The organism is Zoogloea sp. (genome assembly GCF_028689785.1).
Taxonomy (GTDB): Bacteria; Pseudomonadota; Gammaproteobacteria; order Burkholderiales; family Rhodocyclaceae; genus Zoogloea.
In genome coordinates, this window is the sequence record NZ_JAQVCN010000039.1 from 1 (window position 1) to 44285 (window position 44285).

General features: G+C 67.9%; 41 protein-coding genes. 30 read left to right on the top strand and 11 right to left on the bottom strand.

Features of this window, described 5'->3' with window-relative positions:
• Nucleotides 1-302 precede the first annotated feature (302 nt).
• From PHI64_RS15640 to PHI64_RS15660, 5 genes are read left to right on the top strand one after another with little or no spacing between them, the layout of a single operon-like run.
• Nucleotides 303-1547 (top strand): GTP cyclohydrolase II, encoded by a 1245-nt coding sequence (locus PHI64_RS15640; RefSeq protein ID WP_299884465.1) that lies wholly within the window; start codon nt 303-305, stop codon nt 1545-1547.
• On the top strand, nt 1544-2803 hold the full coding sequence (locus PHI64_RS15645) for a URC4/urg3 family protein (protein ID WP_299884468.1): 1260 nt from the start codon (nt 1544-1546) through the stop codon (nt 2801-2803). The genes PHI64_RS15640 and PHI64_RS15645 overlap by 4 nt, the downstream gene beginning before the upstream one ends.
• A gap of 24 nt (nt 2804-2827) precedes the next feature.
• Complete coding sequence (upp, locus tag PHI64_RS15650; RefSeq protein ID WP_299884471.1) at nt 2828-3460, top strand: uracil phosphoribosyltransferase; 633 nt, start codon at nt 2828-2830, stop codon at nt 3458-3460.
• Nucleotides 3457-4098 carry a TetR/AcrR family transcriptional regulator gene (locus PHI64_RS15655; protein ID WP_299884474.1) on the top strand — a complete coding sequence of 214 codons (642 nt, stop codon included), beginning with the start codon at nt 3457-3459 and terminating at the stop codon, nt 4096-4098. Before upp ends, PHI64_RS15655 begins: the two co-directional genes overlap by 4 nt.
• A gap of 27 nt (nt 4099-4125) precedes the next feature.
• Entirely contained in the window at nt 4126-5436 is a 1311-nt protein-coding gene (locus tag PHI64_RS15660) for an amidohydrolase family protein (protein ID WP_299884476.1), read from the top strand.
• Between the two features lie 78 nt (nt 5437-5514).
• On the opposite strand, the gene PHI64_RS15665 is transcribed toward PHI64_RS15660, so the two are convergent.
• From PHI64_RS15665 to PHI64_RS15675, 3 genes are all read right to left on the bottom strand, one after another.
• A complete protein-coding gene (locus PHI64_RS15665) occupies nt 5515-6015 on the bottom strand; it encodes a DUF3617 family protein (RefSeq protein ID WP_299884479.1) in 501 nt (166 codons plus the stop codon).
• Nucleotides 6016-6115: 100 nt separating this feature from the next.
• Nucleotides 6116-6613, bottom strand: a complete 498-nt coding sequence (locus PHI64_RS15670) for an acyl-CoA thioesterase (RefSeq protein WP_299884482.1) — start codon at nt 6611-6613, stop codon at nt 6116-6118.
• Between the two features lie 106 nt (nt 6614-6719).
• Entirely contained in the window at nt 6720-7115 is a 396-nt protein-coding gene (locus PHI64_RS15675) for a hypothetical protein (RefSeq protein WP_299884485.1), read from the bottom strand.
• A 301-nt stretch (nt 7116-7416) separates the two neighbouring features.
• Here PHI64_RS15675 and PHI64_RS15680 point away from each other — a divergent pair, with 301 nt between their 5' ends.
• The 3 genes from PHI64_RS15680 to PHI64_RS15690 all read left to right on the top strand — a co-directional run bounded on the left by PHI64_RS15680 (nt 7417) and on the right by PHI64_RS15690 (nt 11161).
• On the top strand, nt 7417-8559 hold the full coding sequence (locus PHI64_RS15680; protein ID WP_299884488.1) for a heparan-alpha-glucosaminide N-acetyltransferase domain-containing protein: 1143 nt from the start codon (nt 7417-7419) through the stop codon (nt 8557-8559).
• A 1-nt stretch (nt 8560) separates the two neighbouring features.
• Entirely contained in the window at nt 8561-8986 is a 426-nt protein-coding gene (locus PHI64_RS15685; protein ID WP_299884491.1) for a hypothetical protein, read from the top strand.
• Between the two features lie 111 nt (nt 8987-9097).
• The gene (locus tag PHI64_RS15690) at nt 9098-11161 is read left to right on the top strand and encodes a TonB-dependent receptor (RefSeq protein WP_299884494.1); all 2064 of its coding nucleotides are present in this window, start codon (nt 9098-9100) and stop codon (nt 11159-11161) included.
• Between the two features lie 267 nt (nt 11162-11428).
• Here PHI64_RS15690 and PHI64_RS15695 read toward each other — a convergent pair whose 3' ends face one another.
• The gene (locus PHI64_RS15695; protein WP_299884497.1) at nt 11429-12280 is read right to left on the bottom strand and encodes a TorF family putative porin; all 852 of its coding nucleotides are present in this window, start codon (nt 12278-12280) and stop codon (nt 11429-11431) included.
• Nucleotides 12281-12454: 174 nt separating this feature from the next.
• Between PHI64_RS15695 and PHI64_RS15700 the strand changes: the two genes are divergently transcribed.
• The 8 genes from PHI64_RS15700 (at nt 12455) to PHI64_RS15735 (ending at nt 21658) form a co-directional block, all read left to right on the top strand.
• On the top strand, nt 12455-14149 hold the full coding sequence (locus tag PHI64_RS15700; protein ID WP_299884500.1) for an APC family permease: 1695 nt from the start codon (nt 12455-12457) through the stop codon (nt 14147-14149).
• Nucleotides 14150-14160: 11 nt separating this feature from the next.
• On the top strand, nt 14161-14742 hold the full coding sequence (locus PHI64_RS15705) for a dimethylamine monooxygenase subunit DmmA family protein (RefSeq protein ID WP_299884503.1): 582 nt from the start codon (nt 14161-14163) through the stop codon (nt 14740-14742).
• The gene (locus PHI64_RS15710; protein WP_299884506.1) at nt 14739-15689 is read left to right on the top strand and encodes a PDR/VanB family oxidoreductase; all 951 of its coding nucleotides are present in this window, start codon (nt 14739-14741) and stop codon (nt 15687-15689) included. Before PHI64_RS15705 ends, PHI64_RS15710 begins: the two co-directional genes overlap by 4 nt.
• Before the next feature lie 75 nt (nt 15690-15764).
• Nucleotides 15765-16835 carry a DUF3445 domain-containing protein gene (locus tag PHI64_RS15715; protein ID WP_299884509.1) on the top strand — a complete coding sequence of 357 codons (1071 nt, stop codon included), beginning with the start codon at nt 15765-15767 and terminating at the stop codon, nt 16833-16835.
• A gap of 173 nt (nt 16836-17008) precedes the next feature.
• Nucleotides 17009-18391 carry an acyl-CoA dehydrogenase family protein gene (locus PHI64_RS15720; protein ID WP_299884512.1) on the top strand — a complete coding sequence of 461 codons (1383 nt, stop codon included), beginning with the start codon at nt 17009-17011 and terminating at the stop codon, nt 18389-18391.
• A gap of 15 nt (nt 18392-18406) precedes the next feature.
• On the top strand, nt 18407-18955 hold the full coding sequence (locus PHI64_RS15725) for a flavin reductase family protein (protein WP_299884514.1): 549 nt from the start codon (nt 18407-18409) through the stop codon (nt 18953-18955).
• Nucleotides 18952-20874 carry a DUF1989 domain-containing protein gene (locus PHI64_RS15730; RefSeq protein WP_299884517.1) on the top strand — a complete coding sequence of 641 codons (1923 nt, stop codon included), beginning with the start codon at nt 18952-18954 and terminating at the stop codon, nt 20872-20874. The genes PHI64_RS15725 and PHI64_RS15730 overlap by 4 nt, the downstream gene beginning before the upstream one ends.
• Nucleotides 20875-21217: 343 nt before the next feature.
• Nucleotides 21218-21658 (top strand): hypothetical protein, encoded by a 441-nt coding sequence (locus PHI64_RS15735; RefSeq protein WP_299884520.1) that lies wholly within the window; start codon nt 21218-21220, stop codon nt 21656-21658.
• A gap of 40 nt (nt 21659-21698) precedes the next feature.
• Here the strand turns inward: PHI64_RS15735 and PHI64_RS15740 are convergent, their stop codons facing one another.
• Nucleotides 21699-22343: a pyridoxamine 5'-phosphate oxidase family protein gene (locus PHI64_RS15740; RefSeq protein ID WP_299884523.1), complete on the bottom strand. Its 645-nt coding sequence runs from the start codon at nt 22341-22343 to the stop codon at nt 21699-21701.
• A gap of 84 nt (nt 22344-22427) precedes the next feature.
• Between PHI64_RS15740 and PHI64_RS15745 the strand changes: the two genes are divergently transcribed.
• Together PHI64_RS15745 and PHI64_RS15750 are read left to right on the top strand one after the other, a co-directional pair.
• Complete coding sequence (locus tag PHI64_RS15745) at nt 22428-23900, top strand: PLP-dependent aminotransferase family protein (RefSeq protein WP_299884526.1); 1473 nt, start codon at nt 22428-22430, stop codon at nt 23898-23900.
• A 68-nt stretch (nt 23901-23968) separates the two neighbouring features.
• Nucleotides 23969-24985, top strand: a complete 1017-nt coding sequence (locus PHI64_RS15750; RefSeq protein WP_299884529.1) for an NAD(P)-dependent alcohol dehydrogenase — start codon at nt 23969-23971, stop codon at nt 24983-24985.
• A gap of 66 nt (nt 24986-25051) precedes the next feature.
• On the opposite strand, the gene PHI64_RS15755 is transcribed toward PHI64_RS15750, so the two are convergent.
• The 4 genes from PHI64_RS15755 to PHI64_RS15770 form a co-directional block, all read right to left on the bottom strand.
• Entirely contained in the window at nt 25052-25780 is a 729-nt protein-coding gene (locus tag PHI64_RS15755) for an anti-sigma factor (RefSeq protein ID WP_299884532.1), read from the bottom strand.
• Nucleotides 25777-26343 carry a sigma-70 family RNA polymerase sigma factor gene (locus tag PHI64_RS15760; RefSeq protein WP_299884535.1) on the bottom strand — a complete coding sequence of 189 codons (567 nt, stop codon included), beginning with the start codon at nt 26341-26343 and terminating at the stop codon, nt 25777-25779. The genes PHI64_RS15755 and PHI64_RS15760 overlap by 4 nt, the downstream gene beginning before the upstream one ends.
• A 68-nt stretch (nt 26344-26411) precedes the next feature.
• Nucleotides 26412-26951 carry a DUF3455 domain-containing protein gene (locus PHI64_RS15765; protein WP_299884538.1) on the bottom strand — a complete coding sequence of 180 codons (540 nt, stop codon included), beginning with the start codon at nt 26949-26951 and terminating at the stop codon, nt 26412-26414.
• Nucleotides 26952-27137: 186 nt separating this feature from the next.
• A complete protein-coding gene (locus tag PHI64_RS15770; protein WP_299884541.1) occupies nt 27138-28952 on the bottom strand; it encodes a PAS domain-containing protein in 1815 nt (604 codons plus the stop codon).
• A gap of 217 nt (nt 28953-29169) precedes the next feature.
• On the opposite strand from PHI64_RS15770, the gene PHI64_RS15775 reads away from it, so the two are divergent.
• The 11 genes from PHI64_RS15775 (at nt 29170) to folD (ending at nt 40175) form a co-directional block, all read left to right on the top strand.
• The gene (locus tag PHI64_RS15775; protein WP_299884543.1) at nt 29170-29601 is read left to right on the top strand and encodes a potassium channel family protein; all 432 of its coding nucleotides are present in this window, start codon (nt 29170-29172) and stop codon (nt 29599-29601) included.
• 12 nt (nt 29602-29613) lie between these two features.
• The gene (locus tag PHI64_RS15780; protein ID WP_299884546.1) at nt 29614-30303 is read left to right on the top strand and encodes a response regulator transcription factor; all 690 of its coding nucleotides are present in this window, start codon (nt 29614-29616) and stop codon (nt 30301-30303) included.
• Nucleotides 30281-31672: a sensor histidine kinase gene (locus tag PHI64_RS15785; protein ID WP_299884548.1), complete on the top strand. Its 1392-nt coding sequence runs from the start codon at nt 30281-30283 to the stop codon at nt 31670-31672. Before PHI64_RS15780 ends, PHI64_RS15785 begins: the two co-directional genes overlap by 23 nt.
• Nucleotides 31673-31760: 88 nt before the next feature.
• Nucleotides 31761-32333, top strand: a complete 573-nt coding sequence (locus tag PHI64_RS15790) for a cytochrome b (RefSeq protein ID WP_299884551.1) — start codon at nt 31761-31763, stop codon at nt 32331-32333.
• 43 nt (nt 32334-32376) lie between these two features.
• Entirely contained in the window at nt 32377-33768 is a 1392-nt protein-coding gene (locus PHI64_RS15795) for a cytochrome C (RefSeq protein WP_299884553.1), read from the top strand.
• A 10-nt stretch (nt 33769-33778) separates the two neighbouring features.
• Complete coding sequence (locus PHI64_RS15800; RefSeq protein ID WP_299884556.1) at nt 33779-34159, top strand: c-type cytochrome; 381 nt, start codon at nt 33779-33781, stop codon at nt 34157-34159.
• A gap of 175 nt (nt 34160-34334) precedes the next feature.
• Nucleotides 34335-35858, top strand: coding sequence for an ATP-binding protein (locus PHI64_RS15805; protein ID WP_299884560.1), 1524 nt, complete (start codon nt 34335-34337; stop codon nt 35856-35858).
• A gap of 31 nt (nt 35859-35889) precedes the next feature.
• Nucleotides 35890-36588, top strand: coding sequence for a response regulator (locus PHI64_RS15810; protein WP_299884563.1), 699 nt, complete (start codon nt 35890-35892; stop codon nt 36586-36588).
• Between the two features lie 238 nt (nt 36589-36826).
• Entirely contained in the window at nt 36827-37957 is a 1131-nt protein-coding gene (locus PHI64_RS15815) for an aminomethyltransferase family protein (RefSeq protein WP_299884566.1), read from the top strand.
• Nucleotides 37958-38123: 166 nt separating this feature from the next.
• A complete protein-coding gene (purU, locus tag PHI64_RS15820) occupies nt 38124-38987 on the top strand; it encodes a formyltetrahydrofolate deformylase (RefSeq protein ID WP_299884569.1) in 864 nt (287 codons plus the stop codon).
• Nucleotides 38988-39269: 282 nt separating this feature from the next.
• Complete coding sequence (gene folD, locus PHI64_RS15825; protein ID WP_299884572.1) at nt 39270-40175, top strand: bifunctional methylenetetrahydrofolate dehydrogenase/methenyltetrahydrofolate cyclohydrolase FolD; 906 nt, start codon at nt 39270-39272, stop codon at nt 40173-40175.
• Here folD and PHI64_RS15830 read toward each other — a convergent pair.
• Together PHI64_RS15830 and PHI64_RS15835 are read right to left on the bottom strand one after the other, a co-directional pair.
• Nucleotides 40162-41520 carry an AarF/ABC1/UbiB kinase family protein gene (locus PHI64_RS15830; RefSeq protein ID WP_299884575.1) on the bottom strand — a complete coding sequence of 453 codons (1359 nt, stop codon included), beginning with the start codon at nt 41518-41520 and terminating at the stop codon, nt 40162-40164. The genes folD and PHI64_RS15830 overlap by 14 nt on opposite strands.
• Before the next feature lie 4 nt (nt 41521-41524).
• Nucleotides 41525-43054, bottom strand: a complete 1530-nt coding sequence (locus PHI64_RS15835; RefSeq protein WP_299884578.1) for a helicase HerA-like C-terminal domain-containing protein — start codon at nt 43052-43054, stop codon at nt 41525-41527.
• A 183-nt stretch (nt 43055-43237) separates the two neighbouring features.
• On the opposite strand from PHI64_RS15835, the gene PHI64_RS15840 reads away from it, so the two are divergent.
• A complete protein-coding gene (locus PHI64_RS15840; protein ID WP_299884580.1) occupies nt 43238-43966 on the top strand; it encodes a YebC/PmpR family DNA-binding transcriptional regulator in 729 nt (242 codons plus the stop codon).
• Nucleotides 43967-44285 lie beyond the last annotated feature (319 nt).

Below are 44285 nucleotides of genomic sequence, written 5' to 3' on the forward strand. Positions count from 1 at the left end.
ATGGCCCGGGCCACTACGCCCAACAACGAGGCCGGATATACGTGAGCAATCGATCCCCCCTTGTTATCCAACATTCGCGCTGGCAAAACGGGAGGAGTCCATATACGAATGAATTCGACCCCACGGGAGGCAGCCCTCCCAGGCTGCGCCTTGCCTCATCGTTCCGCACCATTCCGGCGCATGGTGTGTCACGGCAGTGCATGCGCCGGCCGTGATTTCCGCGGTTTTACAGGGGGTTCTCTGTGGCATGGAACTCGCTTGTAAAAAATTGACCATATGGTCAGGTTTTTCAGGAGCGAGCCATGGCGTCCCACATCGTTCTGACTTCCCATCCCCGGGGTACCGGCAGCCGGCAGGCCCCGGCGGTTGATTGGGGGGCGGCCAGTGCCCGGGTGCGGGGGCCGCTGGTGGCCGGGCTTGCCGAGCCGGCCATGCGCAACGTGATCGGCACCCACTCGGGCTCTTATGCGGTGTACCGGGCACTGGCCGTGGCGGCCGGCAACCTGCAGCGCGATCACCGCCCCGACCTGACCAACACCGTGCCGGCGGCGGCCATCGGCCCCCATCCCCAGTGGGGCGATCCGGGGCGCATCGTGTCCCTGGACCCGTGGGGGCACCGGGTGGCCCACGAGTTTGCGGCGGAGATCGCTGCGGGCATGGACATCCGCCCGACCATCGCCATCACCACCGCCCACATCAACATGCCCGAGCTGCGCGACGCCATCGAGGCCGGGCGCGTGGTGCCGGATGGCGACATCCTGGAGGCCAACGGCGACGTGCGGGTGACCAAGGCGGCCATCGACCCGGTGTGGTACCTGCCCGGGGTGGCGGCGCGTTTCGGCATTGCCGAGCCGGCCCTGCGCCGGGCCCTCTTCGAGCAGACCGGAGGCATGTTCCCCGAGCTGGTGACCCGCCCGGACCTGAAGGTCTTTCTGCCGCCCATCGGTGGCATGACCCTGTATTTTTTCGGCGATGTGAGCCTGCTAGGCCACCCCGATACCCGCATCGCCTGCCGGGTGCACGACGAGTGCAATGGCTCGGACGTGTTCGGTTCGGACATCTGTACCTGCCGGCCCTACCTGGCCCATGGCATCGAGGTTTGCGTCGAGATGGCCCAGCAGGGCGGCGTGGGGCTGGTAATCTACAACCGCAAGGAAGGGCGTGCGCTGGGCGAGGTGACCAAGTTCCTGGTATATAACGCGCGCAAACGCCAGTATGGCGGCGACCGGGCCGAAACCTATTTCGAGCGTACCGAATGCGTGGCCGGTGTTCAGGACATGCGCTTCCAGGAGCTGATGCCCGATGTGTTCCACTGGCTCGGCATCACCCGCATCGACCGCTGGGCCTCCATGAGCAACATGAAGCATGGCGCCCTGACGGCGGCGGGCATTGCCGTGGTCGAGCAGGTGGCGATCCCCGATGAACTGATTCCGGCCGATGCCCGTGTCGAGATGGACGCCAAGACGGCGGCCGGCTACTTTACCCCGGTGGCGCCCCCCAGCGCCGCCGAACTGGCCCTTGCCAAGGGCAGGGAGCTTCACGCATGAATGTTTTGACCGAGCGCCCCGCCCCCGGCTGGCACACCCCGGTGCCTGCCGGGCACCCGGCAGCCGGCCTGCTCACGGCGCGGGCGGTGCGCAGCCGCTGCAGCATCGTGATGGCCCAGGTGGAGTCCGGGCGCTCGCCGTTTTTCACCTGGCACGCCGAGTGCCTGCCCTTGTGTGCCGAGTACGTGGCTCACACCATCCGCCTCAACTACCCGGATCTGAACGTGCCCTACCATGCCCGCTGGCGCCATTTCGAGGCCGGCGGGGTAGACCGCTGGGGCGCCCTGCTGGCCCGCGCCGGCCTGGCCGGTGACCCCATCGAGGCGGCCCGGGTGGCGGTGGACCTGGTGATCCCCAGCGTGCTGCTGGATGCCGGCGCCGGCCCCGACTGGCACTACCGGGACGCAGACAGCGGCCAGCGCCTGAGCCGCTCGGAGGGCCTCGGCGTGGCCAGCCTGGCGCTGTTTGCCGGGGGTGCCCTGTCGGCCGATGCAGCCCGGCCCCTGCGCTGCGACGCCAGCGCCCTGATCAATCTGGCACCGCAGACCCTGGCCGATGCCTTCCAGGTCGGCCCGTCCAACCCGCTGGTCGGGCTGGACGGTCGCCTGGCCCTGCTGCAGCGCCTCGGCGCGGTGATGGCCGCCACGCCGGCAGTGTTCGGCACGCCAGGCCGGGCCGGCGGGCTGGTGGACTATCTGCGTGCTCACGCCATGGGCGGGCGGGTGGCGGCGTCCTTCATCCTCGAAACCCTGCTGCGCGCCCTGGGCCCCGTCTGGCCCGGCCGCCTGACCCTGAAAGGGGTGTCCCTGGGCGACTGTTGGGGCCACCCAGGGCCGGAAGACGGCCTGCTGCCCTTCCACAAGCTCACCCAGTGGCTCACCTATTCCCTGCTCGAACCCCTGGAGGCCGCCGGCCTGAGCATTACCGGCCTGGACGAGCTGACCGGCCTGCCGGAATACCGCAACGGCGGCCTGCTGCTGGACTTCAAGCTGATCCAGCCTCGGGACCAACGTTTCTGGACCCACCCGTGGACGGTGGATGCCCCTTCCATCGTCGAATGGCGGGCGCTCACGGTGATCGGCCTCGACCGCCTCGCCGATGCCGTGCGCGATGAGCTGGGAGTGAGTGCCGAGGCCTTTCCCCTGGCCCGGGTGCTGGAAGGGGGCACCTGGTCGGCTGGCCGGCGTATCGCCGCCCAGCGCCGCCCCGGGGGTGGGCCTCCGCTCCACATCGTCAGCGACGGTACTGTCTTTTAGAAACCCTACGTGCCGGAGGACACCATGACCGCCCCCCTCACTGTCATCGACCACCCCCTGCTGCAGCACAAACTGTCCATGGCCCGCAGTGCCGACACCACCACCGACAACTTCCGCCGTCTGGTGCGGGAGATCGCCGCCATGCTGGCCTACGAGGTGACCCGCGACCTGCCCACCGAGATGATCAAGGTCACCACCCCGGTGGCGGATTGCGAGGTGCCGGTGATCAGCGGCAAGAAGCTGTGTCTGGTGTCCATCCTGCGGGCCGGCAACGGCATGCTCGACGGCATGATCGATCTGCTGCCCGGCGCCCGGGTGGGGCACATCGGCCTGTACCGCGACCCGGAAACCCTGGAGGCCATCGAGTACTACTTCAAGCTGCCCGAGGATGTGGAAGACCGCCTGGTGATCGTTGTTGACCCCATGCTGGCCACCGGCAACTCGGCCGGCGCGGCCCTGTCGCGGCTCAAGGAGGCGGGCGTCTCCAGCCTCAAGTTCGTGTGCCTGCTGGCGGCGCCCGAGGGCATCGCCGCCCTCCAGGCGGCCCATCCGGATGTGCCCATCACCACCGGTGCGGTGGACAGCCACCTCAACGAGCACGGCTACATCGTGCCCGGCCTGGGCGATGCGGGAGACCGCATCTTCGGCACCAAATGACGGCAGCGGCGCCTGTGCCGCGGGAGGACGGGCGGGGCGGGCGCATCCGCCAGCAGCAGGAGGGCGCCATCCTCCAGGCCGCCGAGCAGGTGTTCGCCCGGGCCGGCTTCCAGGGCGCCACCATGGCCGAGATCGCCCTGCGCGCCGGCCTGCCCAAGTCCAACCTGCATTACTACTTCGGCACCAAGGCCGAGGTCTACCGCGCCGTGCTCGGCCACATCCTGCGCCTGTGGCTGGCCGAGACCGACAGCATCACCCCCGACGCCGACCCCCGCGAGGCCCTGGGCCATTACATTGCGGCCAAGATGCGCCTCAGCGCCGAGCGCCCCGATGCCTCCCGGGTGTTTGCCAACGAGCTCCTCCACGGCGCCCCCGAGATCGGCGACTATCTGCGCGGCGAGCTGCGCGCCCTGGTGGCCGACAAGGCCCAGGTGATCGAGGGCTGGATTGCCGAAGGGCGCATGGCCCCGGTGGACCCGGTGCATCTCTTCATCAGCCTGTGGGCGCTGACCCAGACCTACGCCGATTTCGAGACCCAGGTGTGTGCCGTGCTCGGCCGCACGGCGCTGGGGCCCGATGATTACCGGCGTGCCACGGCCCACGTGCAGGCCCTGGTGCTGCGCGGCTGCGGGCTTTGATCCAATCACACAGCGAGGAATGACGCCGTGTTCGACCTGATCCTGCGCCAGTGCACCCTGCCCGATGGCCGCGCCGGCATCGACATCGGTATCCGCGACGGCCGCATCGTGGCCGTGGAGGCGGGGCTGGCGGCCACAGCCGGCGAAGTCATCGACGTGGCCGGGCAACTGGTCACTCCGCCCTTCGTGGATGCCCATTTCCATATGGACGCCACGCTGTCCTACGGGCTGCCGCGGGTCAATCAGAGCGGTACCCTGCTGGAGGGCATCGCCCTGTGGGGCGAGCTGAAACCCCTGCTCACCCAGGAGGCCCTGGTGGAGCGCGCCCTGGCCTATTGCGACTGGGCCGTGGCCAAAGGCCTGCTGGCCATCCGCAGCCACGTGGACGTGTGCGACCCGCGCCTGCTGGCGGTGGAGGCCCTGCTGCACGTGAAGGAGAAGGTGCGCCCCTATATCGACCTGCAGCTGGTGGCCTTTCCCCAGGACGGTGTGCTGCGGGCGCCCGGGGCGCTGGACAATCTCAAACGCGCCCTCGCCATGGGTGTGGATGTGGTGGGCGGCATTCCGCACTTCGAGCGCACCATGGCCGACGGTGCCGAGTCGGTGCGCATCCTGTGCGAGCTGGCGGCCGAACTCGGCCTGCCGGTGGACATGCACTGCGACGAGTCCGACGACCCGCTGTCGCGGCACATCGAGACCCTGGCCTTCCATACCCGGCGCCTGGGGCTGCAGGGGAGGGTGGCGGGTTCTCACCTCACCTCCATGCATTCCATGGACAACTACTACGTCTCCAAGCTGCTGCCCCTGATCGCCGAGGCCGGCGTGGCTGCCATCGCCAACCCCCTCATCAACATCACCCTGCAGGGCCGCCACGATACCTACCCCAAGCGCCGTGGCATGACCCGGGTGCCCGAGCTGCTGGCGGCCGGCGTGCCGGTGGCCTTCGGCCACGACTGCGTGATGGACCCGTGGTATTCCCTGGGCAGCGGCGACATGCTGGAGGTGGCCGCCATGGGCCTGCACGTGGCCCAGATGACCGGCCAGGACGGCATGCGTGCCTGCTTCGCGGCCGTCACCGAGACCCCGGCGCGCATCCTCGGGCTACAGGGCTACGGCATCGCCCCCGGCTGCCGCGCCGATCTGGTGGTGCTCCAGGCCGGCGACCTCATCGAAGCCCTGCGCCTGCGCGCCCCCCGCCTGCTGGTGCTGCGGGGCGGCCAGATCATTGCCCGTACTCCCCCGGCTGTTGCCACCCTGGATCTCCCCGGCAGGCCTGGAAGCGTCGATTTCCGTCGCCCCTGCGGAAGAGGCACGATCGACGGTCAGGCGACGCGTTGAACGGAGGGAGGCAGGATGAATTCGACCCCGCGGGGTGAGGCGCCTTCCACCTTGCCGTAGCGGGGAGTTGTCCCTCGCCTACAGGGTCATCATGTCCTTGGTGCACTCACCGATGTAGGTGGAGTTCATGATGATCTGCATCTCGAGATCCTGGCCGCCCTTGTGCACCATCTGCCGGATCTCGGACTTCATTTTGCGCGGTGCCACGGTGTTGTTGATCTGCATGTCCACCGAATTGCCGTCGGCCATCACGCAGTTCATCTTCCACGATGCGGCATTTTCCGCGCGCTTGGGGTCGGAGATGCTGCACTTGGCTCCCTTCTTCTCCATCTTGTCCTGATCGATGCCAGGGGTGAGGTAGGGGTCTTTGGCCAGAAAGGCTTTGGTCAGACAGACTTTGGTCGTGGATTCGGTGAGGGTCTTGGGCGGCGTGCCCGGGTTCTCGCGGGCGGTGATGACGGCCTTCATCTCCCAGCCGCCGGGCTGCACGGTGTTATTGGCTGCGGCGGCGAGGGGCAGCGCAGCCAGGGTGGCTAGGGTCAGGTGGGCAAGGCGGATGGGGCGGGTGATCGTGGTCATGGGGAGCTTCCTGGATAGGCTGTTGGAGTGACGACGGCATGGTGCCACGGATGGCCTTTGCGGACAGCGGATCCTTGCATCGGCAGGGGGGGCGGCGGACTCAGGCGCCGTCGCTGGCAGGGCCTTCGCGCAGGGCCTCGTAGCGTTGCTCCAGCTCCCGCCGCAGCTCCTTGCGGGCCAGCGCTGCCTGATGGCGGCGCTTTTCGTCGGGGGTGAAGGGGCGCAGGGGCGGTACGCTGACCGGCTTGCGGTCCTCGTCCACCGCCACCATGGTGAAGAAGCAGCTGTTGGCGTGGCGGACCACCTGGGTACGGATGTCTTCGGCAATCACCTTGACGCCGATCTCCATGGAGGAGTTGCCGGTGTAATTCACCGAGGCCATGAAGGTCACCAGCTCGCCCACGTGGATGGGCTGGCGGAACATCACCTGGTCGACGGAGAGGGTGACCACGTAGCAGCCGGCATAGCGCGCGCCACAGGCATAGGCCACCTGGTCGAGGAGCTTGAGAATGGCGCCGCCATGCACGTTGCCGGAAAAGTTGGCCATGTCGGGGGTCATCAGCACGGTCATGCTGAGCTGATGGGCGGGGAGAGTCATCGGGGGCTCCTGGGCAGGATTCGGGGAGGGGAACCCGATGATTGTGGATGCCGCGATTCAGGTCAATCGCCTTGGCGATTGAGACGCCCCCGGGGCCGCGCCGTCCTTATCCCAGGGCGGTCAGCGCGATCACCCCATGGAGCCCGAGTGCGATCAAGAGGGCAAGAATCCGGATCAGGGATGCGATCACCAGGTTCATGTGCTCGGCGGTCGGGTGCAGTCGGGTGATCCACCGGGTGCCGTGGCGGAGCAGGCGTCCGATGCGGGTCTTGCCGGCAGCCTTCCGCAGTCGCGGTGCGAGGGGGTGCGGTGCCCAAGGATCGAAGCCTGGACGGGCGTCGGCCGGGCGCGCGGGGCGCCGGACGAAGAGGGCGTGGCGGTGCGGCTCGACGCAGTGGGCCAGGGCCGCCGCGCTGGGGCGTGAGGGGTGGAGACCGGCTGGGCCCGGGCGAAGGCGGATGGCCGAGAGGCGGGGGCGGCAGAAGGGCGGGCGGACGGACATGGCGGAGGGCTCGAAGGGTTCCGCAGCGGGGCGCAGGCGCCGCGGAAGCGCTTTATCTTGCCGCCAAGATGCGCCGGGCGGCCTGCTTATGTGTTTTTCTGCTTTACATATCCATTAAACAGAAAAGCGTCTTTGCCCTTCAACCTGCTATGGGCGCCAGTGCTTGGCGGGCGGCATGCTTGTCCTGCGGCTCGGCATTTGGCATGGGTTAGAATGCCTGCCCCCCGGTTTTCGGGTCACTTTCCGCGCCGCGAGACAGCGCTGCGTTGGCGCTGCGCGGGAATCTTCAGTCTGGGCTTGCATGCATAGTGTTACTCGGTCCCATCGCATCAGCGCCATTGATACCCTGCGCGGGCTCGTGATGGCCCTGATGCTGGTGGATCATGTTCGTGAGTTCTTCTTCCTGCACAGGCAGGTGGCCGACCCGATGGTGGTCGGCGAGACGTCGCCGGAGCTGTTCTTCACCCGGCTGGCAAGCCATTTCTGTGCCCCGGTGTTTGTCTTCCTGACCGGGCTCGGGGCCTGGTTTCATGGCAGCCGCGAAGGGGCGACGCGGCAGGGCACGGCGGCCTACCTGGCAAAGCGCGGCCTGCTGATGATTGCCCTTGAACTGACGCTGGTCAGTTTCGCGTGGAGCTTCACCTTTCCGCCGACGATCCTCTACCTGCAGGTGATCTGGGCCATCGGGCTCTCCATGCTGGCCCTGGCGGCCCTGTTGTGGCTCCCGGTGCGGGGGCAGGTGGCCCTGGGGCTGCTGATCATCGGCGGGCACAACCTGCTCGACAGCGTCCATTTTGCGGTGGGCAGCGCGGCCCATGTGCCCTGGGCGATCCTCCACGACCGGAGCATGATCGCCCTGGGCGAGGGTCTGCGTGTCCGCACGTCCTACCCGGTGCTGCCCTGGATCGGCGTGATCCTCCTTGGCCATGCGGCGGGTTCGCTGTACCGGTCGGAGGTGCTGCCCGAGCAGCGCCAGCGCTACCTGGCGCTGATGGGTGCAGGGGCCCTGGCCGGGTTCTTCCTGCTGCGCTTTCTCAACGTCTATGGCGACCGTGCCTGGGTGGAGGGGGGGACGGGTCTCGCGACGGCGATGTCCTTCCTGAACGTCACGAAGTACCCGCCCTCGCTGCTTTTCCTGCTGCTCACGCTGGGCGTCGGCATGCTGGCCCTGAGCCTGCTCGAACGCAGCCGGGCGTGGAATGTGCTGGCCTGCTTCGGCCGCGTTCCGCTGTTCTTCTACCTGCTGCACATCTTTGGGCTGCACCTGCTCTACCTGATTTTCATGGCGGTGCTGGGGCGCACCCAGGGCGATCGCTATGGCTTTGTCGAGGTGTGGCCGATCTGGGTGGTGGCCGGGGCTGCGCTGGTGGTCCTCTACCTGCCGTGCCGCTGGTTTGCGGGCGTGAAGCAGCGCAGTGGCGCGGGCTGGGCGAGTTATTTCTGAGATGAAGCAGCGCCTTTCCGCCCCCCTGAAGGGCCTCGGAAGGTCGATCTCCGGTGTGCGGAGATTCCCGCTCGCCTGCCTCATCGTGCTGGCCATGCTGGCGGCCACGCTGCTGCCGGTGTCCCACGCCTACCTGCACCTCCATGGGGGCGGTGATGGTCCGGTGGCCGACTGCGTCCCGGCTGGGGGCTCCCCCTTGCCATGGGGCGCGGACGATCCCTGCCCGACCGCGCCGCGCACCCACGCCGACCACTGCCCCCTGTGCCTGCACCTGGCCCAGCCCCTGCTGCCAACGGCCGACATCCCCGGTTTCAAGGCGGTGGCGGGGTACGGGGCATTCATCTTCCCCCTGGCCTTGCGTGCACCCGCCGGGCGGACCCCCTGGCTGATACCGGCCCCCCGCGCCCCACCCGCGTCTTTCTCCTGATCCGTCCTTCCAGTACCCGCCCTTTCCTCATCGCCCTGCCGCCTATCGGCATGCCGGGGGGAGAGGGTGTCGATCATCGGGCAGCCTTTGCCCAGGAGAAAGTTTGCGCTCATGAAAACGAAACTGCTGTCACTGGCGGTGTCATCCGCCCTGTCGTCCCTGTATTCCCCAGGCCATGCTGCCGCACCCGACAGCGACTCGGCCATCGTGCTCGGCGAGGTCGCCGTCCGCAGCCAGGCCAGCGGCCCTCTGCCGACCCAGAGCATCCTGAGTTCCGTCGATATCCTCGGCGGCGACAAGGTGCAGGACAAAAACGTCATGAACAGTTGGGAGCTGATCGGGCAGATGCCCGGCATCCAGCTCACTGAAACCCGCATGGGCGCCGAGTCGGGCAAGGCGACCTTCCGGGCCTTCAATGGCGAGGGTTACATCAACGGCATCAAGGTGCTTATCGACGGCATCCCCAGCAACGTCAATAGCGGCAACCAGCGCTTCATCGACATGATCTTCCCCCTCGACATCGAGTACATCGAAGTCGTGCGGGGGACCAACGACCCGCGTTATGGCCTGCACAACATCGGCGGCAACATCAATCTCGTGACCCGCCAGGGCGGCAACTACACCGACGGCCGCCTCAGCGTTGGCAGCTTCAATACCCGGGAGCTGCAGGTGGCGCTGGGGCGGGAGTCTGACGGCTGGTCCCAGAGCTACTTTTTCGCCAAGCAGGATTCCGATGGCCACCGGGACCACTCCGAATCGGAGAAGTACTCGGCGAGCGCCAAGTGGTTCTACACCCCGGCTGGCGCCGACCTCACCGCCGGCGTGATCGTGCGGGCCTACAGCCATCAGGCGGAGGAGGCGGGCTTTCTGACCGCCCGCGAGATGGCCGCCAGCCGCAGCCAGTCTCCGGCGAAGAACGCCCGGGATGGCGACGACCGGGACATGAAGCACATCAGCGCCCACCTCGACTGGCAGATCAACCCCGCCACCGCCCTCAGCACCAAGCTCTACTTCAACACCTACGCGGATGACCGCAAGGTGACCTTCACCAGCAATCCGGCGGGTTCCGCCCCCCGCCAGCGCCGCATGTGGGATGAGGACCAGACCGGCCTGATGAGCACCCTGACCTGGCGTGCCAGCGACGCCCTGGTGATCGATGGTGGCGTCAACGTGGAGCACCAGGATAACCGCTACCGGCGCTATCGCTACGCGTACGCCAGCCCCACCGACTTTTCCACGCCGGCCTCCACCTCGAACGATGACAGCTACACCCTGCGCAACCTGGGGGCCTATGTGCAGGCCGTCATCAAACCCATCGACTCCCTGAAGATCATCCCCGGCTTTCGCGCCGACAAGTTCTCCGGTCGCACCGAACTCCACTCCACCGGGGTCACGGCACCGCTGCAGGACTACGGCTGGATCAGCCAGCCCAAGTTCAGTGTGGTGTATGGCATGACGCCCGCGGCCAGCATCTATGCCAACTGGGGCCGAAGCTTCCAGATCCTCACCGGTTCGCGGGCGCCGGCCTACCTCACCGCAGGCCAGGCCGAGTTCAGGCCGTCCATCAACACCGGCAAGGAGATCGGGGTCAAGCTCAAGCCCCTTGCCGACACGGAAGTCCGGGTGGCCGTGTGGCAGCAGGACGCCACCGACGAAGTGGCCAACATGCCGAGCACCGGCACCACCGTCGGCCTTGGGCAGACGCGGCGGAAAGGGGTGGACTTCCAGGTTAGCGGCCGGGTCAGCGAGTCGCTCCGGCTGTGGCTCTCCCACTCCCTGCAGGAGGCCACGGTGCAGCGCGCCTTCACCGCCGGCGGTGTGTCCCTCGCCGGGAAGGAGGTCTTCTCGACGCCGCGCTACATCTCCAACGTCGGCGCCGAATACCAGGCCACCGAAAAGTGGCGGTTCAGCCTCCAGGGGCGCGCCCAGGGGAGCTATTACATCGACGACCTGAACGCCAAGGGCAAACACGGCGGCTTCGTGCTCTTCGATACTTCCGTGCGCTACGCCCTGACGAAGGCCGCCAGCCTGGATCTGCAGTTGAAGAACCTGACCGACCGCAAGTATGAGTACGTCTGGTACGACAACTTCTTCTGGCCGGCGGGCAGCGAGCAGCCCATGTATTCGCCGGGGCCGGGGCGGTCGGCCTATCTGTCCCTCAACCTGAAGATGTAAATGCGCCTTCCGGCCCGCTGCTGCCGTCCCGGGACAGCCGCAGCGGAGATCTGTGGGCGCGACGTGTGGTGGGCGACTTCAGTCGCCCACCACACGTCGATCACCGGCATGCCCTTGATCGAAGTCCGCGGATGGCTCAAGTCGCCCCGACTGGAAGAGCCTGGGGTGCCTGCAGCGAGGCGCTTGATTACGGGCCGCGTCCACAAAAATCGGCCCCCGTTTCCGGGGGCCGCCGCAGGTGCCAACCTTGCTGGGAGAAAGCTTGAATCAGAACACCCGATTCACCGAGGCGATCCACGTCCCGGCGTTCATGTCCTTGGTGGTGCCATTGCCGGCCACGCTGGGGTAGTTCTTCCAGTAGTCGGCGCCGACGGTGGTGGTGTAGGCCAGGCCGAGGGTCCAGGCGCCGGGCAGGGTCTTGGTCACGCCCACCTTGTAGTCGCTGTAGTCCAGGCCCTTGGAGTTGGCGATGGTCTGGCGGCCGGCGTGGAGGGTGGCGGTCCAGGTGGGGAGGAATTCGTAGGCGATGTTCGCCTCGATGTACCAGGAGCCGGTGGTGTCCTTGCCGGTGACGCCCGCGTTCGGCTTGTTGGGGAAGGCGCCGAAGCCGGCGTTGTTGCTGGTGAAGCCAAAGTAGCCCACGTCGGTGAGGGCGCGGGAGTACTTGACGTTCAGCCACTGCCAGGTCCCCGACAGATAGAGCTCGGTGGTGTCGTAGGTCTTGCTGGCGTAGCTGCCGGCGGGGGTGATCTTGTCGTAGTTGGCCTTCGGGAAGATGAACTGCAGCAGGCCCACGTCGTAGCTGAAGTCACCCACCGCGCCCCGGTAGCCGCCGTAGAGGTCGATCTCCACATTGGCGTTGGCGTAGAGGTTGGCGCTGGTGTTGGACATCCAGGCGCCGGCATAGAAGCCGGAGGCGTGGGCGTAGTCCACGCCGCCCTGGATGGCCGGGTTGCCCCAGGTCTGGCGGATGCCGCGGAACACGTATTCCGAAACCAGGCCGATGTTGGTGGTGAGCTCCGGCGCGGCGGCCGGGGCTTCTTCCGCGAAGGCGGGGGCGACGAGGGCGGGCAGGCCGATCAGCAGGCCGGTTCTCACTGTCCGAAGTGCGGTTTTCATTGGAGGTGCCTCTGGGTGTTGGGGTGAGGCCATTTCACGCGCACCCGCGAGCTCCCTCAATTCCCCCTGCGACCTACTCCCAAAGTCGAATTGTTCGCCACGGCCCGGCGGCGGACAGTGCAGCCATATCGCTATTGGCGGTGTGGTTTTTATTCGACCTTGAGGAGAACGCAGATGAACACGACGACAGTGGATGCCGTGGCAAGCGGCATCGGGAGCGGCGGCGCCAGCGCGACGCTCCATCGCAAGATCGGCTGGGCGGGCGCCTTCTGGGTGGCCAGCGGGGTTCCGGCCCTGGTCCTTTTTTCCATCGGCTCCATCGCCGCCACGGTGGGCAAGCCCTCCTGGGCGGTGTGGATCATTTCCATCGCCTTCGGCTTCCTGCAGTCCTTTTCCTACGCTGAGATCGCTGGCCTCTTTCCGCACAAATCGGGCGGTGCGTCGGTGTATGGGGCGGTGGCCTGGGTGCGCTACAGCAAGATGCTGGCGCCCCTGTCGGTGTGGTGCAACTGGCTGGCCTGGTCGCCGGTGCTGGCCATCGGCTCGGGGCTGGCGGCGGGCTACATCCTGTCCATCCTGTTTGCGCCGGATGCAGCCATCAACACCTGGCAGATCACCCTGCTGGACCTCTCCGGCATCAAGGCAGGGCTGTCCCTGCGCATCAACGCGACCTTCGTGCTGGGGGCGGCGGTGCTGCTGGCGGCCTTTGCCATCCAGCACCGGGGCATCCTGCAGGCGGCGCGCATGCAGATGGTGCTGGGGGTTGCCGCGCTGGCGCCGCTGATGCTGATCGGCCTGTGGCCGCTGCTCTCGGGGGATGTGCCCTCCGCCAACCTGACGCCCCTCTACCCCCTGGCCAAGGACGCCGGCGGTGCGGTGATCGACGGCGCCTGGGACATGGCCGGGCTGACCCTGATCGCCGGCGGCCTGTTCATGGCGGCCTGGTCCACCTACGGCTTCGAAACGGCGGTGTGCTACACCCGCGAGTTCCGCAACCCGCGCACCGACACCTTCAAGGCCATCCTGTATTCGGGCCTGCTGTGCATCTTCGTGTTCACGGTGGTGCCCCTCGCCTTCCAGGGCAGCTTGGGCCTTGGCCAGCTGGTCACGCCCGCGGTGCTGGATGCCGCCGGCAATGTGGTCACTCCGGCGGTTTATGACGGCATCCTGTCGCCGGACATCTACAGCGGCATGGGTGTGGCCCAGGCCATGGCCCACATGCTGGGTGGTGGCCCGCTGATTGAGCATGTGCTGATGGCCATGCTGGTGCTGGCCCTGGTGCTGTCCATCATGACCTCCATGGCGGGTTCCTCGCGCACCCTGTACCAGGCCTCGGTGGATGGCTGGCTGCCCAAGTATCTGTCCCATGTGAATGCCAACGGTGCGCCGATCCCGGCCATGTGGACCGACCTGGGCTTCAACCTGATCCTGCTGCTGATGTCCGACTACGTCTTCGTGCTGGCCATTTCCAACGTCTGCTACATCCTCTTCAACTTCCTCAACCTCAACGCCGCCTGGATCCACCGGATCGACCGCCCGAGCTGGCCGCGCCCCTTCAAGGCGCCCACCTGGCTGATCGCCATCGGCACCGTGCTGGCCTTCGTCAATCTGGCGCTGATGGGCATGGGCGCCGACATCTGGGGCGCGGGCACCCTGGCCACCGGCCTGCTGGCGGCGGCGATGATCCTGCCGGTGTTCTTCTACCGTCACTACATCGTCGACAAGGGTGAATTCCCCGCCGCGATGCAGGAAGACATGCACCTGGGCAGCGAAGCGGGCGTTGGCACCCGCGCCGGCATCCTGCCTTACCTGACCCTGGCCGGCGGTGCGGCGCTGATCGCCATCGCCCACGCCATGGCCGTGCTCTGAGGAGGCTCGCGATGCTGCACTCCGACATCAAGAGCCGCCCGGTCTACCGGGCCCTGGAGCCCGACCTCTCCGCCGCCGGCCACCTGCTGGTGATCGAGACGGCCACCCTGCAGCCCGGCGGGCTGGCCAGCCTGGCCGATGCCTTCGCCCCGGTGGCGGCAAAGCTGCACACCTGGCTGGTGGGCGAGGCGCAGGCCGTGCCCGGCCTCGGCAAGCCCTGGCACCTGCCCGCGGTGGCCGACGTGGTGGACGCCCTGGCCTGTGCCACCCGGGGCTACGGCATCGGCGACCGGCTGTATGTGCAGGGCACCGAGCCCTTTCTGTGGTCGGTGGCCACCGCCGCGGCCATCGTCGGCTTCGGCCCCGACCAGATCCGGCTGTGTCATGCGGGCAGCCTGCAGCGCCGGGTGTGGTGCACCCACTGCCACGGCTTCACCGAGCCGGTCACCACCAACGTGGTGCCCTGTGCCGGCTGTGGCCGCCACCTGCTGGTGCGCGACCACTTCTCCCGCCGCCTGGGCGCCTTCATGGGTGTGATGGTGGATACCGAAGCGCCTGGCGAGGTTCCGGCCATCGAGGAGGTCTTCGCATGATCGGCGACACCCTCCTGTTGCAGGTGGCGGCGGTGACCGACATCGCCCCCGGCCTGCGTCACCTGCGCCTGGTGGCGGCCGACGGCGGCAAGCTGCCCCCGGCGGCGGCCGGTGCCCACGTCCAGTTTGTGCTGGAAGGCGCGGCGCGCACCTGGCGCAACGCCTACTCCCTGGTCAGCCGGCCCGGAGCCCGGGATGCCTGGGAGATCATCGTGCGCCGGGTGCCCACTTCCCGCGGTGGTTCGGCCTTCATCCACGAACAGATCAAGGTTGGCGACCGCCTGGTGGCCGGCTGGCCGGGCAACCTCTTTGCGCCGGTGCGCATCGCCCGCCACCACCTGATGATTGCCGGCGGCATCGGCATAACGCCCTTCCTGTCCTACCTGGCCGAGTTCGGCTTCACCGGCGCCGGCCATGCCCTGCACGTGTGTTGCCGGGAAGGCGAGAAGGATGTCTTCGGCCCCTGGCTGGGCAACAGCCCGGCCGTTGCCTTCCACTGGGACGCCGACGGGCACCGCCTGGACATCCCGGCCCTGCTGGCCAGCCAGCCGGCGGGCACCCACCTCTACGTGTGTGGCCCGGCGGCCATGAACGACGAAGTGATGGCAGCCGCCGCCGCGGCCGGCTGGCCCGCCAGCCATGTGCATTGCGAGCACTTCGGCTCGGCCCTGTCTGGTGGCGACCCCTTCCGTGCCTTCCTGGCCCGCTCGGGCATCGAAGTGGACGTGGCCGAGGACGAAAGCCTGCTCGACGCCATCGAGCGTGCCGGCGTGGCCGCCCCCTGCCTGTGCCGGGGCGGTGCCTGCGGCGTATGCGTCACCCCTCTGCTGGAAGGGGAGGCCGAGCACCGCGACCACTTTCTGTCCGCCGAAGAACGTGCCGCCGGCCGCCTGATCATGCCCTGCGTCTCGCGGGCCAGGGCAGGGCGGTTGGTCCTGGATTTGTGAAACCGCTGTAGGGGCGACTTCCGTCGCCCAACCCACCCCCGCGGGCGACTGAAGTCGCCCCTACAGGAGACCGACATGAGCATCGCTTTCAAGCCCGAAGAAACCTTCCGCGGCGACTACAGCTACCGCAACAGCGACGCCGCCATCCTGCGCTTTCCCTTCCCCTTCCCGGAAGACAAGTACATGTACAGCGTCAACATCGAGCCCCATGTGCGCAGCGGCCCGAGCGACGTCTTCCTGCGCCCCTTCGACGTGGATGAGCACTACATCGCCGAATGCCGCGACCGGGCCATCACCCTGGAGCGCGACCCCGGCCGCTGCCAGGTGCTGCCCCACATGATGCTGGCCCAGTGGGACACCCTGGAGCTGCTGATGGAGAATCTGTCGGCCGACTACCCGGAGCATTTCTCTCTGGTCAAGGAGGGCGATGACTTCGGCAGCCGCTGGACCTGGACCAACCGGCCCCTGGGCATCGAGCAGAGCTTCATCTTCGGCGACGCCGCCACGCTGCCCTGCGAGCCCTTCGAATACATCACCCGCCAGGCCCAGGGTGACTTCGCCATCTGCGACCAGCGCGACGACAACCTCTACATGGATGCCGGCATGGTCACCTCCCAGGCCGACTGGTCCCTGGAGTTCGACGTGGGCATGAGCTTCATGGAGTGGCACGGCCCGGTGCCCCTGGCCCACCAGACCGGCGTCTTCGAGCGCGCCCTCAAATACCTGCTGATGCTGCGCCTGGGCCAGCCGGTGCGCCGCCTCAACTGGACCATGACCATCAACCCGCGCCTCGACACCTCGCCCGAGAGCTTCCCCGAATGGGGCACTGACCGGGCCAGCGTGACCCCCGACAACGCCGGCCGCAAAGTGCACCTGCGGGTGGAGCTGCAAACCCTGTGGCGCCTGCCCCGCAGCAACGCAATCCTGTTCCCGATCCGCTGCTATCTCGCCTCCCTCGACGACCTGGCCCGGGTGCCCAAGTGGGGCGCCCGCCTGCACCGGGTGCTGTCCACCCTGCCGCCCCAGCTCGTCGAATACAAGGGCCTCACCCGCTACCTGCCCGCCGCCCTGGAATGGCTGGCCCGCCACGACGACGGCCGCGAACTGCCGGTGGGCACCGAGGCCGGGGTCAGCACGCTGGGCTGAGTCTCCTGTGGGGTCGAATTCACTCGACCGCGGACTTCGATCACCGGCCTGCCAGTCATCTGGCGAGGGGAGGTCGAATGAATTCGACCCCACGGGGTACGGCCCGAACCCGCTTCACCCGATCTGAATTTAACGAACCTGTCTTCTCAAACACTCACGTAAAGGACATCACCATGAACGCCATCACCCAAATGACCCCCGTCGGTATCGGCTCCGAATGGAGCCCCCAGTGGCTGCTCAGCGCCGAGCAGAAGGCCCTGCAGGCCGACCTGATCGCCCTGTGCGAAACCACCCTGCGCCCCAACGCCATCGAGAGCGACAAGGGCTATGTGTACCCCCGCAAGAACTTCGAAGCCCTGGCCGCCATGGGCCTGATGAGCCTGACCGTGCCGAAGGATCTGGGCGGCCGCGGTGAGAGCCACCTGTGCGCCGCCATGGTGGTGGAGACCATCGCCCGCTACGGCTGCCCCTCCACCGCCATGTGCTACACCATGCACCTGGGCGCCTGTGCCGCGGCCCTCTTGCGCCACCACGACAACGAGCGCCTCAAGGACATCCTGCGCCGCGTGGACAAGGACGTGCTGATCGGCACCCTGTCCTACTCCGACCCGGAGACCGGCTCCCACTTCTGGTACCCCATGTCGTCCCGCGCCGAGCGCACCGACGGCGGCTGGAAGGTCTTCAAGAAGGCTTCCTGGACCACCTCCGGCGGCTTTGCCGACTGGTACATCATCCAGACCACCTCGCCGGACTTCGGCGGCGACTACTCCGACCTGTCCTGCTTCCTGGTCACCAAGGACCAGATCAAGGCCGACCCCGCCAACTGGGACGGCCTCGGCATGCGCGGCAACCAGTCAGGCCCGATTTCGGTGGATGGCGTGGAGATCGCCCCGGACGCCCTGGTCGGCCCGGTGGGCGACGGCGCCAAGTCCAACGACGAGGTGGTGGACCCCTTCTTCCTGGTGTGCTCCTCGGCCTGCTGGAACGGCATCTGCCTGGCCGCCATGGACATCACCAAGAACCACACCACCCGCAAGGTGCACAACGACGTGGGCATGCGCGTGGCCGACTACCCCACCATCCAGGACTACGTGGGCGAGTGCCTGATCGACACCAACGCCAGCCGCAGCTACGTGTATCTGGCCGCCAAGGCCCTCGACGACCTGACCAACAACTGCGACTGGTCTGCCCATCGGGAGATCGCCCACCTGCCGCGTACCGGCATCCTCAACTGGCTGTGGCAGGTCAAGTTCTTCTCCTCCAAGAACGTCACCCACGTGGTGGACAAGATGCTCCACGCCTGCGGCGGCACCGGCTACAAGCCCGCCCTGGGCATCGAGCGCCTGCTCCGCGACGGCAAGGCCGGCTGGGTGATGGGCCCCACCAACGAAGTGCTGCGCCAGTTCGTCGGCAAGGCCGCGCTGCTCGGCTTCGAAGTGCTCGACTACTGGAACCAGGCGGTCAATCAGCGCGTCCTCAACAATGAGCTGAAGAAGATGAGCAAGGAAGAGAAGGCCGCCTTCGCCACCAAGCTCCTCGCCGAAGCCCAGGCCTGAGCACGGGAGCCCGCCATGCAAGCCGCCCTCCGCCAGCCTGCCCCGGTGTCTGCCGCGGCGCCCGCCCACCGGGCGCCGTTTGAAGGACGCCTGTTCCGCCGGGCCCTCGGCCTGTTTCCCACCGGCGTCACCATCGTCACCACCTGGGACGAACTGGGGCGGCCGGTGGGGGCCACCGTGAGCTCCTTCAACTCCGTGTCCATCGACCCGCCGCTGGTGCTCTTCAGCCTGGCGCGCAGCAGCGCCTGCTGTGACACCTTCGCCGCCGGCGGGCCGCTGGCCATTCATGTGCTCGACGCCGGTCAGTCCGAGCTCTCCAACCGCTTCGCCTGGGGCGGTGGAGACAAGTGGGCCGACCTGGATTACGCCACCGGCGAGCACGGGGCGCCGGTGTTCGACAGCGCCCTGGCTACTTTCGAATGCATGCCCTTCGCCCAGTACCCGGGCGGTGATCACATCATCTTCGTGGCCGAGGTGCGCCAGATGCGCTTTCAGGACGGCGAGCCGCTGGTATTCTGCGCCGGCGGCTACCGTCAGCTTATGGAAAAGGAGACCCGCGCGTGAACGCCATCCTGCCCGGCCCCCTCGCTGCTGCACCCGATGCCGTCGAGCCGGAGGGCGACCCCTTCCTGCTCGCCGCCGAGGCGCCGCAAACCTGCGCCCAGGTCTTCCCCGAGCCGCTGGCGGTGATCCGCGTGGCAGCCGCCACGGCCCGGGCCTTCGTGGTGAAGGCCGGGCAGTTCATCCAGGTCATCGACGTGGAGGGGCGGCAGTGTTCCGACCTGCTGGCCTTCGACGCCGCGGCCCTGGAGGTTGGCGACGAATGGGGCCTCGACCCCACCGTGACCCGCAGCCTCGCCGGCGCCGCCTACCCCCGGCCAGGCCTGCACGCCAAGTACTTCGACGCCCGCATGCAGCCCCTGCTCGAAACCGTGCAGGACACCGTCGGCCGCCACGACGCCTTCGCCCTGGCCTGCACCAGCAAGTATTACGACGATCTGGGCTTTCCCGGCCACGCCAACTGCAGCGACAACTTCAACGCGGCGCTGGAGGGCTTCGGCATCCGCCCGCGGGTGGGCTGGCCGGCCATCAACTTCTTCTACAACACCTTCATCCAGCCCTGCGGCAGCCTGGGTTTTGCCGAACCCTGGTCGAAGCCCGGCGACTACGTGCTGCTGCGCGCCTTGAAGGATCTGGTGGTGGCGGTGTCGTCCTGCGCCGACGACATCGACCCCGCCAACGCCTGGCAGCCCACCGACATCGAGGCGCGCATCTATGCCGCCGACCACTCCTTCCCCCGCGCGATGGCCCACCGCATGACGCCCGACTCCCCCGCCCGCCTGACCCGCCCGACGGCCTTCGCCCCGGTCACCGAAACCCTCACCCGGGACTTCATCGACTACAAGGGCTTCTGGTTGCCCCGGAGCTTTGTCGGCCACGGCACCCTGGCCGAATACTGGGCTTGCCGCGAGAAAGTGGCGGTCATGGACCTGTCGGCCCTGCGCAAGTTCGACGTATCCGGCCCCGACGCCGAGGCCCTGTTGCAGAAGGTGCAGACCCGCGACCTGCGCAAGCTTGCCGTCGGCCAGATCGTCTACACCGCCGTGTGCCACGCCCACGGCGGCATGATGGACGATGGCACGGTGTTCCGCATGAGCCGCGACGTCTTCCGCTTCGTCTGCGGCGAAGACACCACCGGCCTGTGGCTGAAGGAGCAGGCCGCCGCCGCCGGCTACGACGTGCACATCCGCGATACCACCGACGCCCTGCACAACCTGGCCGTGCAAGGCCCGAAGAGCCGCGAACTGCTCGGCCGCATGCTATGGACCGCCCCCGTTCAGCCCGGCATCGCCGAGCTCGGCTGGTTCCGCTTCACCGCCGCCCGCCTGGGCGGCCCCACCGGCATCCCGGTGGTGGTGTCGCGCACCGGTTACACCGGCGAGCTGGGCTTCGAGCTGTGGTGCCACCCCCGCGACGGCGCCGCGGTGTGGACCGCGGTGATGGAAACTGGCGCCCCCCTGGGCATCGTCCCCCTGGGTTTCGACGCCCTCGACATGCTGCGCATCGAAGCCGGCCTGGCCTTTGCCGGCCACGAGTTCTGCGACCAGACCGACCCCTTCGAAGCCGGCATCGGCTTCACCGTGGCCCTCTCCAAACCCGAAGACTTCATCGGCAAGGCCGCCCTGGAAGAGCGCAAGGCCCACCCCCGCCGCAAGCTGGTCGGCCTCGCCATCGCCGGCAACGAAGCCGCCAGCCACGGCGACGGCATCTACCTGGGCCGCGCCAAGGTCGGGGAAATCACCAGCAGCGTCCGCTCCCCGGTGCTCAACACCCAGATCGCCCTGGCCCGGGTGGACGTGGCCTACTCGGCCCCGGAGACCGCGCTGCAGGTGGGGCAACTGGACGGGCACCGCAAGCGGCTGGATGCCACGGTGTGTGCCTTCCCTCACTACGACCCGACCAAGGCGCGGGTGCGGGCCTGACGAGCTCCCCTGGTGGGAGGGAGGCTCCGTACGGGGAAGGACGCCATGCCCAGGCCCCGCGCTGCCTGTCTCCCTGTGGGGTCGAGTTCATTCGACCGCGGACTTGTGATCACCGGCATGTCGATGGTGTGGCGTGTCGAGGTCGAATGAATCGAATCTCCTCCGTTTGACGCGTCGTCTGACGGTCAATACCGCCTCTCCTGTAGGGGCGACTTCAGTCGCCCATCGCGCGTCGATCACAGGCATGCATCGGGTGATCCGGCCAGGGTGACTTCACCCTCATCAAGGACGGCCCCCGCGTTGCCGGTTATAACTACACCGCCTGCCACTCGGGATTCCTCGCATGAACACCCCCACCCAAACCCTGCGCGTCGTGTTTGCCGCCAGTGCGCTCACCAGTTCCGTCATCCTGGCGCTCTTCGTGCGGGGTCGGGCGGAGTGGACGACGGCGTTCTGGCTGCAGATCGCCGCGGCGTCTCTGGCCCTGTGTGCGTTCATCTGTTTTGTTGCCTTCCGCAAGGGGGGCTTGCGCCTGGTCGGGGTGCCGCTGTGGCCCTTTGTGCGCGTGTTCCTGCGCCAGTTGGCGATCGTCTATGCGGTGCTGGGCGTCGCCATCACGGCCATTGCGTTGGCGATCATCTATGCCATCACCCGCTCGGGGCCGAACGCGCTGGCCCTGGCTGTGCTGGCGGGGCTGTGGCTGTCCCTGTGGCTAGCGCCCGGCATGGCTTCACTCACCACCTGGCACAGGTTGCGCAGCGTGGATGCCACCCGCCGTCCCTAGCCCCAGGGCCAGCGCCTGAAAGCTCGGGTGGGCGCTGTGCTCAGGCCCCGATGAAGCCCGGCTTCTGCGGCGCCTCCTGCCCTTCGCATCCCGCCTCTGGCTGCAGCGGCCCGGCGTTCAGTGTCAGGGGCATCACGCCGGCCCAAACGGGGATGTCCATGTCTTCGGCCGAGTCCTCCACGCCCCAGTTGCGGATCTTGGCCACAGCTTCGTCCAGGGAGATGCGCAGCAGGCGGGTGCCGGCGATCTCGGCGGGGGAGGGGAGGCGCACGCGGGCGGCGCGACCGGGGCTGACGTGGTCGACGAAGCTGCGGAAGGCGGCGGCCTTGGCGTCGGTGTCCGTCACCTCGGTAAAGCGCCCGTAGATCACCACCGAGCGGTAGTTCATGGAGTGGTGGAAGGCCGAACGGGCCAGCACCAGGCCGTCCAGGTGGGTGATGGACACGGCGCAGTCGTCGGTGAGCAGGGTCTGGGTGAGGCGCGAGTTGTTGGCGCCATGGATGTAGAGGTGCTCGCCGCCGCGCCAGCAGGCGGTGGGCAGGCAGTGCACGCTGCCGCCCTGGTTGAAGGCGATCTGGCACACCAGGGCCTGGTCGATGATGGCGTGCACGGTGCCGGCGTCGTAGTGGGCGCGCTGGGGTTTGCGGTGGACCTGGGTGCGGGGGCTGGGGGCGGATGAGTTCATGGGGGCTCCTGAATAAGTGGTGCCAGCATAGCGGGGGCGTGGCACCATCCATGGGGCCAGCAGACCCTTTGCTCATGGAGCCAGATGCCCCTCTCCCTCGTTCTCTCCGCCCTTGATGATCCGGCTGCCACCAGCGAGGCGCGTCAGCTGCGCCTGTACCGGCTGCTCAAGGCGGCCATCCTTGACGGGCGCCTGGCGTCGGCAACGCGCCTGCCGGGCAGCCGCCAGCTGGCGGCCGATCTGCACATGGCGCGCAACTGCGTGCTGTTCGCCTACCAGCTCCTGCTGGCCGAGGGCTTTGTCGAGGCAGATCGGGGTGGTACCCGGGTGGCGGCCCTGCCCCTGGCAGCGGCGGGGGCCCTGCACCCGCCGGCCGGCGCCCACATGCTGTCGCGCCGGGCGCGCCAACTGCCGGACATCAAGCGCAGCGAAGCCCTGCTGCCCTTTGCCCCCGGGGCGCCGGATCTGAACGCCTTTCCCTGGGCCGTCTGGGCACGCTTGCTGCACCAGGCTTGGGCCGAGGTGACGGCCCGTCAGCTGGCCTATGCCGAGCCGGGGGGCGAGCCGGAGCTGCGCCGGGCGGTGGCGGCCTTTCTGTCGGCCCGCCGCGGGGTGGCGTGCACGCCGGAGCAGGTCTTCATCGTGGCCGGCGGGCAGGTGGCCCTGGATGCCTGCGCCCGGCTGCTGGCCGACAGCGGTGATACGGTGTGGCTGGAGAACCCCTGCTACCCGGGGGCCCGCAATGTCATGCTGGCGGCCGGGCTGATGCCGGTGGCCGTGGCCGTGGACCAGGACGGCATGGCCCCGGCACCGGCGCTGTGGCAGTCGGCCCCGCCCCGCCTGGTGTATGTCACGCCCTCCCACCAGTACCCCCTGGGCAGCGTGCTGAGCCTGGAGCGGCGTCTGGCCCTGCTGGCCGGGGTGGAGGCCAGCGGCGGCTGGCTGATCGAGGACGACTACGACAGCGACTTCAACCACGCCCAGCCCGGTGCCCGTCCGCTGCCTGCCATCCAGGGCCTGCGCCCGGAGGCCCCGGTGGTCTATGTCGGCACTTTCAGCAAGCTGCTCTATCCAGGGCTGCGCATCGCCTACATGGTGGTGCCGCGCTGGGCCGCCGCCGGGCTGGGTGAGGGCATCCGCAAACTCTACCGGGGCGGCCAGGCCGTCGAGCAACGGGCCCTCGCGCGGCTGCTGGAGAGCGGGCAGCTGACCCGTCACCTGCGGCGCATGGCCCCGGTGTACCGCGAGCGTCAGGCGGTGCTGCGCGCGGCTTTGCACGCCCGCTTCGGGGAGGCCTGCCCGATCCTCGGTGGGCAGGCCGGCCTGCACCTGGTGCTGGGTCTGCCGTCGTCCGTGCCCGACGCGGCCCTGGCCGAAGGGGCCCTGGAGCAGGGCATCGCCCCACGCCCACTGAGCGCGTACTACACCGGCACCGTACCGGGCAACGGCCTGGTGCTCGGCTACGGCCTGACCGTAGCGGCGCACATCCCGGAGCTGGTAACGCGCCTGGCGGGGGTGGCCGAAAGGGTGCGCAACGCAGGGGGTGTCCCGTCCTGAGACACGTATTCGGCGCGGGCCTGCCGTGCCAGAATCCGTTTCCTATCCAGACAACAAGAGAGCTCCACATGAGACGCTACGAAGTTTTCCCCGACAAGGTCGATGCTCCCCTGCAACTGGCCAGTTTCGAGCCGGCACCCCTCGGTGATACCGAGGTGGCGGTGGCCATCAAGGCGGTGTCCCTCAACTTCCGCGACATTCTGGTGACCCGCAACACCTACTTCGCGCCCATCCCTGGCGGCCTCGTGCCCTGCTCCGACGGTGCCGGCGAAGTCGTGGCGGTGGGCAGCAAGGTGCAGGGCCTGGCCGTGGGTGACCGGGTGGCGACGCTCTTCTTCCCCCACTGGCGCAGCGGCAAGCCCGACGCCCGGGCGCTGTCCGATGCCCGCGGGGCCGAGTCGGCCGGGGCCTTCACCGAGCGCTTCGTGTCGGACGAGAGTGGCCTGATCAAGCTGCCCGACGGCCTGAGCTACGCCGAGGCGGCCACGCTGCCCTGCGCTGCGGTCACCGCGTGGAATTCCCTGTTCGAAGCCGGCGGCCTCAAGCCCGGCCAGACCGTGCTGCTGCTGGGTACCGGCGGCGTCTCCATCTTCGCCCTGCAGTTTGCCAAGGCGGCCGGGGCAAAGGTCATCATCACTTCCAGCGACGACGCCAAACTGGAACGGGCCAAGGCCCTGGGGGCCGACCATGGCATCAACTACCGGCATCATCAGGAATGGCAGGAGGAAGTGCTGCGCCTGACCGGCGGGCAGGGTGTGGACGTGGTGCTGGAAGTGGGCGGCCCGGGCACCCTGGAGCGTTCACTGATGAGCGTCGCCACCGGCGGCCGGATTGCCTACATCGGCGTGCTCACCGGCCTGGCCGGGGCTGCCAACCCGGTCATGCTGATCCCCAAGGCGTCGAGCATCCAGGGCATCTTCGTGGGCAGCCGGGCGATGTTTGCGGACATGCTGGCGGCCATCCAGACCCACGCCATTCGCCCGGTGATCGACCGGGAGTTTGCCTTCGCCGACGCCCCGGCCGCTCTTGAGTACATGAAGAGCGGCAGCCACTTCGGCAAGATCGTGGTGCGCGTGGGCGACTGAGCGGCGATACGGCCTCTCCGGCAGGGGCGACGTCCGTCGCCCCCCACAAATCTGGGCCTGTGGGGCCTACATCACCTTTACCGCCCGGCCGATGTAGCGGATGGGCCCGGTGGGCTTGCCGGTGGGGGAGCCGGTGCGGGGTTCGAGGGTCAGCTCGAAGAGCTGGTTGGGCTGCAGGGCAGGCAGCTTGCCGGCGGGTACTTCGAGGCGCTGACCGGGGGTGACCAGGCCCAGGGACACCGGCCCGCTCCAGCCGTCGGCCTTGGTCCAGAACTGCAGGGCCTTGTCGGCGGGGACTTCGACGCTGCCCAGGGGGATCAACTCGATGCGGCTGGCGCTGCCGGCCTGCACCACCCAGCCCGGCGCTTTGTCGTCGGGGGCCACCAGCACCACCATGAAGCGGGTCGTCGGGGGCGGCGCCATCTCGCGCATCACCAGCATGCCGGCCAGCACGGCGGCGGTGGCAAAGCCGCCTGCGGCCAGGCCGCGCCATAGGGACAGGCTGTGCCAGTTGCGCCACCAGGGCGCAGCGGCTGGCGCTGGCCGTGGGGCCAGGGCGTTCAGGCTGCGTTCGATGCGCCGCCACAAGTGGGCCGAGGGCGTGGCCGGTTCGGCCAGATCGCTCAGGGGCAGCAGGCGGTCTTCCCAGGCCAGCACGGCGGCCTGCAGGGCCGGTTCATCGGCGAGACGCGCCTGCACGGCCCGGCGCCGGGCGGCGTCGAGGGTGCCCAGCACGTATTCACCGGCCAGCTCGTGGTCGTCGGCGGAAAGGCCGGCGCTGTTCCGGGTGCTCATGTCATGCACTCCCGCAGGGCGGCCAGGCTGCGCTTGATCCAGGCTTTGACCGTGCCCAGGGGCGCGTCCAGGCGTCGGGCGATCTCGCCATGGGAAAAGCCGTCCACGTAAGCGTGGAGCACGCAGTTGCGGCGCACCGGTTCCAGTTGTTCCAGGCAGTGGGCAATGCGCCCGGCGCTGGCCTGCCAGGCAAAGGCGTCGGCCATGTCATGCCAGGCCTCCAGGGAGGCGCGGGCATCCAGGGTGGTGGCGGTGTCCTCATCCACCACCACTTCGCGCTGCCCGTCGCGCACGGCGTTGAGGGCCAGGTTGCGGGCCACGCTGTAGATCCATCCGCGGGCCGAGCCCCGTGCCGGGTCGAAAGTGGAGGCCCGCGTCCAGATATTCACGCAGGCGTCGTGCACGATGTCCTCGGCCAGAGCCCGGTCGCGCACGATACGTTGCACCACCCCGAGCAGGCGCGGGCCTTCCTGCTCGTAAAGGGCGTGCAGGGCGCTGTGCCGACCTCCGGCGCAGGCGGCCAGGGTGGCTTCGTAGTCGAAATCGGCAGAAGGGGAGGGCACGGATGGGCGGGGATATGGGCCTGGGCCGATCTTACCCGACAGCTCGCAGCATGCGTGCCCTCTGTCGCTCAGCGCGCTTTCCAGAAAATGTAGTCGGCCTGGTAGGTCACCGTCTCGCGCTTGCCGCGGGTGGCGGTGCTGCATTCCGTGGTCGGGGCTACACCGCCCTTCAGGGCAACGCGCTGGATGTGGGTGACGCCGTTGAGGGCGCCCTGGCCTATGGCCGGGTTGGTTTTCACCAACTGATAGGGCAGGTTGCCCGCCCCCGCGGGGGCCACGGCCAGCTGGGTGCCGGTGAGGCGCGAGCCGTCGCTGGCTTCCCAGGTGGCGGGAGGGCCGTAGTAGCTGCCCACCACCTGGCCGGCGCGGTCCTTGAGCACCGCCTTGGGGCCGACGAAGGCCCATTCGGTCTGGCCACCGGCGCCGGCCTTGTCGCGGCATTCATAGGTGATGTCGCCGCTGCCGACGGTCTCCCAGGCCACGACATGGCCGGCTGGTACGCGGATGCCTTCGGGCAGGGTGTCCTGGCTGTAGCTGCTGCCCATGGGCGTGGTGGTGCAGGCGCCGAGGGCGAGGGCGGAAACGAGGGTGGCGAGGGTGGTTTTCATGGTCTGTGCTCCGTGGATTGGGGGTTTTTAGTGGGCAGCGCATAGGACGCTGCTATCTCTACTACCCACGGCGCAGCGATCTGGATGCAGGTGTTTGAAAATATTTCCTGAGCGCCGCTGCCCGGACTGCGCAGGACGTTGGGGCGCCGCCCGCAACACCCGCGCGTTATGGCAAGGAGAAGGACGCTATCCGGGTGAAGACGGGGCCTTGAGTGCCTCGGCCAGCATGGCTGCCGCGTCGGCGCAGGTGGATGGTGGCGGTGCGATGCCGATGCGGGCGTGCACGTTGATGGTCTGCCCGTCGATGCGCAGGGGGCGTTCGATCAGGCTGGCGAGGGCCGTGCTCAGGTGGAGCAGGCCCGTCTGGGATGCGTGGGGCGCGTCGCAGGGGCCGGCCCAGGCCAGGGTTTCGGGGCGGAAGTCGGCAATCAGCACGGCAAAGCCATCCCCGTGGCGGGCCGCGCCGTTGCAGTCGCTGTGGATCACGCGCAGGCGTTTGCCACTCTCCACCAGTACCCTCTCGGCCATGGCCGGGCCATGCTCGGCCTGGATGCTGTCGAGGGCGTCCACGGCCAGATGGAAGAGGGCGAAGGGATAGTCGGCGATGGGAGCGTGCTGGAAAAGGTGTTGCAGCCGGTCGAGGAACAGGCTGAAGCCCAGCAGGCCGGCCGCGTTGTCGAAGAACAGGCGCCGCCGGGCCTCCTCCTGGGCGCCGCGGCTGCTGCTCACGTCGGTGATGAAGCCCTCCAGACCGAGGAACTCGCCCCGGCTCGAATGAATGCCGCGGCCCTGCTCCCACACCCAGCGGACCTGGCCGTCCCGGTCGATGATGCGGTAGCTGAGCTCGTAGCGCTCACGCCGGGTCAGGCGCATCTGCACGTAGTTCCACACGAAGTCCCGGTCTTCCGGATGGATCAGGTCGGCGAAGCGGGCCGACTGGTTGTCCACCAGCTCCAGCGGGGTGTAGCCGGTGAGCTCGAAGCAGCCCTCGCTGACGAATTCCATGGTCCAGTGTTTGTCGTTCTGGCCCCGGTAGATCATGCCCGGCAGGTTGTCGAGCATGGTGTGCAGGCTGCGCCGCTGGGCGCGCAGGGCCTCCTCGCGGCGACGGCGCTGGTCGATGTCCAGCAGCATGCCGACGATGCCGGCCTCGCCGCCTGCGGGCAGGTCGAGGGACCAGGCGCGCAGTTCCACCCAGCGGGGGCCGAGGGCGCGGCCGGCCAGGGTGCGCACTTCAAGGGTCAGGGCGTCGCGCTCGCCGGCCTGCAGCTGGCGCAGGCCTTTGGTCAGGGCGGCCCGGTCTTCCAGGTGGAAAAGGGGCAGGAAGGGCAGGAACAGGCTGTCCGCCACCGGGCGGCCGCTGGCCTTCTCCCACTGGGGGTTGAGCCAGGTGACCAGCAGCTGGCTGTCGAGGGCGAACAGGATCTCGCCGGCGAAATGGGCCAGGCGGTTGCCCCACTGGCGGTCAGGGCTGGCGTCTGGCCGCTCGGCGGGGGCGCCGAACTGGAGCAGGGCGACGGGGGAGCGGTCGCCACGGAACAGGCTCAGGCGGGCCAGCCAGGGCACCCCGTCGGCCCGCAGCAGGGTGATCACGCCCGCGTCGCCGGAGGCGGTTTCGGCGGCCAGCAGGGCGGTGAGGCGGCTGTGATGCTTGGGATGCACGATGTTGTCCAGGGGCATGCCGATCAGCTCGTCACCGCGCCCCTCCAGCCCGAGGGTACGCAGCAGGGCCTGGTTGGCATTGGCGATGCGCCCCCCCTCGGCGAGCAGGGCCGGCTGGCCGCTGTGCAGGGCGAAGTGGGTGAGAGGCTGGCCGGTTACGTCGGTGTGGCCATGGGGTAGGGGGGCGATGCGGCCTTCGCGGCCGAAGCGCAGGGTGGCCCAGGCCAGGGCTGGCAGCAGGGGCAGGGCCCACACCGCTGGCGAGGGCTGGCCTGCGTCGCCGAGAGCAATGGCGAGGAGGGCGGATGCCAGCAGGGTGGCAAACAGGTAGAGGGTCATCGGAGGGGGCGGAAGGTCTCGGCAATAGCCTGGAAAGCAGGATTCACTCCACCGCCCCGGCTGCCCCGGATTGCGGGGCGAGGGGGGATTCCGCAGTGGGGGCGGGCAGCGGCGCACAGCGCTGGTGCGCGGGTGGCACCGGCAGGGCGCGGGCGGGCTTTCACGCCGCGCGAATCGGGCCCAGAATGGCGCCCGATTCCTTTGTCGGAGCGCAGCGATGCTGCTCGTGATTGTTGTCTGCCTTGGCCTGCTGGTCGCCACCACCCTGATCCACTACGAAGTGCTGCGGGGCTTGAGCATCGTGCTGCCCCTGGTCCGCATCCAGCCTCGGGCCAAGCTCATTCTGGTCATCATCACCGCCTTCCTGGCGCATGTGGTGGAGATCCTCCTGTACGCGGTGGCGCTGTATACCCTCATCCATCAGCTGGGCCTGGGTTCTCTCCAGGAGGCGGAGAGCTTCTCCATGGCCACCAGCCTGTATTTTTCGGCTGAGACCTATACCTCCCTTGGCTATGGCGACGTGGTGCCCACCGGGGCCGTCCGCCTGCTGGCCGGTGCCGAGGCCCTCAACGGGCTGCTCCTCATCGGCTGGTCGGCGTCCTACGCTTACATCGCCATGGAGCGTTTCTGGAAGGGTGAGGAGGCGTAAGGAGAAACGTCAATGAGATTGCTGCTGGTCGAGGACGACGATGTGCTGTCCGCGGGGCTGCTGGAGGCACTCGGCCGCGAAGGCTTCCGTGTCGATGCTCTGGGCGCGGCCGAGCCGGCACTCGCGGTGCTGGGGCACACCGCCTACGATCTGGCGATCATCGACATCGGGCTGCCGGGCATGAGCGGGTTGGACCTGATCCGGCAGCTCCGGCAGCGGGGTGCTCTCACGCCGGTCCTCATCCTGACGGCCCGGGACGCCCTCGACGACCGGGTCGTCGGGCTGGACATCGGGGGGGACGACTACCTGACCAAGCCCTTCCTGCTGCAGGAGTTGATGGCGCGCATCCGGGCCCTGATCCGGCGCAGCCGGGCGGCAGCCAGTCTGGCCCTGTCCGTGGGGGCCCTCGAACTGGATGCCCAGCGTCACGAGGCCCGTCTGAACGGAAGGCCCCTGGAGCTCACCGGGCGCGAATGGAGCATCCTGGAGCAGCTGGTGCTGGGCATGCCCCGGGTGGTCGCCAAGGCCAAGCTGGCCGACAGCCTCAGCCAGTGGGACAAGGAGATCACCCCGAATGCGGTCGAGATCTATGTCTCCCGCCTGCGCGGCAAGCTGCTGGGTAGTGGCCTGAGCATCCGCACCGTGCGGGGGATTGGCTATCGCATTGAGCTGGAGGTCGATGATGCTGCGCCGGCGGCGTGAGGTTCGCCCCCTGCGGGCCAGGCTGCTGGCCTTCATCTCCTGGCCCTTGCTGATCTTGTTGGCCCTGAGCGTGTTTGCCGAGTACCGCTCCGCCATCCATATCGCCAGTCAGGCCTATGACAACGCCTTGAGCAGTACGGCCATTGCCCTGGCTACCCGGCTTGAGCGGGACGATGACGACGTGGACATGGAGGTGGACCTGCCTCCGGCGGCGGATGAGATCCTGCGCGCCGACCCCTATGATCAGGTTCGCTATCTGGTGGTCTCCACCCAGGGCAAGGTCATCGCCGGTGACACGCCCTTGCTCGCCCTGCCGCGCCCGGTGCCGAGCAATCGGGTCCAGCTGGAGGATGCGGTGCTCGAAGGCCAGCCGGTGCGCACCGCCGCCTACCATTACGTGGGCAAGGGCATGGATGCCTACGTCCTGGTCACCGAAACCCTCAACAAGCGCCGCACCGCGGCGGGGCAGATACTCTTCGCGACGATCGGCCCCAATGTGCTGATCATCGCCGCGGCCCTGCTGCTGGTCTATTTCGGGGTTCGCGTGGCGCTGCGCCCCCTTGATGATCTGAGCGATCAGATCGCCGGCCGCAGTGGCCTCGATTTCCGCCCGCTGGTGGAATCCGAAGCACCTGGCGAGACCCGGGCGCTGGTGCGCTCCATCAACCGGCTGATGTCCGACCTTGATGAGGCCGGGCATGCGCAGCAAGCCTTCCTGTCCAACGCGGCACACCAGCTGCGCACCCCTCTTGCGGGCCTGCAGACCCAGCTTGAGCTTACGCTGGGCGAGCTCCCGCCCGACGCCCGGAGTCGGGTCAGCCGCCTCCAGGAGCCCCTCGGCCGGCTCGCCCACCTGACTCAGCAGATGCTGGCCCTGGCCCGCTCGTCGTCGGATGCCGTCCTGGCCGGAGAGCGCCGTCCGGTTCAGCTGCATGGGCTGGCAGCTGCGGTGGTGGACGATTTTCTGGACGCGGCGGTGGCCAAGGACATCGACCTGGGCCTCGAACCGGGGGAGGCGACCGTGCAGGGCTCGGCCTGGATGCTGCGGGAAATGCTGGCCAACCTGGTGGAGAACGCCATCCGCTACCTTCCCCGGGGCGGGCGCATCACGCTGCGCTGTGGCCCGAGTCCCGCAGGGGGCGCCTGCATCGAGGTGGAGGATGACGGCCCCGGTATTCCGGAAGCGGCGCGGGCCAGCATCTTCGAGCGCTTCCGGCGCGGTGGCGACACCACGACGCCCGGGTCGGGGCTGGGGTTGGCCATCGTTCGCGAGGTGGCCGACCGGCATGGCGCCACCCTGACCCTGTCGGAGGGGGCCTCCGGCCATGGCGCCCTGTTCCACCTGGAGTTTCCGGCCAGTCAGGATTGATGGCCTGCCCTGACGGGTGATCGTCAGGGAATTGAAGGGCAGCACACGCTACCGTCGGGGCCATCGTCCGTCTCGACCCGGTACTGCCATGACCTCTTCCGCTTCGCCCCTCCCCGAACCAGCCAGCCGCCGCCCGGCCCTCCTGGTCGTATTTCACTGGATCACTGTGCTCGCGCTGGTGGTGGCGGTAACGCTGGTCTTCGGGCGCGAGGCGGTGGACGAGAAGGCCCTGCGGACTCTCCTCCTCAATCTCCACAAGAGCTTCGGGCTGCTCCTGCTCGGCCTTGGCCTGGCACGCCTCGTCCTGCGTGTGTTTCTTCATCCGCTGCCCGCCGTTGCCGAGCTCCCGGCTCTCGCGCGCCTGGGCGCCGCGGCAACCCACGGGCTCCTCTACCTTCTGCTCATCGCCGTTCCCGTATGCGGATGGCTGCTTGCCAGCAGCCACGGCAAGCCGGCAGGCTTCTTCGGCCTGTTCACCCTCCCGAATCTGGTGGATATGGATGAAGACCTGGGCGATCTCGCCTCGGAGCTCCACGAAACCGGTGCCTACCTGCTGCTTGGCCTGATCGGGCTGCACGCTGCTGCTGCCCTCCACCACCACTTCATCCTCAAGGACGGGGTCCTGCGCAGCATGCTGCCCGCGCTGCGCCGGCGTCCCTGACGTTTTTCACCTTTCCGCCACGACCTTCTTTCAGGAGACCTCCATGCGCTCTTTCGAACCGCCACGCCGGGGTGCGGCCTGCGCCCTTTCCCTTGGCGCCTCCCTGCGTCAGTTGCGCACCCTGGCCCTGGGCCTTGTCGGCCTGCTGGCTGGCCTGCCCAGCGCCCACGCCGTCCCCAGCTTTGCCCGGCAGACGGGCCAGGAATGTGCGGCCTGCCACGTGGGCGCCTACGGCCCGCAGCTCACCCCCTACGGCGTGAAGTTCAAGATCGGTGGTTACACCGACTCCGACGGCAAGGGGGGCAAGGTGCCCATCTCGGCCATGATCGTCGCCTCCTTCAACCAGACCGCCAAGAACCTGCCCGAAAAACCCGAGCACGGCAGCGTCAATCGCAACCTGGCCATGGACGAGGCCTCCCTGTTCCTGGCTGGCAAGCTCAGCGACAAGATCGGCGCCTTCATCCAGGCCACCTACGACGGCGTCGGCCGGACCACCGCCCTGGACCAGGCTGACATCCGTGCCGTGCACACCACCGAGATCGCCGGCAAGGAGACCACCTTCGGTCTGTCCTTCCACAACAACCCGGGGGTTCAGGACCCCTTCAACTCGATGACCGTGTGGGGCTTCCCGTATACCTCCTCGGCCTTCGGCTTCGGCATGGGCGACGCGGCGACGATCATCAACGGCGCCCTGGAACAAAGGGTGACCGGGCTCTCCGCTTACACCTTCTGGAACGACCTGGTCTATGCCGAAGTCGGCACCTATCGCTCTCTGCCGGTGACCATGCAGAGTCGCCTCGGTCTGGGCAAGGCCGATGACATCGGCCGCCTGGGCAGCGGCACCGCCTACTGGCGCCTGGCCCTGTTCCAGGACTTCAAGAAGCAGGCCTTCAACGTGGGCGTGTTCGGCCTCAACACCAGCCTGCAGCCCGACCGCAGCGTGCCCGGCAGCAACCGCTACAACGATCTGGGGTTCGATGCGTCCTACCAGTTCCTCGGCACACGGGAGCATGTGTTTACCGCCAACGGCAGCTACATCCGCGAGCGCCAGACCCGCAACCAGATGTTCGCCAACGGCGAAGCCGACAACCAGAAGGGCCGCCTCAACGAAATGCGTGTGGGCGCGTCCTACCACTTCCTGCAGACCTGGGGCGCCACCGTGGGCCGCTTCACCACCCGTGGCAGTCGTGATGCCAGTCTGTACAGCGAGGGCTACGCCAACGGCTCACCCAACACCTCTGGCTACATCTTCCAGGCCGACTGGACGCCCTGGGGCAAGGAAAGCTCCTGGGGCGCCCCGTGGGCGAACCTGAGGCTGGGAGCCCAATACACGATGTACACCAAGTACAACGGTGCCAAGAGCAACTATGACGGCGAAGGACGGGACGCGAAGGACAACAACACCTTGTTCATCTTTGCCTGGACTTCGTTCTGAGGAGGGTGAAATGAAACTCCGTTCCCTACCTTTCGGCCTGCTGCTGCTTTACATGCTGTCCGGCGGCGGTCATCGCGCCCAGGCCGCGGACCTGGAGCGTGGCAGAGACGTCTTTGCCACCGAGTGCGCTGAATGCCACAGCGTACGGGAGGGCAAGAACAAGAAGGGGCCGACCCTGTTCGCCATCGTCGGCCGCAAGGCCGGGGCAGTCGCCGACGCCACCTACTCCGATCCACTGAAAGCCAGCGGCATTACCTGGACGCCGGAGCGTATCGATGCCTACGTGAGCAACCCCCGCAAGGCCGTGCCGGGGGGCAAGATGAAGTATGACGGGCTGGCCAGCGGCACCGAGCGGGCCGACCTGCTGGCCTACCTCGCCACCCTGAAGTAGGCGATACCTGGCTTTCTCCCGCAGGGGGAGGCCGGTCAGCCCCTTCACGGCGGGGGCGATGGGCGCGTGGGAGGCGGGGGCTGACGCCATTGGCATGAGTTTCATGTGGGGCGCGAAAGTTGCTTTTTGGTGATGTGCGCCGAAGGGCGGCGCAACCCTCACAGGCTTCCCGACCGTGCTCCATCGTTATCCCCTGCTGTCCCGTTTGAGCTTGATGCTGGCCTGCCTGGCCAGCCTGGCGGTGGGCCTGTTCTTCAGCGCCGGCCTGGCCGTGCGCCTGGAACTGGCGGCCCGGGCCGCCCCGGGCGGCGAGCTTGCGTCACGCCTGGCTGGGGTGGTGTTGATGCAGGCGGTGCTGGCCCTGCTGTTTCTGGTGGGCTGCGCCCTGATCGTGCGCGGCGCCTGGAAGGTGCTGGCCCTGCGCACCGATCTCGCCCTGGCGAGGGTGGCCGCGCACACCGCTGGTGCGGTGGCGGCACCGGCCGGGGGCGCAGACGAGATCGACCGCCTGGTGCGTGCCCTGGACGGGGTGGCCGACCAGCTGGGCGGGCGCCTGGCCGACGGCGAGCGCCTGTCCCGCCACGCCCGCGAGCAGGAGCGCTTTGCCGCCCGCTCCCTGGAATTCATCTACCGGGCCTGTGCCTGTCTGGCCGAGAACAGCGCCAGTACGCCCTGGCTGACCGCTCTGCTGGAGGACATGGCGGACTGCCTGCAGGCCCGCTGCTGTTCCCTGGCGCTTCTCGACCTGGTGGCCGAAGGGCTGGGCGTGCCGGCCCAGCTGGGCGCACCGCGGCTGGCCCGTCTGCTCGACGAGTTTGACGCGGAGGTGCTGGCCCGGGGCGGCGGCCTGCGCCGCTCGGTGTCCGGCCCGGCGGGGGAGATCGTCGAGCTGGCCGTGCCGGTGCGCGACGCCGACAACATCTACGGGGTGCTGATCGTCGAGGCACCGGGCGAATTCCTTTTCGAGAGCCGTCACAGCCGCCTGGTGGATGCCCTGGCCGCGCTGTTCGCCCTGTCCCTCGGCAACCTGCAGCGCAACCAGCGCCGCCGCCGGCTGGCCCTGATGGACGAACGCAATGCCATTGCCGGCGAGCTCCATGATTCCCTGGCCCAGGCCCTCTCCTACATGAAATTGCAGATCGCCCGCCTGCAGCTGGAGATCGGCCGCAGCTGCGCCGCCTGCGCCCCCGGCGGGCGGGTGCTGGAGGTGTCGGCGGAGATCAAGACCGGGCTGGACAGTGCCTACCGCCACCTGCGCGAGCTGCTCTCCGCCTTCCGCACCAGCATGCCGCCAGGGGGCTTGCAGCAGGCCCTGCGCGAGGTGGTGGAGGAGCTGTCGGCCCGGGCCGGCACCGAGATCGGGCTGGACTACCGGCTTGGTGACGCGTCCCTGTCGGTGAATGAGGAGTTCCACCTGCTGCAGATCGTCCGTGAGGCTCTGACCAACGTGATTCGCCACGCCCGTGCCGACCATGCCCTGATCCGCCTCGACTGCATCGAAGGGGGAGAGGTGCGGGTGCGGGTGGAGGACGACGGCCGCGGTATCCAGCCCGACAGCGGCGGCGAAGGCCACCACGGTGTCTCCATCATGCGCGAACGGGCTCGCCAGCTGGGGGGCAGCCTGAGCCTGCAGGCCGGCAGCGACGACCTGGGCACCTGCGTCGAGATGCGCTTTCGCCCCCGCGCGGCGGGCACCTGAACCCGATGACTCAAACAAGGAAATGAGCGCCATGGATGATGCAATGACGGGCACCCCGCCGGGCGCCGAGGGGGCCTCGATACGCCTCGTGGTGGTGGATGACCACGCCCTGTTCCGCAAGGGCATCGGCCAGCTCCTGTCCATGTATGGCGACATCCAGGTGGTGGCCGAGGCCGCCTCCGGTGCCGAGGGCATCGAGGCGGTGCTCACCCACCGCCCCGACGTTGCCCTGGTGGACCTGCACATGAAGGGCCTCGACGGCATATCGGTGGTGCGCGCCCTGCAGTCGGCGGGCTCGGCCACCCGGCTGGTGATGCTCACCGTGTCGGACTCCAGCTTCGACGTGATGGAGGCCCTCAAGGCCGGGGCCAGCGGCTACCTGCTGAAGGACATGGAGCCGGACGAGTTCTGCCTCAAGCTGCGCCAGGTGGCGGCGGGGGGGACGGTGCTGTCGGCCGAAGTCGGCGGCCTCCTCGCCAAGCCCCTGCCCCCCAGCCGCGAGAGCATAGACGCCGGCTGGGCCTCCCTGACGGTGCGGGAGCAGGAGACCCTGGAGCTGGTGTCCAAGGGCGCCTCCAACAAGATCGTGGCCCGCTCCCTGGGCATCGCCGAAAGCACGGTGAAGGTGCATGTGAAGCACGTGCTGCAGAAGCTCAACCTGCGCAACCGCTTCGAAGCCGCCGTATGGCTGCGCGAGCTGCGCGAAGGAGAACGCAGCGCGTCCATGTAGGGGAGTCAAAGCACCCGTGGGGTCGAATTCATTCGACCTCAGCCCGCCAGATCATCGACATGCCTGTGACCAAAGTCCGCGGTCGAATGAATTCGACCCCACGGGGGCGTCGCGGGCTTCCGGCTGCCCGCGCTGCCGCGCCCCTCTCCCTGAAGTAGTACCAGAGTAGTATTTCCCGCCGCCGGCCCGGCTGGCCTAATGAACTCAATTCCCAAACCCTTTCAGCAAGGAGTTTCAAATGAGTTCATGGAGACTTTCGGTCCTCGCCGACCGCCATCGCGCCCTGGGTTCCGGCCTCGAAGACTGGAACGGCATGGGTACCGCGTGGACCTATTCCACCAGCCTGGCCGACGAGCACGCGGCCATCCGCACCACGGCGGGGCTGATGGATGTGTCGGGGCTGAAGAAGATGCACATCATCGGCCCCCACGCCGAGGCGCTGATCAACTTCGCCACCACCCGCAACGTCAGCAAGCTCTATCCGGGCAAGTCGGTGTACGCCTGCATGCTCAACGAGGCCGGCAAGTTCATCGACGACTGCGTGATCTACCGCAACGGGCCCAACAGTTTCATGGTGGTGCATGGCTCGGGCGCTGGGCACGAGATCCTGACCCGCGGCGCCGTGGGCCGCAATGTGGTGGTGCTGTTCGACGACGACCTGCACGATCTGTCCCTGCAGGGGCCGGCGGCGGTGGATTTTCTGGCCAGACATGTGCCGGGCATCCGCGATCTGCCCTATTTCCACCACCTGCAGACCACCCTGTTCGGGCGTCCGGTCATGCTGTCCCGCACCGGCTACACCGGCGAGCGGGGCTACGAGATCTTCTGCAAGGCGGCCGATGCGCCGCTGATCTGGGACACCATCGTGGCCGAAGGCAAGGCGATGGGCATCATGCCCTGCTCCTTCACCGCCCTGGACTGGCTGCGGGTGGAGAGCTACCTGCTGTTCTACCCCTACGACAACTCCGACATGTACCCCATGGACGGCGAGCCCATCGGCGACAGCCTGTGGGAGCTGGGCCTGGACTTCACCGTGTCGCCCGGCAAGAAGGAGTTCCGCGGCGCCGCCGAGCACTACCGCCTGCAGGGCAAGGAGCGCTTCAAGATCTACGGCGTGGAGCTGGCCAGCAAGGAAGCGGCTCTGGGCGGCGATCCCCTCTACGACGGTGAAACCAAGGTGGGCTTTGTCACCTGTGGCATGTACTCGCGCCTCACCGAGCGCTCCATGGCCATCGCCCGCCTAGATCCTGCCTACGCGGTGGCCGGCCGCAAGCTGGAGCTGCGCGGCGCCAGCCTCACCTGCGGCGCCACCACCCACACCCTGCCGTTTGACGACCCGCAGAAACTCAAGCGCACCGCCAAGGGCTGAGCTCCCGCCCCCGGGGCTGCATCTCCTGTGGGGTCGAATTCATTCGACCACGGACTTCGATCACCGATCTGCCGGCCCGTCAGGCGCGGAGGTCGAATGAATTCGACCCCACAAAAGCACCAGCCCATGCCGCGCCCAGCCCCCCCGACAATAAAAGGAAAACAGCATGAGCACCCCCACCCGACGTTACACCCTGTCCCTGTCCTGCCCCGATCGCGTCGGCATCGTGGCGGCGGTCAGCGCCTTCCTGGCCCACCACAAGGGCTGGATCACCGAGGCCAATCACCACGCCGACGCCGAAGCCAACCGCTTTTTCATGCGCCAGGAGATCCTGGCCGACTCGCTGCCCTTCGGCATCGACACCCTGCGCGACAAGTTCGCCCCCATCGCCGCCGAGTTCCAGATGGACTGGCGCATCAGCGACAGCGCCCGCAAGAAGCGCGTGGTGATCCTGGTGTCCAAGCAGGAGCACTGCCTGTACGACCTGCTGGCGCGCTGGCAGGCCGACGAGCTGAACATCGAGATCCCCTGCGTCATCTCCAACCACGAAACCTTCCGCGGCTTTGTGGAGTGGCACGGCATCCCCTTCCACCACGTACCGGTGACGCCGGAGAACAAGCCCGCCGCCTACGCCAAGGTCGCCGACCTGTTCCGCGAAGCCGAAGGCGACGTGATGGTGCTGGCGCGCTACATGCAGATCCTGTCGCCGGAGCTGTGCGAGAACTACCCGGGGCAGATCATCAACATCCACCACAGCTTCCTGCCCAGCTTCGTCGGGGCCAAGCCCTACCACCAGGCCTACACCCGGGGCGTCAAGCTGATCGGCGCCACCTGCCACTACGTGACCAGCGAGCTCGACCAGGGCCCGATCATCGAACAGGACGTGATCCGGGTGGACCACTCGGACGCCCCCGATGACCTGGTGCGCTACGGCAAGGACATCGAGAAGGCTGTACTCGCCCGCGGCCTGCGCTACCACCTGGAAGACCGGGTGCTGGTGCACGGCAACAAGACCGTGGTGTTCCGTTAAGCCCATGAATAACTCTACTGCGCGTCCCGATCTCGCGACTCCGGTGCTCGCTGTACGCCAGTACAGCTTCGCGCCTCATCGCGACCTCGGGCCTGCTCGCGACGATTTCTTCACGAGCTTGAGAGCGGAAGGCCACATTCACCCGGGCCCCCGTAGGGGCGACTGCAGTCGCCCGCGGACGCCGATCACCGGCTGGCCTGTCATCCACGCACGGAGGTCGAATGAAATCGACCCCACAAAGGCGGCAGCCTGTCCCGCTCCTTCAAGCAAGAGACTGAACCCATGACAGCCCAGATCATTGACGGCAAGGCCCTCTCGAAACAACTCCGCGAAGGCTTCAAGGCCCGCGTCGGCGCCCTTGTGGCCCAGGGCGTCACCCCCGGCCTGGCGGTGATCCTGGTGGGCGACAACCCGGCCAGCCGGGTTTATGTGGGCAACAAGGTGAAGGCCTGCGAGGAGTGCGGCGTGCGCTCCTTTCACATCGCCCTGCCGGGCGACACCTTAGAGTCGGAAGTCCTCGCCACCATCGCCCGCCTCAACGCCGACCCGGCCGTGCACGGCATCCTGATCCAGCTGCCTCTGCCGCCCCACATCGACGGGCGCAAGGTGCTGGAGGCCATCAGCGTGCACAAGGACGTGGACGGTTTTCACCTCTACAACGTCGGCGGGCTGGTGGTGGGCAACACCATCTTCCCGCCCTGTACCCCCTACGGCGTGCAGCTGCTGCTCGACACCACCGGCACCGACGTGGCTGGCAAGAACGTGGTGGTGGTGGGCGCCAGCAACATCGTCGGCAAGCCCATGGCCTTGATGCTGCTGCAGCGCGAAGCGACAGTGACGATCTGCCACGCCAAGACCCGCGACCTGGCCCAGCACACCATCCTGGCCGACATCCTCATCGTGGCCGCCGGCAAGCCGGGGCTGATCGTGCCGCAGATGGTCAAGCAGGGCGCCATCGTCATCGACGTGGGCATCAACCGTTTGCCCGACGGGCGCATCGTCGGCGATGTGGATTTCGAGGGGGTGAAGGAGAAGGCCAGCTGGATCACCCCGGTGCCCGGCGGTGTCGGCCCCATGACGGTGACCATGCTGATCGAGAACACCCTGCGCTCGGCGGAGCGCGCGCTGCGCATGCGCCAGACCGACGACTATCAGGATTGGGAAGCCCCGGTGCTCAAAGGGGCTTGAGGGGGGGAGTGGCCTCGACGGCGTGGTGCAGGAACAGGGCGCGGATATCCACCCGGGCCTTGAGCCGCGCCGCCAGCAGGTAGAGGCCGCCGATCTTGCGGTGCAAAAACAGGGCATCGGCCGGCGGGGTGTGCCAGAACTCCCGGTCCATGCCCAGCCTGAGGCCCACGTCGCGGATGCGCAGGGCCAGGTCTGAGCTGCCGAAGTCGTAGGGGCCACTGTGGCGCAGGGGCTCGCAGGCCTGGGTGAAGATGTCCAGCACCAGGCGGCGATGGTGGTCCCGGATGTCTGCCTGAAAATAGCCGATCTCGCTGGCGGCGGCGTTCATGCCGGCGGTGTCGCCCAGGGCGCCGCCGCTCAGCAGGCGCCGGTAGGCATCCACCATGGCGGGGGAGTAGGCCCGGGTGGCGCCGAAGTCCAGCAGTACCAGGCGGCGGGAGGCGGTGTCGTAACGGTAGTTGGCGAAATTGGGGTCGGTCTGGACCAGATGAAACTCCAGGATCTCCCGGAAAAGCAGGGAGAACAGCAGGCCCATCACCCGGTCGCGCTCCGCCTGGGGTGCGGACTCCAGCGACTCCACGGGAACGCCGTCCACGAAGCCCATGACCAGAATGTCGGGGGTGGTGAGCCCCTTGTGCACCCAGGGCAGGGTGTAGTCCGGGCTGTCGGCCAGCAGGGCGCCGAAGCGCTGGAGCTGTTCCCCCTCCCGCAGGTAGTCGGCTTCTTCTTGGAGCTGACGCTTGGCCTCGCCGAGTAGGGGCGCCACATCCAGGGTGGATGGCAGCAGCCCCGACAGGCGCAGCAGGGTGGCAACGTTGTCCACATCGCTGGAAATGCTCTGGCGCAGGCCCGGGTATTGCACCTTGATGGCCAGGGGCTGCCCGCCCAGGGTTTCGGCGGCATGCACCTGGCCGATGGAGGCGGCGGCCATGGGCGTGAAGGAAAAGCGCCTGAACTGTTTCTCCCAGCCAGGCCCCCAGCCGGCCTCCAGCACCGTGACCAGCTGGCTCATGGGCATGGGGCGGGCGTCGGCGCGCAGGCGGGCGAGGATGTCGGCGAACTCGGGGGGCAGCAGGTCGCCAGCGTCCATGGACAGCAGCTGCCCCACCTTCATGGCCGCGCCGCGCAGCTGGGCGAGCTGGTCGGTGACCCGGCGGGCGTTGGCCGGCGTCAGCAGCAGCTCACCGACACTGGGCCGGCGGCCCTGGGCGAGCTGGCGCAGGCCCTCGGCGAGCATGCCGCCCGCCACCCCCGAGGCGAGGCCGCCCAGCCGCGCGAGGCGCGACAGGCGGCTGCCGGGAACGGCGAAGGGGGCAGGGGGCTTGGGCGTGTGCTTGTCGGACACGGGCTCAGCGACGCCGGCTGCCGCCGCCGAGAATGGAGCCGAGCACGCCGCGCACGATCTCCCGCCCGATGGTGGAGCCGACGGTGCGGGCCACGCTCTTGGCTGCGGTTTCGGCCAGGCCGGGGTGACGCCCGCCGCGGGGGCCCGTGCTGCCAAAAAGAATGTCGCTGAGGCCGCCGAAGAGGCCGCCGCCGCTCTCTTCTGCCGGGGCCGCCTGACCATTGCGAGGAGCCGGGCTGCCGGCTGCCGGGGCTGTGCCGGCACGGCCCTGGAGTTTCTCGAAGGCGGACTCACGGTCCACCACTTCCTCGTAGTGCCCGTAGATCACCGAGCTTTCGATGGCGGCCTTGCGTTCACTGGGGGTGAGGGGGCCGAGGCGTGAGGCCGGGGCAATGATGGAGGCGCGCTCGACGATGTGGGGGCGGCCCTTTTCATCGAGGAAGGAGATCAGGGCCTCGCCCACGCCCAGCTCTGTGATGACCGTGGCGGCGTCGAACTCGGGGTTGGCACGCATGGTTTCGGCGGCGGTCTTGACGGCCTTCTGGTCCCGTGGGGTGAAGGCGCGCAGGGCGTGCTGGACGCGGTTGCCGAGCTGGCCGAGGACGGTATCGGGCACATCCAGCGGGTTCTGGGTGACGAAGTACACGCCGACGCCCTTGGAGCGGATCAGGCGTACCACCTGCTCGATCTTCTCGAGCAGGGCCTTGGGGGCCTCGTTGAAGAGCAGGTGGGCCTCGTCGAAGAAGAACACCAGCTTGGGCTTGTCCACGTCGCCCACTTCGGGCAGTTGCTCGAAGAGCTCGGCGAGCATCCACAGCAGGAAGGTGGAGTACAGCTTGGGGGCGTTGTAGAGCTTGTCGGCGGCCAGGATGTTGATCACGCCGCGGCCGTCGGCGTCGGTCTGCATCAGGTCGGCGATGTCGAGCATGGGCTCGCCGAAGAACTTGTCGCCGCCCTGGGCCTCGATGCCCAGCAGGCCGCGCTGGATGGCGCCGATGGAGGCGGCGGAGATGTTGCCGTACTGGGTGGTGAATTCCTTGGCGTTGTCACCCACGTACTGGATGGTGGCGCGCAGGTCCTTCAGGTCGATGATCAGAAGGCCCTGGTCGTCGGCGATCTTGAACACCAGCTGGAGCACGCCGGCCTGGGTGTCGTTGAGGTTGAGCAGCCGGGCCAGCAGCATCGGGCCCATGTCGGAGATGGTGGCCCGCACCGGGTGGCCGGCTTCGCCGAAGACGTCCCAGAACACGGCGGTGTTGGCCCGGGGCGTGAACTCGGTGATGCCCAGGGCGGCCAGGCGCTCCTTGAGCTTGGGCGATTCGACGCCCGCCGCGCCAACGCCGGACAGATCGCCCTTTACATCGGCCATGAACACCGGAACGCCGATGCTGGCGAAGGCCTCGGCCATCTTCTGCAGGGTGACGGTCTTGCCGGTGCCGGTTGCGCCGGTGATGAGGCCGTGGCGGTTGGCCAGCTGGGGCAGCAGATGGATTTCCTTGTCCTTGGACTTGGCGATGAGCAGCGGCGCGGTCATGAATCTCTCCTGGCAGACGGGGGCGAAAAAGCGGTGGACGGGATTATCGGGCAAGGATCTGCCCTGGGCATCAAAACCGGTGGAATCCCGATGAAATTGACGCGGATCAGTCCCGAAGCTGCGCGAAAAACAGGTGGCGGGGTAAAATCGCGCCTTTACGTCGCGAAGCAAGGACACAGAATCATGGCGGGTCATTCCAAGTGGGCCAATATCCAGCACCGCAAGGGCCGGCAGGACGAGAAGCGCGGCCGGGTCTTCTCCCGGCTGGCCAAGGAAATCACCGTGGCAGCCCGCATGGGCGGAGGCGATGCCGCCTTCAACCCGCGCCTGCGCCTGGCGGTGGACAAGGCCAAGGCCGTCAACATGCCCGCCGACAACATCGATCGTGCCGTCAAGAAGGGCACCGGCGAGCTGGAAGGCGTGACCTATGAAGAATCGCGCTACGAGGGCTACGGCATTGCCGGCGCCGCGGTGATGGTGGACTGCCTGACCGACAACAAGACCCGCACCGTGGCCGATGTGCGCCATGCCTTCAACAAGTACGGCGGCAACATGGGCACCGACGGCTGTGTGGCCTTCCAGTTCAAGCACTGCGGCCAGCTGCTGTTTGCGCCGGGCACTTCGGAGGACGCGCTGATGGAGGCCGCCCTCGAAGCCGGCGCCGATGATGTGGCCACCAATGACGACGGTTCCATCGAGGTGCTGACCGATCCCTACCAGTTCGGCGAGGTGCGCGAAGCTCTCGAAAAGGCTGGCTTCACTGCAGAGTTCGGCGAAGTCACCATGAAGCCCCTCAACGAGACCGAACTGGTCGGCGATGATGCCTTGCGCATGCAGAAGCTGCTCGACGCGCTGGAGTCTCTGGACGACGTGCAGGCGGTGTATACCTCGGCCGCCATGGACGAGGAGTAAGTTCCTTCCCCGGCCAGCCCCGTGACGCGGGGTATGGCACCTGTGGAGGCGAGTTCATCCACGCTTGATGCCTGGCGTCACAGGTGGGCAGGTGATCAACGGCCCGTACGCAGCTCTCCCGTGGGGTCGAATTCATTCGACCTCGGACTTGGATTAACGGCATGCCGATGATTCAGACGACTGAGGTCAATAAGATGGACTCCTCCCTCCTTCAACGGCTTCGATGAGCCAGACTGGGAAGTGTCACCCCCCGGTCAATCAGAAAGAAGGAGTCCGTCATGAAGATTACGCGCATTGGCCTTGATCTGGCGAAGAGCGT

What these genes read in the sequence shown, in the direction of transcription:
- PHI64_RS15640 (WP_299884465.1), top strand. Translation starts at nt 303, where the DNA reads ATGGCGTCCCACATCGTTCTGACTTCCCATCCCCGGGGTACCGGCAGC.
- PHI64_RS15645 (WP_299884468.1), top strand. Translation starts at nt 1,544, where the DNA reads ATGAATGTTTTGACCGAGCGCCCCGCCCCCGGCTGGCACACCCCGGTG.
- upp (WP_299884471.1), top strand. Translation starts at nt 2,828, where the DNA reads ATGACCGCCCCCCTCACTGTCATCGACCACCCCCTGCTGCAGCACAAA.
- PHI64_RS15655 (WP_299884474.1), top strand. Translation starts at nt 3,457, where the DNA reads ATGACGGCAGCGGCGCCTGTGCCGCGGGAGGACGGGCGGGGCGGGCGC.
- PHI64_RS15665 (WP_299884479.1), bottom strand. Translation starts at nt 6,015, where the DNA reads ATGACCACGATCACCCGCCCCATCCGCCTTGCCCACCTGACCCTAGCC.
- PHI64_RS15670 (WP_299884482.1), bottom strand. Translation starts at nt 6,613, where the DNA reads ATGACTCTCCCCGCCCATCAGCTCAGCATGACCGTGCTGATGACCCCC.
- PHI64_RS15675 (WP_299884485.1), bottom strand. Translation starts at nt 7,115, where the DNA reads ATGTCCGTCCGCCCGCCCTTCTGCCGCCCCCGCCTCTCGGCCATCCGC.
- PHI64_RS15680 (WP_299884488.1), top strand. Translation starts at nt 7,417, where the DNA reads ATGCATAGTGTTACTCGGTCCCATCGCATCAGCGCCATTGATACCCTG.
- PHI64_RS15685 (WP_299884491.1), top strand. Translation starts at nt 8,561, where the DNA reads ATGAAGCAGCGCCTTTCCGCCCCCCTGAAGGGCCTCGGAAGGTCGATC.
- PHI64_RS15690 (WP_299884494.1), top strand. Translation starts at nt 9,098, where the DNA reads ATGAAAACGAAACTGCTGTCACTGGCGGTGTCATCCGCCCTGTCGTCC.
- PHI64_RS15695 (WP_299884497.1), bottom strand. Translation starts at nt 12,280, where the DNA reads ATGAAAACCGCACTTCGGACAGTGAGAACCGGCCTGCTGATCGGCCTG.
- PHI64_RS15700 (WP_299884500.1), top strand. Translation starts at nt 12,455, where the DNA reads ATGAACACGACGACAGTGGATGCCGTGGCAAGCGGCATCGGGAGCGGC.
- PHI64_RS15705 (WP_299884503.1), top strand. Translation starts at nt 14,161, where the DNA reads ATGCTGCACTCCGACATCAAGAGCCGCCCGGTCTACCGGGCCCTGGAG.
- PHI64_RS15710 (WP_299884506.1), top strand. Translation starts at nt 14,739, where the DNA reads ATGATCGGCGACACCCTCCTGTTGCAGGTGGCGGCGGTGACCGACATC.
- PHI64_RS15715 (WP_299884509.1), top strand. Translation starts at nt 15,765, where the DNA reads ATGAGCATCGCTTTCAAGCCCGAAGAAACCTTCCGCGGCGACTACAGC.
- PHI64_RS15720 (WP_299884512.1), top strand. Translation starts at nt 17,009, where the DNA reads ATGAACGCCATCACCCAAATGACCCCCGTCGGTATCGGCTCCGAATGG.
- PHI64_RS15725 (WP_299884514.1), top strand. Translation starts at nt 18,407, where the DNA reads ATGCAAGCCGCCCTCCGCCAGCCTGCCCCGGTGTCTGCCGCGGCGCCC.
- PHI64_RS15735 (WP_299884520.1), top strand. Translation starts at nt 21,218, where the DNA reads ATGAACACCCCCACCCAAACCCTGCGCGTCGTGTTTGCCGCCAGTGCG.
- PHI64_RS15740 (WP_299884523.1), bottom strand. Translation starts at nt 22,343, where the DNA reads ATGAACTCATCCGCCCCCAGCCCCCGCACCCAGGTCCACCGCAAACCC.
- PHI64_RS15745 (WP_299884526.1), top strand. Translation starts at nt 22,428, where the DNA reads ATGCCCCTCTCCCTCGTTCTCTCCGCCCTTGATGATCCGGCTGCCACC.
- PHI64_RS15750 (WP_299884529.1), top strand. Translation starts at nt 23,969, where the DNA reads ATGAGACGCTACGAAGTTTTCCCCGACAAGGTCGATGCTCCCCTGCAA.
- PHI64_RS15755 (WP_299884532.1), bottom strand. Translation starts at nt 25,780, where the DNA reads ATGAGCACCCGGAACAGCGCCGGCCTTTCCGCCGACGACCACGAGCTG.
- PHI64_RS15765 (WP_299884538.1), bottom strand. Translation starts at nt 26,951, where the DNA reads ATGAAAACCACCCTCGCCACCCTCGTTTCCGCCCTCGCCCTCGGCGCC.
- PHI64_RS15770 (WP_299884541.1), bottom strand. Translation starts at nt 28,952, where the DNA reads ATGACCCTCTACCTGTTTGCCACCCTGCTGGCATCCGCCCTCCTCGCC.
- PHI64_RS15775 (WP_299884543.1), top strand. Translation starts at nt 29,170, where the DNA reads ATGCTGCTCGTGATTGTTGTCTGCCTTGGCCTGCTGGTCGCCACCACC.
- PHI64_RS15780 (WP_299884546.1), top strand. Translation starts at nt 29,614, where the DNA reads ATGAGATTGCTGCTGGTCGAGGACGACGATGTGCTGTCCGCGGGGCTG.
- PHI64_RS15785 (WP_299884548.1), top strand. Translation starts at nt 30,281, where the DNA reads ATGATGCTGCGCCGGCGGCGTGAGGTTCGCCCCCTGCGGGCCAGGCTG.
- PHI64_RS15790 (WP_299884551.1), top strand. Translation starts at nt 31,761, where the DNA reads ATGACCTCTTCCGCTTCGCCCCTCCCCGAACCAGCCAGCCGCCGCCCG.
- PHI64_RS15795 (WP_299884553.1), top strand. Translation starts at nt 32,377, where the DNA reads ATGCGCTCTTTCGAACCGCCACGCCGGGGTGCGGCCTGCGCCCTTTCC.
- PHI64_RS15800 (WP_299884556.1), top strand. Translation starts at nt 33,779, where the DNA reads ATGAAACTCCGTTCCCTACCTTTCGGCCTGCTGCTGCTTTACATGCTG.
- PHI64_RS15810 (WP_299884563.1), top strand. Translation starts at nt 35,890, where the DNA reads ATGGATGATGCAATGACGGGCACCCCGCCGGGCGCCGAGGGGGCCTCG.
- PHI64_RS15815 (WP_299884566.1), top strand. Translation starts at nt 36,827, where the DNA reads ATGAGTTCATGGAGACTTTCGGTCCTCGCCGACCGCCATCGCGCCCTG.
- purU (WP_299884569.1), top strand. Translation starts at nt 38,124, where the DNA reads ATGAGCACCCCCACCCGACGTTACACCCTGTCCCTGTCCTGCCCCGAT.
- folD (WP_299884572.1), top strand. Translation starts at nt 39,270, where the DNA reads ATGACAGCCCAGATCATTGACGGCAAGGCCCTCTCGAAACAACTCCGC.
- PHI64_RS15835 (WP_299884578.1), bottom strand. Translation starts at nt 43,054, where the DNA reads ATGACCGCGCCGCTGCTCATCGCCAAGTCCAAGGACAAGGAAATCCAT.
- PHI64_RS15840 (WP_299884580.1), top strand. Translation starts at nt 43,238, where the DNA reads ATGGCGGGTCATTCCAAGTGGGCCAATATCCAGCACCGCAAGGGCCGG.